The sequence below is a fragment of the Vibrio porteresiae DSM 19223 genome (assembly GCF_024347055.1).
Classification (GTDB): Bacteria; Pseudomonadota; Gammaproteobacteria; order Enterobacterales; family Vibrionaceae; genus Vibrio; species Vibrio porteresiae.
Map to the genome: position 1 here is coordinate 1,845,484 of NZ_AP024895.1, position 57,671 is coordinate 1,903,154.

The following is a 57,671-nucleotide window of genomic DNA, read 5'->3' on the forward strand; positions in this document are numbered from 1 at the left end:
TTTGGTGACAAATCCGACTGTTGGCTTTTGCTGACCGCCAAATAGCACTGCGCTTACAATATTTTCAGCGCGAGCTTAGCGAGGTTGTGGGCATCGACATAAGCACTGTGCTGACGTCCCTCCCACTCAATACCGACGTGTTCTTGAGCTGCGCGATGGCCAATCCGCTTTTCTTTCAAACGATGTTGAATGCGATACAAAGTTGCCAAATTGATAAACTCTTTAAATGGCATATCAATGCCTTTAGCGCGGCACTCTTTGGCCAAAATCAGATCATCGCGACCCCAACTTGCATAAATCTTTTTTGAGCCACCAAAATTTTTAATCATGGATTGAATGACATCCGCCAGTGGTCGACCTTGTTTTTCAATTTTTCGCGGGGTAATTCCGGTCAGTTCAACGCAAAACATCGAGATTTCATCCTGTTCAGGTTTCACGTAATACTGCGCACGTTTCACGATTTCGCCTTTGCCTAAATCGATCTCGGCCAAACCTACTTCAATGATCTCTCCCGTGGTACCCACTCCGTTTTCATTCCAACAGCACATTTCCAAATCGAAGCATACAACACGGTTATGGTTCATCGGTGAATCCATCCCTTACTACATTGATTAAAAACACGATATGTTACCTGAGACGAGCCTAATCGCCAACGTTGAGATGGCTCGAATCTGCGATTGTGCGGCTTTGATGCCTAGTAAATACTCAATTGTGAGCGCCAGGATTGAGTTTTGTGCGCCAGAGTGAGTCATTAATGCTTAAAAGATACCCTATCAACCGGATTTCGTCAGGTTCTCGTGAATTTATCCACTTCATTTCACGGGATTATGGTAATATCGACGCAATTCTATGTGTAATTTAATTCTATCAAGACCAGTCGTGATGACACGGCGGCCAGAAAGAGATCTTTTAGAGAATTCCAAATGACCTTCGATTTAAATACCATCCCAGCTACCTTTGACATGCTCCACGCAGGGCTTGCAGCCTCTACTGTGGCTATGTTTATCTTCGCTTTGACCCGTAAAGGCAAAGTGGTCGAGAAAGTCATCGAAAAGCCAGTGGAAAAGATTGTTGAAGTTGAAAAGCCAATCGAAAAAATCGTTGAAGTAGAAAAAGTCGTTGAAGTTGAGAAAGTGGTAGAAAAAGTGGTTGAGGTTGAATCTAAACTCGCTACTGCACCTACCGATTCAGCACTGCAATTGCTTGCGCTGTTCCAACAAGATGCAAGACTTATCGACTTTCTGCAAGAAGACGTGAATCAATTTAGCGATGAAGAAGTGGGCGCTGCTGCTCGCGTTATTCACGCTGGTGGTAAAAAAGTCCTTAACGATTACTTTACCCTAAGCCCAATTCGCAGCGAAGACGAAGAGTCACGTATCACGATTGAAGCCGGCTTTGATCCACAAGCGATTCGTCTAACGGGTAATGTTACCGGTCAAGCGCCATTTAATGGTGTACTGATCCATAAAGGTTGGAAAGCCGATTCAGTCACCCTGCCTAAACTGGCTGAACAGTACGATGCGTCTATCGTGGCTCCAGCAGAGGTAGAGCTGTAATGGATCAACAAGCAAAATTCAGTGTCGGTATCGACCTTGGTACCACACATTGTGTCCTTTCCTATCTCGATCTTGAGCAAGAAGCAGCGACCGTTGAGGTCATGAGCATTGCTCAGATGAGTGCACCTGGCACAGTGGAAAGCTACACCCAATTGGGTTCGTTTTTATACCAACCCCATGAACATGAGATGTCGCCAAGTTCGCGTCGCCTGCCTTGGACCGATCAACCCACCGCTCTTGTCGGTGCGATTGCACGTAACTTAGGTGCCAAAACCCCCATTCGTTTGGTATCGAGCGCCAAATCTTGGTTATGCCACGGTGGTGTCAATCGTCGCCAAGCCTTTTTGCCTGCAGGCAGTCCGGAAGATGTCGAAAAAGTATCGCCAATTCGCGCTACTGAACTTTATTTAGATCATCTGCAACAAGCATGGAATCATCAACACCCAGAAGCGCCTTTAGCTGAGCAAGATGTCACAATTACCGTTCCTGCTTCATTTGATCCCGCAGCGCGCGATCTCACTGCTGAAGCGGCTTACAATATTGGCTTAACCAATATTACTTTGCTTGAAGAACCTCAAGCAGCGCTTTATCACTGGATCGATCACACCCACGATGCGTGGCGTGAACAGGTGAATGTCGGTGATGTGGTATTGGTGATCGATATTGGTGGTGGTACAACCGACTTATCTTTAGTTGAAGTGACTGAAGAAGAAGGTAACTTAGTACTCAACCGTATCGCCGTCGGTGAACATATCCTGCTCGGCGGTGACAACATGGATCTTGCCCTTGCCTACCGCCTAAAAATGAAGCTGGCGCAAGAAGGTAAAGAGCTGCAACCATGGCAAATTCAAGCCATGTCTCATGCTTGTCGTGATGCAAAAGAGACTCTACTCAGTGCTCGCGATGTGCAATCCGTGCCTATCGTAGTACCAAGTCGTGGTTCAAAACTGCTTGGCGCAACGCTAAAAACAGAGCTGACTCGCCAAGAAGTGGAACAGACTTTAGTTGACGGTTTCTTCCCACAGATTGCTGTGACCGATCATCCGATGCAGAAACCACGTGGTGCGTTAACCCAAATGGGTCTTCCGTACGCTCAAGACGCAGGTATTACCCGTCACATTGCTGCGTTTTTAACCAAACAAGCTAACGCTCAAGGTCAGCAAGCACAAGAGAGCATGCCGTTTAATATTCCGGGTATGCCAGTCGCTCCTGCTGAATTTATTAAGCCAAACAAAATCTTGCTTAATGGCGGTGTACTGAAATCTGAACTGCTGTCTGAACGTTTGCTTAATACCATCAACCAGTGGCTGACCTCAGCGCAAGCAGCACCTGCAATTTTGCTTGAAGGATCAGACCTTGATCTTTCCGTTGCGTGTGGCGCCGCCTACTACGGCGCAGTGCGTAAAGGTGAAGGGGTTCGTATCCGTGGTGGTATTGCGAATGCGTATTACGTTGGAATTGAAAGTGCGATGCCTGCCATTCCGGGTATGCCAGTACCGATGGAAGCGTTATGTGTTGCCCCATTTGGTATGGAAGAAGGCACCGAATGCAACGTTCCAAGTCAGCAATTTGGTTTGGTCATTGGTCAACCGGTACACTTCCAGTTCTACGGTTCAACCGTTCGCCGCGATGACCTAGCCGGTACGCATCTCGATTACTGGACACCACAAGAGCTTGAAGAGTTACCTGAAATTCAAGTCACTCTTCCAGTCAGTGAAGGTCGCCGTGAAGGTGAAGTGGTTCCAGTGACATTGCAATCACGTGTTACCGAACTAGGCACATTACAGCTGCATGCCATCGCAGCAGACAACGGCCAACGTTGGCATGTTGAATTTGATGTACGTGACCATCACTCAGAACTCGATGAGTCCGCGACGATCAGCGAATAATCATCGCCATGTTAACGGCGCCTTTTAGGCGCCGTTTGTTTAGTTATAATTCCCTAATGATATTGCAAGCAGCTCAACTCTCTCGCTTGCCTAACCCTGATGAGGTCTTCATGCCAAAACCCCGTTATCTTGTCGGCATTGACTTAGGAACCACGAACACTGTTGTCGCTTTCTGCGAACTTTCTGAACCTCTCGACCAACAGCCAATCGAACTGTTTGCTATTGACCAATTAAAAGGTCCCGGCGAAGTGGTACGTAAACCATTGCTGCCCTCTTTTCGCTATCATCCGGCGCAAGCTCAGTTTTCTGCTGCAGATATGACACTTCCTTGGGAAAATCATCTGGTGGCAGGCGATATTCCCAACGCCATTATTGGCGAATGGGCGCGAGAATTAGGGGCACGTAGCGAAGGACGCCAAGTCTCCAGTGCGAAAAGCTGGTTATCTCACACTGGTGTTGACCGCACTCAAGAGATCCTCCCTTGGGCTGGCGCGCAAGACGTCGACAAAGTGTCGCCAATTATTGCCAGCGCCAGTTATCTTAATCACATTCGTCAATCATGGAATCATCGCCATCCAAGTCACCCACTGGAAGAGCAGGATGTCGTGGTCACAGTCCCTGCGTCATTTGATGAATCGGCGCGTAAATACACCTTAGAAGCAGCAGCACTAGCTGGTCTTAGCAACATCGCGCTATTAGAAGAGCCACAAGCGGTCTGTTACGATTGGTATGCACGTCATAAAGAAAGCGCTGCCCATGAGCTGGCGGATATTCCGCTTATTTTGGTCTGTGATATTGGTGGTGGGACTACCGATTTAAGTTTGATTAGTGCGACAAGTAAAGACCAACAATTAGCGCTCAATCGTATCGGTGTCGGCGATCACTTGATGCTTGGCGGAGACAACCTAGATCTCGCATTAGCTCATTTGGCAGAAAGCCGGTTTAAAGGCAGCAATTCGCTCAATGCCACGGCGCTCACCAAACTGATTCAACAAACACGCCAAGCTAAAGAGCAGCTGCTTTCCAGCCAAGCGCCCGAAGAGGTCAAAATTACCTTACTCGGCAGTGGCTCGAAACTGTTAGGCGGCACGCGCAGCGTCGCCATCACCAAGCAAGAAGTACATCAAATTGCCTTGGAAGGATTCTTCCCTCTTAGCCGTTTAACTGATATTCCCGATCAACGTCGCAGCGCCGTTGTCGAATTCGGTTTGCCATACGTTGCCGATCCGGCTGTCAGTAAACATGTCGCGCAATTTTTGTTTCAACACCAAGCCATTGCCCGTCAAGCGGCCGGTCAACAAGGTGACGCGCCTTGCGTTCCGGTAGGCTTACTGCTCAATGGTGGTGCGTTTAATAGTGACCTTATCACCCAGCGGGTCTGCCAATTATTGGAAAATTGGCGCGGTGCACCGATTACCTTGCTCGATAACCCACATCCCGATTGGTCTGTCGCTTTAGGCGCTGTCGCTTATGGCAAAGCTCGCCGGGGCGCACAACTGAAAATTGGTGGTGGTTCACCTCGTTCCTATTTCTTGCATTTACCAGAGAAAAATAAGCGCTCTAAAGCGCTTTGTCTGCTCGCCAAAGGGACAGAAGAGGGTCAAGAGATTCGCCTCAGTAGTCGGCGCTTTTCACTGACATTAGGTGAGCCGGTACGTTTTATGCTGCTGACCTCCCCTTACGATGAAATCGCCCCAGGGACGACCATTCGTAATGGTCAGTTAAGTGAAATTGAAGCTGAGAAATTTGCAGCGCTGCCACCTTATGTCACCACCTTATCTGGAAATGACAATGTGGAACTGGCGGCCAACCAAAAGCAACGTGTCGAAGTGATGTTGGCAAGTCAACTGACTGAAGTCGGCACACTGAAACTCGAATGCGTCAATTGCAACGATGAAAGCCAGCGCTGGACATTAGAGTTTGACGTGCGCGCGCAAACACAAAGCGCCGACAATAACCAAGAGACAACCACGGTCGCAAAATCGCTCTCTGATTCTCTGGAGCTCATCAGTAAAGCCTACAGTGGTAATAAAAACAGCGCTGAATCGGATACGATCAAAACGCTGACTAAATCCCTAGAGAAAAAGCTCGGCAAACGCGAACAGTGGGATTTTGCGACCTTAAGACAGCTTTATGATGGGTTCGCATTGGGTAAAAAACGCCGTCGCCGCTCGGTTCAGCACGAACAGACTTGGTTGCGTTTAGCGGGCTACGCTTTGCGTCCCGGCTTTGGTGCGCCAACCGATGCATGGCGAATGGAACAGCTCTGGCCGATTTATCAGCAAGGGATTCAATTCTCTAGTCATGCCACTTGGAGTGATTGGTGGACTTTTTGGCGCCGAGTCAGTGGTGGTTTAGATCAGGATCAGCAAGAGACGATTTTGGCAGATATCGCCAAATATTTGCATCCGGGTTCAGCACGAGCGACCAAAAACCAACAAGAATCACAAGATCGTGGCTATGAGGCCATGGTGCGTTTAGCTGCCTCATTAGAGCACCTTCATGCCGAAGATAAGGTACTGCTAGCAACGTGGTTTTTGAAAAAAGCCACCAGCCAAACCGACTTTGTTCCAGCACACTGGTGGGCTTTAGGCCGTTTGGCCTCACGCGTTCCTTTTTACGGCAGCGCTCATAATGTGATTGCACGAGAACAGATTCAGCAATGGCTGCCTAAGCTACTGGAACAGGATTGGAATGAACAGCCGATGGCAGGTTTTGCCACTATGATGATGAGCCGTAAAACCGGTGACCGTACTCGTGATATTAGTGACGATTTACGTGTGTTGGTCGCAGATAAGCTGCGTAGCAGCAAAGTGCCTGACTCGTGGTTAGAGTTGGTACAGGAAGTAAAACAGCTTTCAGAAAGCGAATCACAACGCGCCTTTGGTGATGCTCTACCAAGTGGACTGGTGTTACTGAATTAGTTATACCAATCACAATGATTTTCTGAGCGTACTTAATAAAAAACCGCCAGACTGAGCCAGTCTGGCGGTTTTCTTTTTAATCAGCTCAAATCGGCTTTACTTAGAGAGCAGCCGCATTAACTGACCGTCACTAATTGGTTACGCCCTTCCGCTTTGGCTTGATAAAGCGCTTCATCGGCCAAACCAAAACATTTGGTCATGTCATGTGCGCCTTCCAGTTCGGAAACGCCAATACTGACCGTGATCTGGATACTAATCTCGTTTAACACAAAGTCATGTTCTGCCACGGATTTGCGAAAATGGGAGAGCTTGTCGAACACCTTTTCCCGGCGTTGCCTACAAAATAAAATCGCGAACTCTTCACCGCCAAAACGCGCAACAAGATCCTGTTCGAAATGGGTGGTAAGAAGCTCGGCAAGACCTTCTAACACTCGGTCCCCTTGCAGATGCCCATAGACATCATTCACCGGTTTAAAATGGTCAATATCGATTATCGCGATAAAGTATGGGCCGCGCTCACGCTCAAACAACAGTGATGATTTATCTTCAAAAAAACGGCGGTTGTATAAACCCGTTAACTTATCGCGAATCGCTCGCTGATAGTGCCATTCGATTTCATCAAAAAACAGCAGCGATAAAATGGCGCCAAGTTGTACAAAGGTAGCAACGTTTTGCGCGACGACTATGCCACTGATATAGAAGATCATCCGCTGCGAAAGGTCATAGGATATCGCTGGAACAAAACTCACTACCGCTGAAAAAAACAACCCCGAAATCAGCAATGCATCGCCAATTTTTCCTCGAGTACGATATTGAATCGCAATATAGGTGGCAAAGAGAAAACCGAACGACAAACTGAAGGCCGCAATATTGGCTCTCAGTGAAAACGAGTCAGGAACATACTGGACGAGCCAATACATTAACGCGGTGTAACCTAAAATATGAAGTGCAGCAAACACCTGCACGCAACAAGTTAAACGACGTTGATACCACTGCATTACACCAAAGAGCATCAGATACGTGATCGATTGATAGATAAAGTTGTTTACCAACACAATCACACGAATGTCAAACCATCCACGCGCTAAGCTTACCGCGTAACCAGCACCAAAAAAGAGGCTATAAAGCATAAACCAATTTGCTGCGCGTTTTTTGTTTAGGGTCAGTTGATTTCTTGCCATAAAAAGAAACATAAAAGCAATAAAGCAACAGATGAGGTTATTGATAATCGTGGCTAATCGTAAGATATCGATATCAGCGGCGTTCATGAAGATCTCAGCAAACAAGTGGTTTCGGTGTAGAAGTTCAAACAGAATGATTGAAAAACGAGCTAATAATACATGAAAACTTTGACTTTGAATCCAAAAATTTCACCTGTTAATGCAAAAACTATCAATAATGATACATTAGCTAACTAACTTGTTGATTATCGATAATTTTATTCTCGCCTATTCATATACTATTTTATGAAACAAAACACAATCCCTAACGACTCATTGTCACAATTGGGCCTAAGACGACACTCACACGCATAAGCATCGTTTTTCTCATTATTTCTATCATAAACACAGCTTATGGGAACGTTACCGATAACAATAGTGATCTCGATTACGATTTAACAAGGGGGCTTCCCAATTGACACAAAAATAAACGATTGTTTACTCGCAATTCCATGAGTAAACAGTATAGAATGTGCGACCTTGCTCACACCGAGCAAATGAAACTCAGTTAGAATGGGAACCTTAGGCATTATTGCCACTCTCATTATTTACTAATTAAAACAAAATAAAATGGCCTCTAACTTATGGATAGAGGTGAGCCGTTTATTAACATTAAAACAGATCCGTTGTAGCCAATGAGTCCAGATAAATTTACCAACGTCTATCGCTTACCAGGCTCCATTCAAGTGCGTATTGCTAAATGGCAAGCGACCTTCCGTGGAACCTCTGATTTAGTGCTGCATACCGCACTCACAGAGCGAAATAAACAATATAGTAAGAGCGACTTTTTGCCAAAAGGATGGTGTTTAGTCCCCTTCGAAAATGACGATATTTCTATTACCCATCATGGTCGTTATATTCAAACCACCATATTAACGATGGAAGATAGAAAGGTCGCATACAAACGAATATATTTATCTCGTCTGCCATTAGAACAAGCAGAACCCGCTTTATTAGCCTTTAAACAAGAGTGGATGGGAAAATATAACCGCGTCGTCAAACGCTATAACCAAATTAAGAAAAAAGAGTTTCTTGATTTAGCTCGAGAAGAACTAGAAACCCTTTATCCTTCTATTCCGAAGGGGGAATTTGATAAAGCGGTATGGAATCGACTGGTATTAAGCGAATTAGGCCCAGCAAAGAAATACAGCAACCCTTATTTTGTGAAAAAAGCGGACGTGTAAATCACGCCAATGGCGACGCGCCATTGAGGTGAGTACGGTAAACAACCTTACCAGCAAATATTCCACTGGTTAACATCGCCCGACTTTGGAGGAGTTCATCCTAATTTGACCTCCTCCTCCAATTCATCCATTAATGCGCAGCAGCAGTTACCTTCCATTTTCATCTTTGCCTGATACATCGCCTTATCAGCAACTCGAATCAATGTGACAGCATCCAGACCTTGAAGTGGATATAGAGCGATACCAATACTCGCGCCAACCGATACTTCACAATCTTCATCGACCAAAATCGGTTCGCTTAACTTTTCAATCAGCTGCATCGCCTTCTCTTTTACCCCATTGAAATTGGTTAGGAGATCCAAGCAGACGATAAACTCATCACCCCCAAATCGACCACAAAAATCTGACTCGCGCAAATTGGCGCGTAGGCGATCTGAAATCGCAATAATGACTCTGTCCCCTGCATCATGACCAAAACTGTCGTTGATCTGCTTGAACTTATCTAGGTCGATAAACAGCACCGCCAAATTGAGATGGGTGCGCCGAGCTTGAGTTATCGCTTGGTTAAGATGCTCTTTAAGCGCACGACGGTTAAGCAAACCACTCAATGCATCTTTTTCCGACAAGAAACGTAAACGCTCTTTCTGTTTTTCCAATTTGTAAGTTTGGCGTTCAACTTCACTTTGCAACTCTTCTTTACTGTAAGTGGTATCTTGCAAAGAGACCTTCATCTGGTTAAAGAACTTAGCCAAAATCACGAATTCGCTGTCGAGATTATGGTGAGATAAACGGCTATCCAAATCACCACGCGCCAAATCCGATATGCCCTGTTTCATTAAATTAAAGCCGCGTTTCTGCCGTTGCAGAATAATAAAGGCTATTACACCCACCACCAGAGCAAACACCACTTGTTGCACTAAAGCACTAATAATTGAAAAACGTTGATTTGCTGAACTTTCATCCAGTACCAAACGCTGAATATAGGAGAGCTCTTCAGTCATGTTCTGTACCAGCATGTTGTAGCGCGAGTGGAGCAGTTCACTGGTTCCCACAAAGCGGCGTCCAGCGGGTTGGATCAATACATCATTTTGTTGGGTTAATGCGCGTTCTTGAACCAATAGAGCGGCAAGGCTACCGTTCATTTTCATTAAGTTATCGACTTTAAATTCCACTTCCGTGGTTTTTTCTAGTAATACGGCGAGCTTTTTCTGGGCAAGATAAACTTGCTCTAAGCTCTTATCATCACCGTATTGCAAGAAAACCCACAATTGACTGCGTAAGCCATCAACACTGTGTTGAATTTCAGTAATTTTATTGAGTTCGTTTAACGTTGTTTGCTGTTCTTGCCAAAGCTCAAAAAGTGAAAAAATGATAAAACCGACCAACAGCACCGTAGATGCCAACAGCAGAGTCAGTTTTCGCGTGATGGAGTTGATCATTTTGGCGATACCTCTGTTTGAAGCACCCGTATCAAAGCATCCGAATCAAAGAAAGAACGGTAATCTGGCATATTTCCCTTCACCAACTGGTTATCTAAAGCCCAACGAGCTTGCAGTTCTAGATTGGCTAGCAGCGCATTTCCCAATGAAAGTCGAAACGCATAATCATGCCAAGACCACTCTAACTGATGCTGTCTAATTCCTAGATCTGTTGAGACTATCTGCCGCGCTTTGTCTGGATTTTGATTGATCCACACAATCGCGCTGTGCAACGCTTCTAATAGTTTGTATTGTTGTTCTTCGTGCTCTGTCGCGTAGCTCCTCATCGTCATGAGATTAAATGACAGATCATAGATTCCCATAATGCCCAAATTGACCACATCACTACTCGCTCCCATTTGAGTCCGGTAACCCCATGGTTCCCAAACAGAAATGGCATCCACTTTATAACTGAATAACGCCTGATCCATTTTATCTGGCGCGTAATAGACTCGTTCAACATCCGATGGGGATAACCCCGACGCAATTAACACCGAATCCAAATAGAATTCGCTAGAACTGGCTTGAACTACGCCCACCTTCTTGCCCTTTAAGTCAGCAATATCTTTTATTCCACCGCTGGCTAAGGTCAGTAATTTCATATCATTGTCTGAAGAGACGAAGCTCGATAGCAAAACGAAGTCATCGCGAGAAAAGCTATTAAACATGGCGACCGATTCTGAAGCGGTAGAGTAATCGACACGTCCATCAAACATGTCATTGCTACAAACAACCCCGCCGTTACAGGGCACTAACGTAACGTTAAGACCTTGCAATTTGAAAAGTCCAAGATTCTTAGCGACGATCAAAGGGGTAGACAGAGGTGTCTGAGACACACCTATCCTGATCGTGCTGTTTTGCGTTGTGACATTGTCACTGGTTGGTGAGGCTGGTTTATCTTCCTTCATGCTCACCGCAATCAGTGCAACAATTACGACTGCAGCAAGCCAACCTACCTTGGCAACGCTCCGTCTTTTCATTCGCACCTTGCCCCTATAACATAGTGAAATGAGTTTTATATGAGAAGTGTAGTATTGAATTGTTAATCTGCTACTCCTTAAGAGGTGGAAAATAACAACCAAAGGAGAGAAATTTGAAAAATAAGACTAAAGTGCAACTGCTATCACAAAATATGCAAAGCCAGTAGCACTTTTGCTACTGGCGCCGATTTATAAAACCGGAAATGACAAGAGTTAGTGTTCTGTTCCGGATGGATTATCTCCAAAAGCGGCCTTTTCATAGATGTCCGCCATGGATTTCGGTTTGGATTTGCGAGCGGTAGCTCGACGTGCAGATGATTTATGCGAGTAATGGGGTTCAAATTCCTGTTCAACCAATTTGAGCGTCTCTTCGTGCTCTTTGGCTGCAGCAAGGAATTCAGGGTTAGACATCGCCTTTTGGCGCAGGCGGTTAACGCGTTCCATGGTTTCCCACAACATAAAGTTACCTCCTCTACCACTGTATATATGTACAGAATACTACTGGACACTCTATTGTCAACTAAAAAGCTGTATAAAAAAACAGTATGAATAAAAGGTATCTATATCCAAAGTGGGGCAAAACTGACGGTGCCTAACTCTGGATACACTCTAAGTGTAGTAGTTATAAAGAAATTTTCCAGACAACATAGTAAAAAAGAGGCATATCGACTCAATTATTCGCGCTGATATCATCCACAGGGAAAAAGAGCAAAAAAAGCAGGAGCCACTTACGTAACTCCTGCCTAAATCGCGCTTAATTAGCCGCTATAGTGCTTAAAAATTGCCTTTAATCAGACCCATGATGCTTTCATTAAATCGACGTGAACTTCGCGATTTAGTGAAAGGAACAACCTTTCCTAATTTCTGTTGCCACCAAGACCACGCATCTTCGCTCACCGCATCAAGCAACCAATGCTGACAGCCACTGCCTTGCTCGTTTGGACCACACGCCATGCGCTGCTGCGCGGCTTCAATTCGCAGTAACGAGCCAATCTCTTGCGCTGTGGGCCATACCTTAATTTGGCAACCTTTGCTTGGCTTGGCGGCAACCAATGCCGCATCCAACAAGGCAATACGTTGAGGATGATCCAACTGAGCAATATCCTGCTCAGTGATGCCCAGTAACCAGCCCAATTTTGCTAACCGATTGCACCAATTGAGGATCACCTCAACCATAGTGACATCGGGTGTCCCTTGTGCAAGATAAAGCGCCTCGACCCGATCCAAATAGACTTGTGGCTCACTATCCACAGACTTAGCAACCAACGCACCTAAGTGAGTGGCAACCCAAGCCTGACTCCCCGCCCCCATGACATGCACCGTGGCATCGGCCTGAAGATAGGATTGAATCGCCTGCCAATAGTATTCCGCTGCAGCTTCTGCCGTGCTATGCGGTACATTGAGTCCGTTCAAACCACGTGGCCGCAATGCCAACACGAGGCAATCTTGCCCCCAATTCGATAGATGAGGACGACGATTGAGCAGCAGGTCCGTGGTATCTAGTAGATAGATCACCACATTAGTGACATTGTCACCTTGATGCAGTATTTCAAGCCTCTGCTCTGGATAATCATGGGTAAACCTTGCACCTTGTTCATATTGAGCTTGGCGTGCCAAGATGCCTTGCGACATCGCCTCAGCCATATAACCGATGTAGGGCTCAACAAACACGTGGTAGTGGTTAGTCTCTTTAATCATGGCAATCTTAATCTCCTGCGGAGCCATAAAGCGATCCCAACCTAAATAGGCAGCCATCTCCTCCGATTCCCCAATAGGACGCTCTTCTGCAATCAAAAGGTCCATTGCCATCGGCAGAGCTTGGTAGTGATAGTCCGCGGCTAAGATCCCTTCACGGTGCAATAACCACTGGCGGTAATAGTGCTCGCTCCAACCGCTTGGCAGCATCCCCATGGCACTCGCCTCAAGGTAGTAGTCGTACCAATTAAGGTTGGGATCTTCAACCGTCACCTCTTGATTAAGACTCAAAATATCCGCCGCCAATCCGTCAAATACCTCTTTACTCATCGCCGTCAGTTGCTGTTCGTCACTCATTTGTGCGCGTAATTGGTGACGTTCTACTTGAGGTTTCACCGCCGAGGTATCAACAATGCCAACATATTCCACTTGTTGGTCTTGTCCCAATAATTGTTGGGAAATTTCCCAAGCCAGAGTGCCGCCAAGGGAGATCCCAGTTAAGCGATATGGCCCTTGGGGTTGAACATCACGCATCAAACGAGCAAAGCGTGCCGCCGCCGCTTCAACGGTTTTAAACGGAACGTCATTGCGATCTGGTGCAGAGAGACCATAAACAGGAATAGTCGGATCGATATAGCTTGCCAGCAGCGGTGCATACATCATTTCTCCGCTCGCTTCAGGCACAATAAACAGTGGTCGTTCACCGGCTTTGGCAGCACGCAGCGCCACCGCCATATCCGCTTGATCACCGTGACGAGCGATCACATCGGCAATATCGGCTAAACGTGATGAAGTAAAAAGTGCGGCTAAACTGAGCTCATAGCCGTGCTGACGTGCCTCATTTAAAAACTGCACCGCCAACATTGAGTGACCACCCAGTTCAAAGAAGCTGTCTTGGCGACCAATCTGTTTTACCCCAAGTAAACGCTGCCAAATTCCAGCAATGGTTTGCTCAATCTCACCTTCAGGAGGCAGATATGCCTGCTGCGCAAGATCCTGTGGCTGAGGTGCGGGTAAGGCTCGATAATCGACTTTACCATTGGCGGTTAACGGCAGAGCATCCAGTTTGACATAGGCAACCGGCACCATGTATTCGGGCAAACGTGCTGCCAAATAGACTTTCAGCGCCTGCGGCTGTGCTTGCCCAACATAGTACGCCACCAGCGTGGTGTTTTGCTCACGGTTGACCGTCACAGTCGCTTCACTCACTCCACTGTGAGTGTTGAGGCAAGCACTGATTTCTCCAAGCTCAATACGAAAACCGCGAATTTTCACTTGGCTATCATTACGACCTAAATACTCCAGCGTACCATCCTCACGCCAACGGCCTAAATCGCCACTGCGATAAAGCCGAGAAATAACAATGCCCTGCAGTTCGCTTATCTCTTTTGTTGTAAACGGATCTGCGATAAATCGCTGTTCAGTCATCTCGGCAAGTTTAAAGTAACCACGCGCGACACCAGTGCCACCGATATACAGCTCCCCGATCACCCCATAAGGCACGCGTTGACCATAACTGTCTAGAAGATGAATTTGAGTACCGCTTATCGGCTGACCAATATCAATAACGGTCGCATCACTGGCAATCACCCCAGATGTTGCAACCACTGTCGTTTCTGTTGGCCCATAGTTATTGACTAGTTGGTAAGTGGCATCTGCAGCAGGCAGTCGATTAAGACGATCGCCCCCAACCAATAAATAACGCAGTGTGGGATGGGTTAACTTACGCTGCATAGCCAGTTCAGCAATCGGAGTAGATAAAAAGCCCACTTCAATTGGCGTCGTTTGCCACCAGTTCAATAACTGTTCTGGATCTTTGGAAACCGCTAATGTAGGCAGATGCAATCGTGCCCCCGCACACAGTGGCGGCCAAATTTCCCAAACACTGGCATCAAAGCCCACCCCCGCTACGGCTGAAACAGGCGTTTGGCGCGTAATGGCAAAGGCCGGATTATGCCACGCCACCAGATGTAACAGTTGAGAGTGCTCAACCATCACCCCTTTCGGTTTCCCAGTCGAGCCTGAGGTATAAATCATATAGGCAAGCTGATTCCCTTTAATGGTGTTCACCACAGGTTCACTGCTCGCCAAACGCCAGTCGGTCTCTTGCATCAGGTTCCAAACCCTATTGGCTTGAGCGTGTAAACAGCTGTCAGGTGACATTGCCGCCAACACGGGAACAAAATCGACAATACCATCGGTGAGAATCAAGGTCGGTTCGCTGTTTTCGACCATATACGCCAAGCGCTCTAACGGATAGTGCGGATCCATAGGAACGTAAGCACCGCCGGCTTTTAACACTGCCAACATCGCAATAATGCTATAGCGAGTACGATCAAAACAGAGCGCCACACGCTGCTCAGCGCCCACGCCAGCATGAATAAGCTGATGTGCCAATTGATTGGAAGCCTTATCCAACTCGCCATAGCTCATCTCGCCCGACACATCTCGCAGTGCAACATCAGCAGGATACTGCTTGGCATGGCGCGCAAATAAGTTCACCACATTCTCATGAGCAATCTCATGTACCTGCGGGTGCGGATTTCCCTGCGCTAAACGTTGTAGGTACTGTAATTCGCTATCAGGCACCACACCAATTTGGTGGATAGGCTTGCTCACAGCTTGCGTCGCCACCAAATTACTCAACACCGTTACCATCATGGCAGCAACCCGTTCACTGCCAACACTGCGCGCCACTTGGACATCGAGTGAGAAACCGCGTAGCCCGTGATCGTTAATCGACAACACCATCGGATAGTTGGTGCGCTCTTCTGCGTACAGTAGATCGAGCGATTGCGCTTGAATCTCAGTTTGGCGACTGCCACCATCATAGCGATAGTTGATCAGCGCGGTAAACAGTGGGCTCTGTGGTGCGACACTACTGCACTGCTGTGCCAGAGCGAGCGACGCATGCTCATAATCCAGCATTTCCGCAAGATGCTGCTGGGTTTCTTGAATCGCCTGCACGACCAACTGATTACTTAAACTCAGCCGCAGTGGCAAGGTATTGAGGAACATCCCCAACACACGATTGGCTCCATCGCCCGCAGCCATGCGACCAAACAGTACCGTGCCAAACACCACATCATCACGTCCCGTTGCCGCACGAATCACCAATGCCCAAGCCAGATGAAATAGCGTCGCAGCACTGACACCATGCTGTTTGGCCACTGCGCGAATTTGCTCAGCCAGAGCGTCCTCTAACGGCAAATGATATTCAGTGGTATCACTGCCATCGCCTTGAATATCGAGTAATTGAAACGGTGCACACGGTTCATCAATATCCGCAAGACGACGAGTGAAATAAGCTCGTTGCGCTTCAAGATCAACCTGTTGGCGACTCTCGTACACAAAATCACGAAACGGCAGCGGTTCCGGTAGTAAATCCTCTTTGCCCAGCAGATGCGCTTGCACTTCTTCCATCATCAGCTCTAAGGTGGTGTGGTCAAAACAGAGATGGTGCATCATCAAGCAGAGTAACCAACGCTCATGCGCCGCATCTTCTGTTGCAGCCAGAGACATCATCGGCGCACGATGGACATTGATACGCGTTATTTCAGGCGCAAAATGCGCTTTAAGCGCCTCAACTTTGTCTTCCTCAGTCAATTCAAGCTGCTGGACTTGTAATGGCGCTTCACGCCAAACCACTTGGACTGGTTCGGGCAAACCTTGCCACAAAACGCTGGTACGTAAGATATCGTGTCGATTGATCACCGCTTGCAAAGCGGCGACAAAACGCTGCATGTCTTGTTCTGTAGCAAACGCTTTGATGGCCCGCGTTATATAAGGATCGCCCTCTTGCGCGAGCATATGATGGAACAAGATCCCCTCTTGTAACGGCGCTAAAGGATAGATCTCTTGGATATTGCTCACTTCGCCAGGAATCTGCTCAACAATGGCATCAATATGCGCTTGCTCTAATTCGATCAGTGACAAATCTTGTGGGGTCAATTGCGTCTGACCAAGAGTAATACGATTGTGCGGAACCGGAGTGCGCGCTGGAGCCTTGGTCGAAGCAGCACCAAGCGCGTAGCTAAGCTCTGCTAAGGTAGGGTGAGCAAACAAGGTTTTGATGGTTAATTCGATACTGCGCTGGCGTAGCTGCTCAATAAGCTGCACCGCCAGTAATGAGTGTCCGCCCAGTTCAAAGAAATTATCTTGTCGGCCGACTTGCTCCACACCTAACAATTGCTGCCAAATATCCGCAAGTAACTGCTCTTGTTCATTTTGTGGCGCTTCATAAGCGCGATGAATATAGGCATCCTCACTTGGGTGCGGCAAAGCGCGATAATCGACTTTGCCATTCGCCGTTAAAGGCAATTGCTCTAAACAGACAAAAGCACTTGGCACCATATAGATGGGTAAGGTAGCTGCAAGTTGCTCGTGCAGTTCTTCAATCCTAACGGAGTGATTGAGGTCGCTTTGCGCATTCCGCTTTGCTTGTGTGTAATAGGCCACGATGCGTTGATCGTTTTGCTCTTTGAGGACTTGGACCGCGGCCATCTCAACCTCAGCGCATTGCTGCAGCGCATGGGCAATCTCACCTAATTCAATACGATAACCGCGTATTTTTACTTGGTTATCATTACGACCTTGATAGATAAGCGTGCCATCGTGTGCCAGCGTCGCCAAATCACCAGTGCGATACATGCGCGAATTCGGTAGCGCTGAAAATGGGTCGACAACAAATCGCTCTGCCGTCTGTTCTGGTAGATTGAGATAACCACGCGCTACGCCTGCACCACCGATATAAATCTCACCGGTCACGCCCCAAGGCACACGTTGGCGCTGTTCATCAAGCAGATAAATCTGGGTATTCGCAATCGGTTTGCCAATGTGTAGGGTGTGAGACCCATTCATCGCCCCAGATGTTGCAACCACCGTAGTTTCGGTTGGACCGTAGTTATTGACCAGGGTGTAATGGGCGTTCTCTGGCACATTACGATTGAGCTTGTCACCACCCACCAAAAGATAACGCAGACGCTTAGGCGCGATTTGCCCCGCAAACGCCAATTCAGCGATCGGCGTAGGTAAAAAGCTCACTTCAACCTCTTGCGCCTGCCACCAAGCCAATAAACGCTGCGGGTCACGGGTTATTGCTAAATCTGGCAAACATAATCGTGCGCCAGCCGCTAACGGTGGCCACACTTCCCAAACCGCTGCATCAAATCCCATCCCTGCAACGCTCGAAGCCACACTGCTCTGGTTGAGTGCAAAAGTGTGGTTGTGCCAATGAATTAGGTTAGTCAAGGTGTGATGTTCAACCATCACCCCTTTGGGTTTACCGGTAGAACCAGAGGTATAAATCACATACGCCAAATCTTGAGCACCCGATGCTTGATGATCAGGATTACGCTCACTCTCGCTTTTCCACAATGGCGCATCCTCGATAAGATGCACCAGTTGTACGGTTTGGTCTAAATCAGCTAAACAATCAGCAGCAAAATCGATAACCCCATCGGTCAACAGCACTTGTGGCTCACTGTCTTGCAACATGTACTCAATACGCTCTTGCGGATAAGCGGGGTCAATTGGCACATACGCGCCACCGGCTTTAAATACTGCCAGTAATGCACTAATCCAATTCGCACCACGGTCGCAGCACACCGCAACTTTACTCTCTGCACCGACACCCAAGCGACGCAAATAATGACCAAGTTGGTTAGCTTTAGCGTTAAGTTGTGCATAAGTGACATTGTCACTCATAGTACTCACGGCAATCGCGCTAGGCTGCAACGCTGCTTGGCGTTCAAAAAGCGTGTACACAGATTCAAACGCACCAAAGTCGGCTTGGGTGCAATTGCTGGCTACCCAATGTTGCTCGTCGGCGGCGGTAAGCAAAGGCAATTGACCCACTGGTAAAGAATGCGCTTGCTCAACCACTTGCTGATAGAAATTCATCAAGCGCGCAAAATGCGCATCCAGTTCAACATCGCTATACAGAGCACGGTTTGCATCCAGGCACAGTTCTAAGCCCTGCTCTGCGCCGCGGTCACAAATGTTGATTGCCAGATCATCAATGGGTCCGAGCGCTAAGTTATGGGGCTTAACTGAATGACCCGCAAAGGTCATGGTGTAATCAAACGGCAAAATATTAATGTGAGTAAGACATAACGCCTCTTCTGCATTGACCAAACCAAGCTGGGCTGACAACGCTTCCCCGCGATAGCCCTGATGGCGCACCGTGCTCATCACCTTGCCTTTGACTTGCTCGACCAACTGCGCCAAGGTGCTTTGCGGCGTCAGTGTGAGGCGCAGTGGCAAGACATTGGACATCATGCTTGGGCATTGACGCGCCACCTTATTGCGCCGCCCTGTCATTGGACAACCCAGCACCACCTCTTGTTGACCCGTCATACGCGCAAGATAGAGCGCACTGAGCGTAATCAGTAGCTGCGGCAGTGGCGTATGCAGTGTGTGAGCAAGTTCCACCAACTGATGTTGCGTCGCGGTTGGCACATAGGCTTGCCGACGGACGATCTCAACACAAGCCGCTTGACGAGAAGCAAGGCTCAATGGCGCTGGCCGTTGCTCCATTTGCTCCACCCAATAACGTTGATCTTTCTGATACTGTTGGGTCTGTTGGTATTGCTGCTCAAGCTCCAGCACACTCGCAAGAGGTGTAAATTCACTTGGCGGGATCGCATCACCTTGAGCTAAGGCGGTATAAATTTGTGCCACGCGTGTGGAGAAAAGCCGCGCGCCAAATCCATCGACAACTAAATGGTGAGCCGAAGAAAAATACCAGTAGCGCTGCGGTGAAAGTTGAATTACGGCAAACGAACAGAGCGGACCGAAGTGTGGGTCAAAACGGCGCGCGCTTTCTAGCGCGATCCATTCGCGTGCTGCAGCGATAGGATCGGGCGCTTGACTCACATTCACTTTGGGAACTAGGCAGCTTCGAGGGGCATACACCTGGCATACTTCGCCCTGTGGTCCTTTTTCAAAATTCACCTGAAAAGCATCGGTTTCCTGATGAGTTTGGACAATGGCTCGAACTAACAGGTCTGAGTCAATATGGCCATCAATGTCCATATATTCGATCACTTTAAAGACTTTGGCACTGGCTTCATTATTTAATTGCTGAGCAAACCAAATGCCTCTTTGAGCGGCGGATAAAGGTAATACAAGGTTCTGCTGTTCACCGGCATAAATTGATGAACGATTCAGATCAATCATAGATATAAACTCTCTATTACACACACGTGACAATAGCCCTCATATATTTAAAGGACCACAATAAGCACAAATTTTAATAAAATAAAAAATTAAAAATAAAAGAACCCTATAATCGGAATTACAGGGTTAATTTTTAAAGACAACACTAGCCATATCAATTCAAAATTTGAATCTAATAATAAACGATCTTTTATAAGGAACCCGATGAGAGGGATCGCCACTCACCACTTAGGTTGCTATCGCCTTGAAGCCAAGCTAGGTGTAACTATATGGTACATAGTACAAGTTAATTGATAGACTACTCCAATTACGCACCAAATAACACTCAGATAACTCATTATTATTTGGAATATTTACTTTTGGGATGAATATCTCATTACGCTTTAATATCGTATGAAAATGTCATTAGTCTATTAATTAACAGTGCGCCATACTTATTATTTACCAAAGTGAACAATAAAACACACCACTTCATAGGAAATATAAAATCACAGTTAAAATGGTATTATTCAACCCAATAATTATTGATATTCAATTTTTACTTACTTGATATTTAAAATATATCATTAATGACTATGAATGAGTTCCATTAATTGATGAACATGGCGTTTCTTTAATAACTGCATATGGTTCACGGCACAATGGGCCACCTCCAATTTCGGCAAATGCTTCAGCCACAGCGTTTGTTCTGAGTCAGGTGTTGCAGAACCAAACTGAGCTTGACTCGTTTGAGTCGATAGCAACAGACGTATCGGTGCAACGGGCCACTGCTCAGGCTGATAGCCGGTACGTAAGTTAGCCGCAAATACGCGCACTATCCCCATAAATTGGTCTAACGTAGTCGCCGCTGGCAGTGCCCCTTTGCTCACCAGTTGGTGATAGACCTTGGCAATACGTTGCGTTGGCTCTAACGTCTCTAAGATTTCCCAAGTCATCGGTAGCGTAATGCCATGCATTTCCATCAATCCTGCCAGATAGGCGATAACTTCCAAATCGGAGTATTCACGTTGCACTGCTTGTGGTGGTTGCGTATCTGCCATCACCAATTCAGCCAATTCAATCCCCTCCTGTTCCAGCAATTGAGTTAACTCAAGCGCAACCCAACCACCAAAGGAGTGACCAATAATGTGTACTTTACGTCTCTGGTCTTGATCTTCAACCGATTTGACGCCATGCATCAGCGGCAAAATCGCCTCTAGGTAACAACGGGCTGCCGCTTGCACTTGAGTGTGCGCAGGCAAGTCGCCCCACAAGCCACGTGGCTGCAAACCAACTATCGTCATGGTGTTGTCCATTTGTTCAACGAGGTCCACAAACGCAAACACATTATCACCGCCCCCAGGAATACAAATGGCAATATCGCCATCGGGATTGCCGGTTTGTAACGGAATTAGCGGATCGTAATGCAGTGCCTCTGTCGTCAAATGCGCAGCTGACAAGTCGCGATTTAGCTTTTTAGCCACTTGTTCAGGGGTAATATAGGCGGACTTTTCACCACTGATCGTCATCGTTAACTGGGAAGCGCTATAGTAGTTTTCCCAACCTAACGTCGAATCATCGGCTTGTGAAACAAACAGATGCAAGGTTAAAGGTAAGCGATGAATCTGATATTCATGCTCAATCCAAGCTTGACCGGTTTGTGCATCCAGTAGTGGCACGACAGAAACTGGCGAATGTTCTATCAGACGCAGTTGCTGGGCATGAGTGGTGGCTGCCCAACAATCAATCAAGCCCAAATAGCTGACTTGTTGATCAATGCCCATTAGCTGCGCGGCCACTTCATAGGCGATAATCCCAGCAGCGCCGCGACCAACCAATCGATAAGGACCTTGCGGCTGATACTGGCGAATCGCGTGAACATAATAGTCCGCTAGCTTTTGAATGGTATTAAGCTCAGCGAATACGTTCTCGCCACACAAAATTCGATACAGAGGGATATCCGCATCAACCGCATCACTCAATTGCGCTACCCAAGCTGCATTTTCTTGCTCATCGCCAAAATAGAACAGCGGCGTTTGTGTGCCTGTGCTTCGAACCTGTGAAATCAATTGATTAAGGTAATCGGGATGTCGATAACGCTCATGCAACGCAAACAAAGGCTCTGCCAGCTGCTCGGCGCGCGTTCTCTGTTGGAGAATGTCTTTTTGTAACGGAGTCAGCTCATTGTGGTGCGATAACTCAATAAGCTCATCTTCAACGTCATGGTGAGCACCATTGGACTCTATTGCAGCGCCATTCACCTGCGTTGCTAATTGCGCCAAAGTTGGATGAGTAAACAGTGCTTTAATCGCCAGCTCATCGCCTTGCTGGCGCAGCTGTTCTATCAATTGCACCGCCAGCAGTGAGTGCCCGCCTAATTCAAAGAAGTTGTCTTGACGACCGACCCGCTCTACGCCTAGTAAGTGTTGCCATATCTGTGCTAAGCGCAGCTCAACATCACCTTGTGGCGCTTGATACTCGCGTTGAATAAATGCCCCTTCGGTCGGTTTAGGCAGCGCGCGATAATCCACTTTTCCGTTCGCGGTCAGTGGCATCTGCGCCAATTCAACGTAGGCGGAAGGCATCATGTAACTAGGTAAGGTGTCAGATAGCTCTTGATGAATCGAATTGGGTGTCGGTACGACTCCCGTCTCTTGGCTGACTGTGTAATACGCCACAATGCGCTTATCTTGACGATCATTGACTACCGTCACCACCGCCAATTCAACTCCTTGGCAGGCTTGAACGCCGTGAGCAATTTCGCCCAGTTCAATACGAAAGCCGCGGATTTTCACTTGGCTATCATTGCGACCACGATATTCTAACGTTCCATCAGGGCACCACCGTGCCAAATCTCCGGTGCGATACATACGTGCATGAGGTAAATCGGCAAACGGATCGGGTAAGAAGCGACTGGCTGTTTGCTCTGGCAAATTGATATAACCGCGCGCAACCCCAGCGCCACCAATATAAATTTCACCGGTGACGCCACAAGGCACGCGTTTTTGCCGCTCATCCAACACATAAATTCGGCTGTTTGCGATAGGCTTGCCGATATGCAAAATATCCGCATTGGTCATGGAACCTGATGTCGTCACCACAGTAGTTTCAGTCGGGCCATAGTTGTTCACCAGCTCATAATGAGCCTTGGCTGGCGCATGACGAGTTAACTTATCGCCGCCAACCAGCAAGGTTTTCAACGTGGCTGGCGCGACATCTTGAGCAAAAGCGAGCTCCGCAATTGGGGTGGGCAAAAAGCTCACTTGAACCGGTTGATTCACCCACCAACTTAATAGCTGCTGCGGATCGCGCGTAACTGCCAGTTTAGGCGCACAAAGCTCAGCACCGACACAAAGCGCAGGCCACACCTCCCAAACCGTCGCATCAAAGCCCATGCCGGCGACACTCGATACCACGCTTGCAGAGGTCACCGCAAATGCTTGATTATGCCAATGAACCAAGTTGGTTAAGGTGCAATGTTCCACCATGACACCTTTGGGTTTACCCGTCGAACCCGAAGTGTAAATAATGTAGGCAAGATGATTCGCCGCATACTGCTCATGGCTTGGATTCTCTTCACTGCCAAACATCCACAGCACTTCATCTTCTGACATATGCAGCACTTCAACGGGGCTTTGCTGCTCTTCAAAGGAGACCACGCCATCGGAGAGTAAGAACTGCGGCGCACAATCTTGCACAATGTAATCGATGCGTTCCATTGGATAAGCAGGATCAATCGGCACATACGCACCGCCCGCTTTCCATACTGCGACCAAAGCAATCAGCCAATCCCAACTGCGATCGCAACACACTGCCACTTTCACTTCAGGTCCTACGCCACGTTGGCGTAAATAGTGCGCCAATTGGTTTGCGCGTCGGTTGAGCGCATCGTAAGTGAGCTGCCCTTCTTCAACTGAAAGTGCGATGGCGTGTGGCGTGCGCTCAACCTGTTGTTCAAAAAGACGAAATACGGGTTGATGTGGACCAAAATCTTGTACTGTGTCATTCCAGCTCTGCCATTGTGCTAAGTCTTCGCGCATCATAATCGGATAGTCACCCAAACTGGATTGCTGGGTTACTTTGGTCACAGTGGTGTAAAAATGCATTAAGCGCTGAAAGTGCCCATCGAGAGTAACATCATCATAGAGGGCGCGGTTGGCATCAATACAGAGCTCAAGACCATGCTCTGCGCCGCGGTCACAGACGTTGATCGACAAGTCATCCAGTGGCCCCAATGAAACATTGTTGGCTTGTACTGGTAGCCCGCCAAAAGTCATGTCGTATTCAAACGGCAAAATGTTAATGTGGGTCAGTACTAGCGCATCATCAACATTAATTAAGCCTAATTCCTGACTAAGCTCTTCCCCGCGATAATTTTGGTGACGCACCATGCTTAAGACTCGCGCTTGAACTTGTTCAACTAACTCGGCGAGTGTCGCGCTAGGATCGATCGTTAAGCGCAGCGGTAACACATTCGACATCATTCCTGCATAGCGGCGTGCAGCTTTGCTGCTGCGTCCAGTCATAGGACATCCTACCAGTAGGTCTTGCTCACCCGTTATGCGATACAAAAACAGGGCGGTAATAGCGATAAGCAGTTGTGGCAAAGGTGTACCAAGATCTGCGGCTAAGCGGCGCAGCGCTTGATGGGTCTCTTCAGGCAAGTAAGATTGACGACGCACAATGCCAGTGCACACCGCACGACGTTCACCCAAACTCAAGGGTGTTGGCATGCCAGCCATCTGCTCAAGCCAATATTGGCGATCTTTTTGATAGGCATTACTGGTGCGATAACGTTCTTCACTCTCAAGCACTTTGCTCAGCGGCGTAAAATCACATTCAGGAATCGGTTCTTTGCCCATCATGGCACTGTATACCTGAGCGACGCGAGATGAGAGTAACTGAGCGCCAAAACCATCAATGATCAAATGGTGGGCGCAGGCGAAATACCAAAAACAGGTCGGACTTAACTTCAATACCGCGAGAGAAAACAAGCGATCGTAATCCCAATCCCAAGCACGCTGACTCTCCTGCTCGACCCAATCACGCGCCATTTGCTGGGGATCAGCAGCGTCACTGCAATCGATTACAGGAATAACGTAAGGCTGATGAACGATCGTCTGTTGTAACGGCCCCATTTGACCCGGATAAAAAATGCGTTGGAACGATTCTGTTTCTTTCAGTGTGTGTTGAAATGCATCGAGAAGAACCGCTATATCCACTTCCCCATCAATCTGCAAATATTCGGTAATCTTAAAGACTTTAGGATTGGCTTCTAAATTCAATTGTTGCGCGAACCACATTCCCTGTTGAGCAGAAGACAATGGCATCGCCAACGTTTCATCACGTAATAGTGATAAACGGTGCTGTTTTTCCATATTAAATAACCCGCATTTTACACAATAAAAATGGGCCCTTTTGTATGAAACAAAAAGACAAAGATTCAAAGCCAAACGTTACTTTCAAGTGATATGGATAACCAAATTTATTTGGTTATCCATTATTGTTATAGTATTTACTTTTCTTTACGCAAATATTCTTTGTAGATTAACTTCACTTTGTGATAAACGAATATCCTCTACCAACCTCCCACTTTCAAAGCGTAATAATTGGTCAGCTAATTCGAAATATTTATCATCGTGTGTAATCACTAATACAAGTTTATTTTGACGTTTTAATTGCGGAATAATTTCAGTATAAAAAAGTTCTCTGAATCTTGGGTCTTGGTCTGCTGCCCATTCGTCATATAAACAAATTGGACAATTTTCAATATACGACATAACCAAGGCCAAGCGTTTCTTTTGCCCTTGTGACAGAGCCGTTGATGAGAAACACCCATGATGGGTAGACACTTTTTTATCCATCTCTAACTCTTGTAGAAACGGCACAATATCTTCGTCTTTTGCTAACTCACCATCAGGTGCAAGCACATGATTAAAAAGATGAAAATCCGAAAATATAGCTGAGCATAATCCTTGATAACTCTCCAGTTCATCAACCTGACTGATTGGCTTATCATCCAAACTAATCGTACCGCTGGTGGCCTGATACAAACCAAGCAGTAACTTAGCGAATGTGGATTTACCACTACCATTTCCACCGGTCAAATAAACTGCGTCACCTCGTTTCAGTTGAGTCGTAATAGGCCCGACAGAAAAATGATAATCATCTAACCCACTATTTTCATACTCAAAACAAAGCTGGTCTATTTTAATTTCATTCCACTGTTTCATATCAACTGTATTTACATCATTTTGGATACGTATCGCAAAATTTGATGAATTATTTAAATCGAGACTTTCAATATTTCGATAAGAAGCAGAGAAATCACTCATTTGATTTAATGATCCGACCACACTCTCCAATGGATTAATCATATATAATATAGTTAATACAAAACTAACTATCGTATTGAGTGATATTTCCGGCCAATAATTGGCCGCACCAAAGACAATCACACCAATAACAAAGAAGACTAACGTCGATGCCATGCTATTTAACATCGTAAACAGCACCGATACTTTAATACTGCGCTCTTTAATATCGGCAAAATTGCGCAGCAAAATACTTTGGTAAACAAATTTGCGTCGTTTGGCATTAATACTGAGCTCTTTGGCCCCATTCACTAACGTCGTTAAGCCATCAAACAGTTCATCTTCATGACCACGCAAGATACGGTAGTGACGCAAACCAATGCCCAAAAATAGGCGAGCCAGTAACACAATGGCCGTGATCAGCACAAACACCACGCTAAACAGCTGCCAAGAGAGAAAAACCAAATAACCTAAGCAGAGCAGCACCGTCACAAAACTGTAGATGAACCCAGGCATGATCAGCAGCCCATCCGAAAGCTTAGCCGCATCGGTTTTCATCGCAGCAAGAATGCGATGCCCACCAAGGCGTTCAATAGTGGCATATTGAGTACAGAGTAAGCGTCTAGCTAATTCATCACGAAACTCATACACCACTTGAGCGCTCAACTTCGCCAATAAGTAACGCGAACCCAACCCAAACAGCAGCACGCCCAATACCGCTGAACCAAACAGGGCAAAATCACTCCAATTAATTAGATGAGACTCACTGAGCGCAGCCAGCTGAGTGGTAATGATTTTCAGCATACCAAGCCCCGCTAATGCGCCTAAAATGCTGAAAAAAGTTGCCGTCAAAATCGGCCATTTAAAACGTAATAAAATGGATTTAAACATCTCTAACCTCGGTGTTTATCCATAAGGAGCTCAGTCATGAGCATCCTCAGTGATGCAACGCTGCCCAGCTAGCTGGGCAGCCATAAGCTCGCCTATAGCGCAATCAGCTGGGCAAGTTGTTGAACGTAAGGTGCTTTTAACAAACGCACATGATTGGCGGTCGACTGTGCAATCTCGATCGTTGGCTGCCAAGCTAACCATCCTTGTCGCTGCAGTGCCGTCGCTTCTTGAGAAAGCAGCAACCCAATTGGCGCTTGAGGTTGTCGCTCTGGCCAATAGCTGGTGCGAATGTTGGTGGCAAAGACGCGGAAGATCCCCTCTAAGTGATTCACCCGCGATGTGGCTGGCATCACGCGCTGAGCAATTAAACTTTGATGTACGCGGCGCAGACGTTCGTTGAACGAAAGCGACTCGAGAATTTCTGCCGATAAGTGCAATTCCACGCCCTGCATCTCAAACAGAGAAACCAACTTCATCATCGCCGCCACGTCGGTGTACTCTTGCTGCTCTGGATTCGGAACTCGGGAATCCGCAATGGTTAATGATGCCACCGGAATGCCCATCTCCTCCAACTGATTGACCAGTTCTAATGCCACCCAGCCACCAAACGAGTGACCCACAATATGCAGCGGTTGATCACTGAGATGTTTTTGTAACGCGTGACAGTAGAAGCTGGCGGCCGCCTTCACCGAAGCATGCGGAGCTTCTTTGCCCCACAAACCGCGCGGTTGCAGACCGTAGATACTCACGTCATCGCCTATCTGCTGTGCCAAGTCCATAAAGCTAAACACATTATCGCCAGCACCTGGGATACAGAACACCTGAGCACAATCGCCTTTACCGAGTTGCAGTTTCACCACCGGATCATAGGTGTGATTCGACTGCGCTTCTTTGTGATGGGCACGAGCCTGTATGGCTTGGCTAATCGCTGCCCCTGTTGACTCAACATAAGGCTCAGAAATAAGCAATTGGTGTTCTCCAGCTAATGGAATAACGCGAATTGCATCGCTAGGCAGTACCTGATCCCACGCCAGATAAGGATCGTGCAATCCTTGCTCTTCAACGGGGCGTTGCTGGGCAACAAATAGGTCGAGAACCACAGGTAAACTTGGTGCCTGATAATCTGCGTGAAGCAGATCTCTTCGATGAATCAGCCAGTTATAATAATATTCTGCATTCCAATCCCCAGGTAAGATAGCCATTTTTTGTGCCAGACAAAAATGGTCCTGCCACCGCTCACTTTCCGTCAGCAGTACTCGCACCTCTTCTTCTGAGATACCTGAATCGGTGCCATTGACCACTTGATACTCGACTATCTCACGACTCATAAAGGCAATTTCTTGCTCAATATCAGCAAAGCGCAGACCTTGGTGATGCTCCCGTTCAAACTGTGGCGCTATCGCCCAGCGGTCGATAACCCCGAGAAACTCAATCTGCTCATCTTGACCCATCAATTGAGCGGCGATTTCGTACGCCATAGTGCCGCCAAATGACCAACCCACTAGGCGATATGGACCATGGGGCTGAATTTGACGAATCGCGCGAACATAATGCTCTGCCACTTTTTGCACTGTTTTTAGTGACGGCTTACGGCGATCAGGCGCGACCAAACCATAGACAGGAATCTGCTCATTAATATGAGCCGTTAGCAGCGGGCCATAGAGGGTTTCACCACTCGCTTCCGGCACGATAAACAGCGGAGTCTCACTGCCAGTATCACGAAATGCGATGGTTAAACGATCGCTGCCCGTTGGTTTTTGATCCGCCTGTTCTTGATGAGTAAGTCTCTGTGCTAGTTCACTCAAGACTGGCGTGCTAAACAAGGTCGCTAAATCGAGATTTAACCCGCGCTGTTGCAGCTGATTAACCAGTTTTACCGCCAATAAAGAGTGCCCACCCAGTTCAAAGAAATTGTCGAAACGCCCGACTTGCGCAATGCCTAATAGCTCTTGCCACACAAGTGCTAGCATCAATTCCATCTCGGTTTGCGCTGCCACAAATTGCTGACGCACAAACGCCTCTTCCGCTGGCTCTGGCAGCGCTTTTCGATCCATTTTGCCGTTTGGGGTGAGTGGAATTGCCTCGATTTGCATCAGTGCCGCCGGCACCATGTACTCTGGCAAACGCTCGCCCATCTGCGCTTTAATCGCTTCAATTGAAAGTAACTGCTCAGAGGTAAAGTAACCCACCAGCTGCTTGTTGGCACTGGTGCCGCGGGCAATTACTACAGCCTCTAAAACATCGCTACATCCTTTCAAGGCAGAGGAAATTTCGCCAAGCTCGACGCGAAAACCACGGATCTTCACTTGGTCATCGTTACGCCCTTGATACTCGATAGTGCCATCAGCCAGCCAGCGTCCTACATCACCGGTTTTGTACATGGTGGCATTAGGGTCTGTGACAAATGGGTCACGCACAAAGCGCTCAGCAGTTAAGTCGTCACGGTTAAGGTAGCCGCGCGCTACTTGCACGCCACCGATAAAAATTTCTCCCGCTACGCCTAGCGGCGCAGGTTGACCTTGGCTATCGAGCACATACATGCGGGTATTGGCGACTGAGGAACCAATAGAGACTCTATCGCCGACCAAATCCCGCGGACAATGCCATTGGGTCACATCGACCGCCGCTTCGGTTGGACCGTAAAGGTTATGCAGCTCAACATGGGGCAGTGTTTGATATGTGCGACGAATCGTTTCTGCTGGCAAAGCTTCACCACTACAGAACATCAAACGCAGGCTTGAACAACGTGAGTGTTCCGTGCCTTCCAAGAACATCTGCAGCATCGGTGGTACAAAGTGCAAAATCGACACATGGCGACGCTCAATCAGCTCGCGCAAATAGCTTGGGTCTTTGTGGCCTTCGGGGTTGGCCATCACTAGCGTGGCACCCACCCACAGCGGTGCGAAGAATTCCCACACCGACACATCAAAACTAAATGGGGTTTTCTGCAATATCACGTCATCGCAGTTAAAGCCATAATCATCGACCATCCAGCTTAAACGGTTCACCACGCCGCGATGTTCGTTCATCACGCCTTTGGGTTTACCCGTAGAACCTGAGGTGTAAATGATGTACGCCAAGTGACGCGATGTAAGCCCAAGCGCGTTAGGGTCGAGGTTCTGCGTCGATTCACTCGCCCACGGTAAGTCGCCTGCGAAATTCACCACTTGTACCGATGCTGGAATCGCTCCTAAGCGGCTACGCAGTTCATTGGTGGTGATTAGAACCACAGGTTGGCTATCTTGCACCATGTATTCCAAGCGATCTTCGGGATAACCAGGATCCATCGGCACATACGCGCCACCGGCTTTTAAAATCGCGACTAACGCCACCACCAATTCGCTACTGCGTTCGAGTGAAACCGCCACGCGACTGTCGGGACGTACGCCCTGTTTCACCAGCCAGTGAGCCAGTTGGTTTGCGTGCGCGTTTAGCTCGGCAAAGGTGAGTTCGGTTGGCAGCGTAAAACCTTGCTCGCTTTGCACCGCCACTTTGTGTGGCAATTTGGCAGCGGTCTCTTCAATGCGCTGCTGAATACAACTCTCGGTTGGATAGGCTTTTTCGGTTTGGTTGAACCCTTCTAGCACCCATTCACGTTCTGTCTGCGCCAGCACTTGTATTGATTCAACGGGTGCTAAAGTATCGGCAACCAACTGTTCAAGCGCCGTGATCAGCATTTGTCCAACGCGCTGCGCGCCAACCGAACGTTCAACGTGCACATCAAGAGAGAAACCAGCACCAATATGATCGTTGATGTTCATGCTGACTGGATAGCTGGTGCGCTCTTCGCTGAAGATCACCTCACTAGCGAAAGAGGCATCGTTTTGCTCATCGGCGGCCGCTTGGTAACGGTAATTGACCATGCTGCTAAAGAGCGGCGTTTTCGCTGGCAAACCACTGCATTGCTGCGCTAATGAGAGCGGTGCATGTTCATGCTCTAACAGCTCCGCCAAGGATTGATGCGTCGCTTTGAGTGCGTGCGCGATACTTTGCCCTTGCAGGTGTACGCGCACCGGTAAGGTATTTAAGAACATTCCTAAGGCTTTATCGGCCGATTCGCCCGCATTCATTCGGCCAAACAGCACCGTACCAAACACCACTTCGCTGCGCCCCACTGTGTGGGACAGCACGATGCCCCACGCTAAGTGGAACAAAGAGGCGGCACTGATGTGCTGCTCGTTCACTAAAGCGCGAATACGCTGAGCCAAATCGTCAGGCAGTTCAATATGCTGCTGCGTCTCTTGGGCGAGATCCGCTTCAAGCAAACCAAAGGGAGCGCATGGCTCATCGATATGGGCGAGTTCACGGCGGAAATAAGCTTGATGAACTTCGTCTTCTTGCTCCATGCGCGTACGCGCCACAAACTGACGAAATGGTACAGAAGGAGTCAGTTGCTCTTCTTTGCCACTTAAGATCGCCATCACCTCAGCCACCATCAACTCTAGCGTTGTATGGTCGTTACACAAATGGTGAATCAGCAAGCAGAGTAACCAGCGTCCATTGGCTTTATCTTCAACACGATAAGCTCGAATTAACGGCGCGTGATGCAAATCCATTCGAGTGAATTCTGGGGAAAAATGACGTTGCAGCTGAAGCGCCACATCCTCTTCACCAGTGAGTACCACGTCTTGAATCGTGATTTCAGCGCTACGCCATACCACTTGTACTGGCTCTTGCAGACCTTCCCAAGCAATTGCCGTACGTAAAATATCGTGACGTGCGACCACTTGATTCAGTGCGCTAACGAATTTTTCCAGTGACTCCTGCTGTGTAAACGCTTGAATAAAGCGGCTGACATACGGGTCGCCTTGGGTTGCCAACATATGGTGGAACAGCATCCCTTCTTGCAGTGGCGCGAGTGGGTAAATATCTTGAATATTGCTCATGCCACCAGGCACCTGTTTGGCGATCTGATCGATCTCTTTTTGTGACAATGTCACCAATGGCAATAGATCTGGCGTGATGTAATGGCATGTCTGCGGAATCAAGTTCTCGGCAATCGCCACTTGTTGACGCTGAGCCACCAAGCTTGCTGCTACGTCTGCCAATACCGGTTGACTAAAGAGCACCTTGATTTTCAGCTCCCAACCTTGACGGCGTAAGTTTTCAATCAGTTGAATCGCCAGCAATGAGTGCCCGCCCAGTTCAAAGAAACTGTCAAAGCGCCCCACTTGTTCAGTGCCCAGCAGTTGTTGCCAAAGTGACGCCAATAACCGCTCTTGCTCGCCTTGCGGCGCAACATAAACACGATGCACAAACGCTTCTTCCGCTGGCTCTGGCAGAGCTTTGCGATCCATTTTGCCGTTTGGCGTGAGCGGAATCGCCTCGATTTGCATCAGCGCTGCCGGCACCATGTACTCTGGCAATCGCTCGCCCATCTGGGCTTTAATCGCTTCGATTGAAAGCACTTGTTCCGAGGTAAAATAGCCCACCAGCTGCTTGTTGGCACTGGTGCCACGGGCAATCACCACGGCTTCGAGCACATCCGTGCATCCTTTCAGCGCAGAAGAAATTTCCCCTAGCTCGACGCGGAAACCGCGGATTTTCACTTGGTCATCGTTACGCCCTTGATACTCAATGGTGCCATCAGCCAGCCAGCGTCCTACGTCCCCAGTCTTGTACATAGTGGCATTTTCATCAGCCACAAACGGGTCACGGACAAAGCGCTCAGCAGTTAAGTCGTCGCGGTTAAGGTAGCCGCGCGCCACTTGCACGCCGCCGATAAAAATTTCTCCCGCTACGCCTAGCGGCGCAGGTTGACCTTGGCTATCAAGCACATACATACGGGTATTGGCGACCGATGAACCGATAGAGACTCTATCGCCGACTAAATCCCGCGGGCAATGCCATTGGGTCACATCAACCGCTGCTTCGGTTGGACCGTAAAGGTTATGCAGCTCAACATGAGGCAGCGTTTGGTATGTGCGGCGAATGGTTTCTGCTGGCAAAGCTTCACCACTACAGAACATCAAACGCAGGCTTGGACAACGTGAGTGTTCCGTGCCTTCCAAGAACATCTGCAGCATTGGCGGTACAAAGTGCAAAGTCGACACATGGCGACGTTCAATCAGCTCGCGTAGATAAGTTGGGTCTTTGTGACCTTCCGGTTTGGCCATCACTAACGTGGCCCCTACCCACAACGGCGCAAAGAACTCCCACACCGACACATCAAAACTAAAGGGAGTTTTCTGCAAAATCACGTCATCACGGTTAAAGCCATAGTCATCGACCATCCAGCTTAAGCGGTTCACCACGCCGCGATGTTCGTTCATCACGCCTTTGGGTTTACCGGTCGAGCCTGAGGTGTAAATGATGTACGCCAAGTGACGCGATGTAAGTCCAAGCTCAGCAGTGTCTAAGTTCTGCTGTGACTCATTTCCCCACGGCAATTTCCCTGCAAAATTCACCACTTGTACCGATGCTGGAATCGCACCTAAGCGGCTGCGCAGTTCATTGGTGGTAATTAGAACCACCGGTTGGCTATCTTGCACCATGTATTCCAAGCGATCTTCGGGATAACCTGGGTCCATCGGCACATACGCGCCACCGGCTTTTAAAATCGCGACTAACGCCACCACTAATTCGCTGCTGCGCTCGAGTGAAACCGCCACGCGACTATCGGGACGAACGCCCTGCTTCACCAGCCAGTGAGCCAATTGGTTGGCGTGCGCGTTTAGCTCGGCAAAGGTGAGTTCGGTTGGCAGCGTAAAACCTTGCTCGCTCTGCACCGCCACTTTGTGTGGCAGACGGGCGGCGGTCTCTTCAATGCGCTGGTGAATGCAGGTCTCAGTTGGATAGGCTTTTTCGGTTTGGTTAAAACCTTCCAGCACGGTGTGCTTTTCTTGCTCATCAATCAGCAACATCTTCGCCACGGTGAGATGTTCACTATCGGCCACTAGTGCATGCAGCAAACGCTGCCAACACGCTACATAACGTTCGATCGTTGCACGGGTAAAGAGCGATGTCGCAAAGTTTAAGAAGCCGCTAATTTCACCCTCGTGCTCATTAAGCATTAAGCTCAAATCAAATTGCGCACTGCGCAGGTCGCTATCGATTGGGGTAACCGTCAGCCCCGGCAGATCAAACTCGCTGCGCGGAAGGTTTTGCAAGCCAAACATCACCTGAAAAATCGGGTTATGCGCCAAACTACGACTTGGAGCGACCGCTTCCACCACTTGTTCAAACGGCAGATCTTGATGATCTTGCGCGCCCACCAAAGTGGCTTTTACTTGGGCAATCAGATCGCTGGCAGTGAGGCTATCTGCCACATTGACTCGAATCGCTTGAGTATTGGCAAACATGCCAATCAAAGGCTCCACTTCCGTGCGAGTCCGCCCCGCAACGGGTGTGCCAATCACCACATCATCTTGATTGGCCAGTCTGCCCATTAAGGCTGCCCAACTCGCCATTAAGGTCATAAATAGGGTCGCGCCATGGCGTTTTGCCACATTGTGCAGCCCTTGGGTGAGTTGTGCATCTAACTGCACCGCCACATGGTCGCCTTGGTATTGCTGCTGCAAAGGACGAACGAAATCGCTTGGCAGAGTTAAACACTCCGGCGCACCACTCAATTGCGCCACCCAATACTCTTGCTGAGCAGTCAGTTGTTCACCACTTAAATAGCGTTGCTGCCAGAGGGCAAAATCAGTGTACTGAATCGCCAGTGGCGCGAGTGCTGCGACCTGTCCACGCAGGTGCGCCTGATAACCTTGGGTCAATTCCGAAATCAAAATGCCCATCGACCAGCCATCGGCAATCACATGGTGCATCGCAATGAAAAGATGATGCTCTTGGTCACTCACTTTGGCTAACTGCGCCGCGACCAAATGCCCTTTATTAAGGTCAAAGTGAGGATTAAACGTGACATTGTCACCTTGTTCCACCACCAGCAAAGGAAACTCTCTTGCCAGCGGATCAACCACTTGCACGGCCTTGCCATCGCGATAGTCAATGCGAGTACGCAAAGTGCCGTGACGCTGCATAATATCGTTCAGAGCTTGACGTAATGCCGTCATGCTCAGGTTACCCACCAAACGTACCCCACCGGAAATAGTGTAAGCCGCTTGCGACTCTGGCTCCATTTGCGCAAGGAACCACAACCGCTGCTGAGCTAATGAAAGCGGAATATCACCCTCATGTGCTGCAGTAATTGGACGAAGTGCTAACGAAGTCGCCTCTTGCAACTGATGAGTACTGAGCGCCAGTTCGCTCGCTAACCCACTTAATTGGGGATGCGCAAACAGCGTGGTCAACGACAACTCCAATCCGAGTTCACTGCGAATACGCGCCGCCAATTGCGTCGCCATTAACGAATGGCCACCCAGTTCAAAGAAGTTATCCTCGCGGCCCACTTGCTCAACACCAAGAAGCACGCTCCAAATCGCGGCCAGTTGGCATTCCAGTTCCCCTTGCGGCGCACTGTAAGCGCGGCGCACAAACGCAGAATCGTCCGGTTGAGGCAGCGCTCTTTTATCTATTTTGCCGTTGGCAGTCAGTGGCATAGTCTCAAGTGCGACAAAGGCTGCCGGCACCATGTAATCAGGTAGCACCTCCGCCAAAGCGCTGCGTAACTCATCAATGTCGAGCTGGCGAGCGGCATCGCTATTTTTAGCAGTAAAGTACGCCACTAGGCGTTGCTGTTGACCGTCGCTTTGTGCCACGACAACCGCTTCTTCAATACTCTGTTGCTGCTGCAATACGGCTGCAATTTCACCCAGCTCAATCCTAAATCCACGAATCTTCACTTGGTCATCGTTACGACCAAGAAATTCAAGCGTGCCATCTTGGTTCCAACGTGCCAGGTCACCACTGCGATACATGCGGGCATTGGGTTTGTCGCTAAATGGGTCAACAACAAAGCGCTCTTGAGTCATGTCGGGGCGGTTGACATAGCCGCGCGCCACGCCAGCGCCACCAATGTAGATTTCGCCCACCACGCCACGCGGCACCAATTGACCATAAGCGTCCAGCAAATAGACACAGGTATTGGTGAGCGGACGGCCAATCGGCAAACTGCTCTGCTGCGCAGATATCAGGCCAGAGGTGGCGACTACGGTAGTCTCGGTTGGACCATAGTTATTAAACAGCGAATAGGTCGCACTGGCCGGAGCAAGGCGATTAAGCTTGTCCCCGCCAACGAGCAGCGCACGTAATTTTTCAGGTTGAACCTCGCGAGCGAACGCCAACTCAGCAATCGGCGTCGATAAAAAGCCCACTTCAATCGGCTGCGCCTGCCACCAGGTCAGCAACGCTTCTGGATCTTTCGAGACCGCGAGCGTTGGCATCGTAATGCACGCCCCCACCGTCAGTGACGGCCAAATTTCCCATACCGCAGCGTCAAAGCCCATACCAGCCAAGGCAGACGTACAGGTGCCAGCGCCAACTTGGAACGTCTCTTGATGCCATTCGATCAAATTATTGAGTTGACCATGTTCGACCATGACCCCTTTCGGTAACCCTGTCGAACCAGAGGTATAAATGATGTAGGCCAAATTGGCTGGCGTTAAACCTTCAACGCACAGATTCTCTTTGCTCTCATTTTGCCAAAGCGCAGCGTCAGTCGTGACATTGACCACTTTGCCGCTAAAACGCTGTTCAGCATCAGACGCCTGTGCATTTGCAGAAAGCATCTGCGCGATATCCACATAACCATCGCTCAGTACCAATTGTGGCTGGCTGTCACTGAGCATGTAAGCAATGCGCTCTGTCGGATAAGCTGGATCCATCGGCACATAACCTGCACCCGCTTTGAGTGTCGCGAGCATCGCAACAATCCACTCACAACTGCGGTCAAAGCAGAGTGCCACGCGGCTTTCGCTGCCCACACCTTGTTTAACCATCCAGTGCGCAAGCTGATTAGCGCGCGTGTTCAATTCACCGTAAGTGAGATGGTCATTGTCGGTCATTACCGCAACAGAATCAGGCGATTGGTACGCGTAACATTCCACCTTTTGATGAATCAGTTGCACGTTTTGTAACGGGCGACTCAGCGGATTGAGATCACGAAGTAACTGCTGCTTTTCGTTTGCAGAAATAATGGCTAAAGATTGCACTGGTGCAGTGGCGTTGCTTACCATCGCCGCCAACAGCGCTTGCCAATAACCGACCAAACGCGCTGCGGTTTCTGGCGTAAAGAGTGCGCTAGCAAAGCTAAGCTGCCCCACTATTTGCTCGTCCTGCTCGCTCACTACCAAGCTTAAATCGAACTTCGCGGTGGTCACCGGTTGTGCCAATTCGCTGATGGTTAAGCCAGGCAAAGTCACTTGCGCTTGCGGCAAGTTTTGCAGGGCAAACATCACTTGGAAAACAGGGCTATGCGCTAACGAGCGCTGGGGTGAAATCGCTTCAACCACTTTTTCAAATGGCAACTCTTGATGGCTTTGCGCCGCCACGGTGGTGGCTTTCACTTGCGCAAGCAGCTCAACGGCTGTTACAGGCTGGGAAAGATCAACGCGCATTGCTTGCGAGTTAACAAACATACCCATCAAAGGCTCGGTTTCTTCGCGCATACGACCGGCAATTGGTGAGCCGACCACAATGTCATCTTGTCCAGAAAGGCGGGCTAACAGCGCTGACCAACTCGCCAGTAGCGTCATGTATAAGGTGCAACCTTGCGCCTGCGCCAAGGATTTGATTGCTGAGGTTAACTGGCTATCGAGCGCCACATCAACCGCCTCACCTTGATAACTTTGCACTGCGGGGCGAGAAAAATCGGTCGGTAAAGATAAGCAATCAGGAATGCCCGCAAGCTGGTCTTGCCAATAAGCTTGCTGCGCCGCTAACGCATCTTGACGCGATTCTCGTTGCCACAAAGCAAAGTCACCATATTCAATCGCAAGTGGCGCCAGTTGCGGCGCTTGATTCATCACCAGCGCGCGATAACACTCATTCAGTTCACTGGTAAAAATGCCCATCGACCAACCATCGGAGATGATGTGATGCATCGCGATCTGCAGCCAATGCTCATCTTGTGCGTGCTCATCATGCTCGATCGTGACTAAACGCGCCGCCACTAATGGCCCCTGCTCCAAATCGAATTTTGGGGTAAACGGCGTCGCTAACGCCGCTGCACGACTCATTTGGATTGGCGTCATTGGAAACTGACGCAACTGCGTATCGATTTTTTGCAGCGGCGTGCCATCGCGTGTTTCGATGCGAGTTCTTAATGCACTATGGCGAATTAGCACCTGATTGAGCGCCGCTTGCAGCGCCTCTTTATCCAACTCACCTTGCAAGCGAATGCCTCCTTCAATCAGGTAGGCACTGTCGCTGGCATCGCCCATTTGTGCCAAAAACCACAAACGCTGCTGCGCCATAGACAATGGATAGGTATCCAAGTGTGCAGGAGCGATAGCATTTTCTTGCTCCAGCTCCATTTCGGCTCCTTGGCTTTCTAATTGCTCAAGCAGCGCCATCATCTCTTCTGGAGTGAGGTTCTCAAGATCAAAATCGGTCATATCAGCCATTGATTTTCCCCTTAAACAATTTTTGTGCCGCAGCAGCCAGATCCTTCTGCTTAAAGGCAGATAACTTAATCAGTGCCATACGTGTTGCGAGTGCTTTTAATGTTGGATGGTCAAAAAGATCCGCGATCGTCAGTGGGATCGCAGTTTGAGTTTTCACGCGAGAAATCAGTTGAACCGCCAGCAAAGAGTGGCCGCCCAGTTCAAAGAAATGGTCATCACGTCCTACTTGTGGCGTCGCCAGCAACTCACACCAAATGGCGGCTAACTGCTGCTCTAACGCCCCTTTCGGTGCTTGATATTCATGGTGAGCCAACGCATTATCGTCTGCCTCAGGTAAGGCTTTGCGATCGACTTTACCATTGGCCGTCAGCGGCAACTGGCTAAGCTCAACAAAAGCACTTGGCACCATATAAGCAGGCAGATGCTGTTGCAGCGCCACTTTCAGTTGATTGCTGGTCAGCGCTTGGTGTGACGTTTTAGTGAAATAGGCAATCAAACGTTTGTTGGCCGCACTTTCACCTTGGGCAATCACAATCGCATCATCAATTTCCGGCAAGGCTTGCAGCGCTGCTTCAATCTCACCCAACTCAATACGATAGCCACGAATCTTGACCTGAAAATCGTTACGGCCAAGAAACTCTATCGTGCCATCGGCTAAACGTCGGCCCAAATCGCCACTGCGATACATACGCGCGCCCGGTTGTTGGCTAAATGGATTCAACAAGAAGCGCTGCTTAGTCAGCTCCGGCTGACCTAGATATTCCAACGCCACCCCTTCACCCGCGATGACAATTTCCCCCACACTGCCCATTGGCACTGGATTTTGGAGCTCATCCAGCAGATACACTTGGGTATTGCCAATCGGTTTGCCTAGCGGAATAGAACGGTTTACATCGGTGACTTGCGTGATCTCATGGGTAAGCGCAAAGGTCGTTGTTTCTGTTGGACCGTATCCGTTAAGCAGGTGTTTAGGGGCATGTTGAGTCAGCACATCGCGAATGGTGTGCGGATCAAGCACATCACCACCGACCATCAAATAGCGCAGTTGAGCAAACGCTTTGCCTAGAGCGCTGGCGTATTGGTTAAACAGTCCAACGGTTAGCCACAAGACCGATACTCCTTGCTCGACCAAATGATCGGCCAGAGCATCAGGATTAAGCAGTCGCTCTTTACTGATCACCACAACCGCCGCGCCATTGAGTAGCGGTCCCCAAATCTCCATGGTGGTGGCATCAAATGCTGGGTTCGCGGCTAACGCCACGCGGTCATGGCTACTGAATTCCAAATAACCATTATTAAGTACCAAACGGCTGATGGCACGGTGCGGCACAACCACCCCTTTCGGCTGCCCGGTCGAACCTGAGGTGTACATGATATAGGCTGGCGCATCGCCACTGATGGCCGTTGCTACGTTGGCAAAATTACCCGCACTTTGGGCACTCAGTTGACGACTGACCACCAGATGATCGATGGCTAATTCAGCAGAAGGCAACGGCTGCGTTTTGTCGGCGGGTTGTTCTGCGACCAACAACAATCGTGCGCGGCTATCGCTAACGATAAACTGCTGACGATCCAATGGCGCATTGATGTCCATCGGCACATACACCGCGCCACATTTGACGATCGCCAGCTCGGCAATGACCAGTTCAATCGAACGCTCCATACACACGGCCACGGTATCGCCAGTGTGGATACCACGTTGCAACAAGCGATGGGCCAGTTGGTTGGCAAGCACATTCAGGGTTTGATAGGTAAGACGCGTCTCCTCTTCCACCAGCGCAATCGCATCGGGATAACGATTCGCCACGTTTTCAAACCGCTGTGCAATGGAAATCGCGCGGCCAAACTCATGAGTGGTTTGATTGTATTGATAAAGCACCTGTTCACGCTCAACGCTACCCAGCATCGGCAAAGCGGTGATTGGCGTATGAGGCGCGGCAAGCATGCCTTGCAGCACGGTTTGCCAATAACCAATCAAACGTTCAATGCGCGCTGGCGCAAACAGTGCCGTGGCGTAGTTGAGCTGACCACGCAGTTCTCCTTGCTCTTCACTCACCAGCAGGCTCAAATCACACTGCGCGGTGGTGACCGGTTCATTGAGTACCTCCAGGGTTAGCCCTTTAAGCACAGCACTGGCTTGCGGCATATTTTGCAAGGCAAACATCACTTGGTAGATCGGACTATGGGCAGGATTACGCTCAGGTGCTACTGCTTCAACCATCCGCTCAAACGGCAAATCTTGATGCTCTTGAGCATTGAGCGCCGTGGCTTTAACTTGGGCAAGTAACTGCTGAGTAGTAATGGCGCTATCAATGGTCACACACATAGGCTGCGTGTTGACAAACATCCCTAGCAGCGCTTCGGTTTGCGCCGAGCTACGTCCAGCAATCGGTGTGCCGATGATCACTTCGTCTTGATGCGCCACGCGCGCCATGACCGTTGACCATGCAGCCAACAGCACCATATACAAGGTGCAACCTTGCTCGCGGGCAAATTGGTTAAGACGTGCCGTCAGTGCTGCGTCCAGTGCCACTGGGCAACTCGCGCCAGCAAAATCTTGTTTTTCTGGACGCGGGTGATCGGTTGGCAGATCAAGATAGTGCGGATAGGCAGCCAGCTGTTTTACCCAATAGGCTTGCTGCTGCGCTAAGGTCTCTTGCATCGCATCACTGTGCTGCCATGCGGCAAAATCGCCATAGTTAATCGTCAGCTCTGGCAGGTTAGCCGCCTGATGCTGAACATGCGCTGCATATAATGCACTCAATTCCGCAATGAAGTTCGCCATTGACCAACCATCAGCGATGATATGATGCATCGCAATACGCAGTTCGTGGTGTGTCGCATCCAAGGTGCACAGCTGCGCTGCCACCAAATGTCCGGTGGCCAAATCAAAACGAGGGGCAAATTCAGCGCTACCCTGAGTGATGATCAGCGGGAAGGTTTGACGCTGCGTGTCCACTTCTTGATACGCCACACCAGAAACGGAGCCAAAGCGGGTGCGCAAACTATCATGGCGCAGGTAAAGGGCATCTAATGCTGCTTCAAGTGCAGCAATATCAAGCTGACCCGTAATGGCGACGCCGCTTTTAATCACATAGGCGGCACTAATAGTGGCATCCATTTCACACAAGAACCAAATGCGTTGCTGAGCCAGAGATAATGGCGCTCGGCTCTGATCAGCGCGCGGCGTGATCACTTCGCTGCCACCAGCTTGTGATCGTGTTGTTGATTCAGTCACATCCAACTGCAGGGCATTGACCAAATCACTGAGCACTGGATGCTCGAACAAGGCGCTAAGACCAATCTCTAATCCGTGCAAGCTACGTGCACGGTGCGTCATTTGCACGGCCAGCAGTGAATGACCGCCAAGTTCAAAGAAGTTATCGCTGCGCCCGACTTGGGCCACGTGCAATAGCTCACCCCACAGATCCGCCAGTGCTTGTTCCGCTTTACCCTGTGGTGCTTGATACGCATGACGCACCAGCCCAACGTCGCTAGGCTCAGGCAAGGCGCGGCGATCCAGTTTGCCATTGCTGGTCAGCGGTAAACGCTCTAATGCCATCCAAGCCGCTGGCACCATGTAATTCGGCACTAGGCTGGCAACGTGATCGCGCAGAGCTTCAATCTCAATATCATCACCAACAAAATAGGCCACCAAACGCTGATCACCATTGGCGGTTTTTTGCGCCACGACGGCCGCATCGCGAATATCACCAAAACCACGGACACAGGCTTCAATTTCGCCCAACTCGATCCGAAAACCGCGGATTTTCACTTGATCGTCGTTACGGCCAAGATACTCAATCGAACCATCGGCTAACCAACGCCCTAAGTCACCGGATTTGTACATGCGAGTAAGGCCGTCGTTAACGAACGGATCAAGCAGAAAACGTTCTGCGGTTAACTCAGCGCGATTAAGATAACCGCGCGCCACTCCTGCGCCGCTCACATAGAGCTCACCGGTTACCCCAACAGGTACAGGCTGTTGATGCTCATCCAATAGGTACAAACGCAGATCTTTTAGGCCGCGTCCGATCGGGCTTGCGCCAGTGCGCTGCACATCGTCGGCTGAAAGCGGATAGTAAGTGGTATGCACCGTAGTTTCGGTAATACCGTACATATTGACCAGTTGCGTTGCCCCATTATCAGGGCGAGCATACCAAGGGGCTAAGGCAGAAAGCTCCAAGGCTTCCCCACCAAAAATTACATAACGCAGCGCATGCTGTGCATCGCTTGGGGCAAACGACCGCTGCGCGCTAATCAGTTGACGAAACGCACTTGGCGTTTGGTTCAGCACCGTCACTTTTTCGGCACACAACAGTTGATAGAAGGCTTCAGGTGCTCGTGAAATCAAATGCGGCACTACCACTAAACGACCACCAAACAGCAGCGCGCCCCAAATTTCCCACACCGAGAAATCAAACGCATAAGAGTGAAACAGCGTCCACACATCGTGCTCGTTAAATTGATAGTCCGCTTGGGTTGCTTCCATCAAGCGCAGCACATTGTGATGTTCAACCATCACGCCCTTCGGTTTACCCGTTGAGCCGGAAGTGTAGATGATGTACGCCATGTGCTCAGCCGTCAGACCCATCGCCTCTGCATCGACGTTAGCTTGAGATTCCTGTTGCCATTGCGGCTTATCAAGCAAAGCTAAAGTGGCGTCTTTTGGCAATTCGCCAAGTTTGTCGATGAGCGCAGTGGTGGTGATCACCACCTGCGGCGCGGAATCTTGCAATGAGTATTCCAAACGCTCTTTGGGATAGTTCGGATCAAGCGGGACATAAGCGCCACCGGCTTTCAATGTGGCCAGAATCGCCACCAGTAATTGCTCACTGCGATCTAAGGCAATTGCCACGCGGCTATCCGGGCGAACACCCTGTTTTTGTAACCAGTGCGCCAGTTGGTTAGCTCTGGCATTAAGCTGCGCATAGCTTAAATGAGCCTCACCAAAACTGACTGCAATACGTTGTCCATAGCGGGCTACGCACTGCTCAAAACGCTGATGAATCAGTTGGTTAACCGGCAGAAGCTGCTGATTTTGGTTGAACGTTTGCGTCACCAATTCTCGTTCACTGGCACTGAGCCAATTGACCGCATCGACCGCTTGTTGGTCATTTGCCATCCATTCATTCAGCAGTTGACGCCAACACGCCAGGTAACGCGCCATGGTGTCTGGGCGAAATAGTGCAGCAGCAAAACGTAAATCCCCTTCGATGCAGCCGTTATTCCAGCCAAGAGAGAGAGAAAGGTCAAACTGAGCCTGAGTGTGCTCGCCATGAATATCAAACACTTGGGTGCGGAGATCACCCAATTGCAATTGCGCTGAGTTGGCATCATGCCAAGCGAACATCACTTGAAACAGAGGTGTGTAAGCCAGTGAGCGGTTCGGTTTTAGCTGCTCTACCACCTGATCAAATGGCAAATCTTGATTGGCCTGTGCTGCGATATTGCGTGCTTTGACTTGCGCCAAATAGTCACTCACGCTTTGTCCCTGCGGGTGCGCAATGCGCAGCGCTAACGTGTTGGCGAAAAAGCCAATTAAGCCTTCCGTTTCGCGGCGCGAACGGTTAGCAATCGGCGAGCCAATCACCACCTCTTCTTGCCCAGCCAAACGCGACAACAGGGATGCCCAAGCCGCCAGCATAACCATGTAATCGGTCATGCCGTGCTGCTGGCTAAACTGATGCAGTTGCGCGGAAAACTCAGCATCAAACGCCACCGGCAAGCGACCACCTTGGTAACTCTGTTTTTCTGGACGAGGAAAATCGGTCGCAAGCAACAGTTGCTCTGGCGCACCGGTTAAGGTGTCGCGCCAAAATTCACTCTGTTTCTGTGCTGCCGCACTTTGTAACCATTCACGTTGCCATACCGCATAGTCCGCGTATTGACACGCCAGTTCCGGTAAGGCTGGGTGCTCGGTGTTGCTTGTCGCTGCTTGCGCATAGAGAGAGCTCAACTCTTGAAAGACAATGCCCAACGACCAACCATCGGCAATCGCGTGGTGCATGCACAAAAACAGCACAGGGTCGCCAGTCGGCGTGGATAACAAAGCGGCGCGAATCAAACGACCATGCTGTAAATCAAACGGTTGCTGTTCACGACGGGCAATCTCATCTAATAGCGCTTGCTCATCCGCGCAATAGAGCCGCTCAAACGGCATGCCACTGTCGCTTGGCAAAATATGCTGAACCGGCGCTTCGCCCTGTTCAGGGAATTGAGTGCGCAGCACTTCGTGGCGCGCGACCAGTTGGTTCAGCGCTTGGCTTAACGCCGCTTCGTTGAGTGCACCTTGCACAGTCACAGCGCCACTGATGTGGTAAGCCGACGAAGCGGCTGGGTTCAGTTTTTCAATAAACCACAATCGCTGCTGTGAGAAAGAGAGCGGTAACGGTTGCTCACGACTGACGGCAGTAATGGATTGTCCTATGGCGCTTTGGTCGGCTGAGGATGATGTTTTTTTACCAGCGACAGCGCGTTTTTGCATCATCTGCATCAACGCGGCCAGTTTCTTATCTTGAGGAGTATTCATATTTGTTATTCAGGGGGCTTGCGCCCCCTTTATCCCTATTCGTTATCGGCTAACTGAGCTAACACAAGGTCAAGTTCGGATTCGTCATAGCCAGCAGCAAGTGCCATGGCTTTGAGTTCTTCCATGTCGATATCGGCCATGCTTTGCTGTAACAGATGCTGCGCCAAAGTGCTTAATTCTGGCATCGCAAACAGGTCGCTAATGGCGAGTTCGATTTGGAATGCATCGCGGATGCGGGTAATCAATTTCACGGCGAGTAGTGAATGGCCGCCCAATTCAAAGAAGTTGTCGCTGCGACCGACACGTGCCACGCCAAGCAGTTCTTGCCATAACTCGGCTAGCTGCTCTTCCACTTCCCCTTGCGGAGCTTGGTAATCTTGCGTAACAAACGCCTCTGGCTCGGGCTGCGGCAGGGCTTTGCGATCGATTTTACCGTTCGCTGTGAGTGGTAAACGGCTCAATACCACATAGGCGACAGGCACCATGTATTGTGGCAATTGCGCCGCCAATTCCATCCGTAGATCGCTCGGTTCGACCGCGCCGACCACATAAGCGACCAAGCGTTTATCCCCCGCTTTGGTGCTTTGTGCCACAACCACAGATTCCACCACGCCTGCACAGCGTTTTAACGCCACTTCAATCTCACCCAGTTCAATGCGAAAACCGCGGATCTTGATTTGATCGTCGTTACGTCCTTGATATTCCAAGGTGCCATCGGGTAGCCAGCGGGCTAAATCGCCTGTGCGATACATTCGCGCGCCACTGTGAGCACTGAATGGATCCGCCATAAATCGTTCTTGAGTGAGATCTGGACGATTAAGATAGCCGCGCGCGACACCTAATCCGCCGATGTAAAGTTCACCGGTCACGCCACGTGGCACCAATTGCCCATGCGCATCAAGAAGATAGATTTGTGTATTGGTGATTCCGCGACCGATGTGCAGCTCATTACCGCTAATCACACCCGATGTTGCAACCACGGTGGTTTCCGTTGGACCGTAGTTATTCACCAGCTGATAAGGCGCGTTGGCATGAGGTCGACGAGTCAGCTTATCGCCCCCGACCAGTAAGGTTTTGAGCGTATTAGGATGCACACCACGAGCAAAGGAGAGCTCTGCCACTGGGGTCGACAAAAAGCCCACTTTGATTGGCTGCTCAACCCACCATGTCAATAGCTGCTCAGGATCGCGACTAACAGCAAGGCTTGGCAAGGTCAAATAAGCGCCCGCACATAGTGGTGGCCATATTTCCCATACAGCGGCATCAAAGCCCAGCCCAGCCACACTGGAAACACAATCCCCCGCGCCAATATTGAACGCATGGTTGTGCCATTCAATCAGGTTAACTAAGTTGCGATGTTCGACCATCACCCCTTTCGGTTGCCCAGTCGACCCAGAGGTGTAGATGATGTACGCCAATTGCTCGCTGCGATAGGTACTGGTTGGCAAGTTGTCGGCAATGCAGTCGGCCCACAGATGACGCCCTTGCAACACATTCACTTCCCGCACGCAAGGAACCGTTTCACCCCACACGGGCACCATGTCGACCGTGCCATCGGTGAGCAGCAATTCAGGTTGGCTATCGCGTAACATAAACTGCAAACGCTCGGCTGGATAAGCCGGGTCGAGGGGCACATAGCCAGCACCGGCTTTAAGGACCGCCAGCATCGCCACAATTAGGGTTGGCGTACGATCAAAGCAGAGTGCAACGCGACTTTCGATCGTGATGCCTTGCTGTTGCATCCAATGGGCTAACTGGTTTGCCTGAGCATTAAGTTCGGCATAGGTCATGCTGCGCTCGGCGCTGGAAAGCGCAATGGCGTTAGGATGACGCGCGGCTTGACGCTCAATCAATTGATGCACACATGAGACTTGATCGACCACTTGCTGCGTCTGATTTAAGCCATTGACCAGTTGTGCATATTCGTCATTAGGCAACACACACAGTTGCTCAACCGGGCGCTCTACCCCAGAAATCAGCTGTGACACCATTTGTTGCAAAGTCGCCAGCATCATAGCGCCAAGACGCTCACTACTGATGCGCTCATCCATTTGCAAATCAAGGGAGAAATCAATGCCTTGATGATCGTTGACCGAAATCGTCGCTGGATAGTTGGTATGCTCTGCGCTGTAGAGAATATCCATCTTACCTGTGGTTGCGCTGCTCAGTTGAGCGCTACCACCGTCGTAGCGATAGTTAAGCAAGCTGCTAAAGAGTGGCGTAGAACCCGCAAGACCGCTGCATTGCTGAGCAAGCGCTAACGACGCATGTTCGTAATCCAACAAGTTCGCCAGTGCTTGATGAGTGCGTTGCAGCGCTTGCTGCAGTGACACCTGCGCCAGATTAAGTTTGAGCGGCAAGGTATTGAGGAACATCCCCAACACGCGATCGGCTCCTTCACCGGCCGACATGCGGCCAAACAGCACGGTGCCAAACACCACATTGTCGCGACCAGCACCAGCATCATCGCTCACACTGGCGGTGCTGCTACCCGACACTGCGCGTAACACGAGGCCCCAAGCTAAATGGAACACACTGGCAGCGCTCACACCTTGGCGTTTTGCCACTGCGCGCAGCTGCTCGCTCAAATGTCTTTCGAGTTCAATATGCTGCACATTCACTTCGTAGTCGTCGCTGCGCTCAATCACACCAAATGGCGCGCAAGGTTCATCGATCTCAGCAAACTGCTCAGTAAAGAAGCGCTTATGCCCTTCACTGTTGGCATTGAGACGACTGGTCGCAACAAAATTACGAAACGGCAGCGGCTTAGGAAGCGACGCTTGTTTGCCATCAATGTGGGCAAACACCTCTTCAACAAGCAGTTCCATCGTAGTGTGGTCGCTATTGAGGTGGTGGTTAACCAAGCACAATAGCCAACGCTGCTGCGCAACATCTTCGGTTTGATACGCTGCCATCAGCGGTGCTCTCGTCACGTCCATCTGGGCGTATTCACCATTGGCACGATCGATTAATTCTGCCAAAACATCTTGGCTGTGGATCTGCAGGGTCACAACGGCCAAAGGAGCATGACGCCATACCACTTGCACCGGTTCTTCTAACCCATCCCACGCCATTGACGTGCGCAAAATGTCATGACGATCAATCACCTGCTGCAACGCATCGGTAAACTGGCGCACACTCTGTGCCGAGCAGAAAGACAAAATCACTGGACTAATGTAAGGATCGCGCTCTTTAGCCATACGGTGATGGAACAAAATCCCCTCTTGCAGTGGCGCCAACGGGTAAATGTCTTGAATGTTGGTCATGCCACCATCCACGCCCGCCGCAATGTTGTCCAACTGCGCTTGGGTTAACTCGACCAAAGGCAGCATCTCTGGTGTGATGCGTTCACAACTTGGCGCGATCTGATAGTCCGGCACTTGCCAAGCGCTGTCTTGAGTTTCGGTCAATAAGCTGGCGAGCTCGCACAGTGTTGGCGATGCAAAGAGCGCTTTGACTGCCAATTGAGTGCCCTGCTGGCGCAGTTTTTCAATCAGTTGAATCGCCAGTAATGAGTGACCACCCAATTCGAAGAAGTTATCGTGACGCCCTACCTGCGCTAGGCCAAGTAAGTGTTGCCACAACGTAGCAAGTTGCACTTCACGTGGACCTTGCGGCGCAACATAAGCATGACGGACAAAGGCTTCTTCCGCTGGCTCTGGCAGCGCTTTGCGATCCATTTTGCCGTTTGGCGTCAGTGGAATCGTCTCAATTTGCATCAACGCTGCTGGCACCATGTACTCTGGCAAACGCTCGCCCATCTGCGCTTTAATCGCTTCAATTGAAAGCATTTGCTCGGCGGTAAAGTACCCCACCAGCTGCTTGTTGGCACTGGTGCCGCGGGCAATCACGACAGCTTCAAGCACATCCGTGCATCCTTTCAGCGCTGAAGAAATTTCCCCTAGCTCGACGCGGAAACCGCGGATTTTCACTTGGTCATCGTTACGCCCTTGATACTCGATAGTGCCATCAGCCAGCCAGCGTCCAACATCACCGGTTTTGTACATGGTGGCATTTGCGTCAGCCACAAATGGGTCACGCACAAACCGCTCAGCAGTTAAGTCGTCACGGTTAAGATAGCCGCGCGCCACTTGCACGCCGCCGATAAAGATTTCACCGGCAACGCCTAACGGCGCTGGTTGACCTTGGCTATCGAGCACATACATACGGGTATTGGCGACCGATGAACCAATAGAGACTCTATCGCCGACCAAATCCCGCGGACAATGCCATTGGGTCACATCGACCGCCGCTTCGGTTGGGCCGTAAAGGTTATGCAGCTCAACATGAGGCAGTGTTTGGTAAGTGCGGCGAATCGTTTCTGCTGGCAAAGCTTCACCACTACAGAACATCAAACGCAGGCTTGAACAACGGGAGAATTCCGTGCCTTCCAAGAACATCTGCAGCATCGGTGGTACAAAGTGCAAAATCGACACATGGCGACGTTCAATCAACTCACGCAGATAGCTTGGGTCTTTGTGGCCTTCGGGTTTGGCCATCACTAACGTGGCACCTACCCACAGCGGCGCAAAGAATTCCCACACCGACACATCAAAACTAAATGGGGTTTTCTGCAAAATCACGTCATCGCAGTTAAAGCCGTAGTCATCGACCATCCAGCTTAAGCGGTTGACCACGCCGCGATGTTCGTTCATCACGCCTTTCGGTTTACCGGTCGAGCCTGAGGTGTAAATGATGTACGCCAAATGGCGCGAGGTAAGTCCAAGCGCGTTAGGGTCTAGGTTCTGCTGTGACTCATTTTCCCACGGTAAGTTGCCCGCAAAATTAACCACTTGGACAGAAGCTGGAATCGCCCCTAGGCGGCTACGCAGTTCATTGGTCGTGATTAGAACCACCGGTTGGCTATCTTGCACCATGTATTCCAAGCGATCTTCGGGATAGCCTGGGTCCATCGGCACATACGCGCCACCGGCTTTTAAAATTGCGACTAACGCCACCACCAATTCGCTACTGCGATCGAGAGAAACCGCCACGCGACTGTCGGGACGAACGCCCTGTTTCACCAGCCAGTGAGCCAGTTGGTTTGCGTGCACGTTTAGCTCAGCAAAGGTGAGTTCGGTTGGCAGCGTAAAACCTTGCTCGCTCTGCACCGCCACTTTGTGTGGCAATTTGGCAGCGGTCTCTTCAATGCGCTGCTGAATACAACTCTCGGTTGGATAGGCTTTTTCGGTTTGGTTAAAACCTTCTAATAGCAACTCACGCTCTTCTTGGCTCAGTATTTGCCATGCTGCATTTGGAGTGGCGAGTGCTGTCGCAGAGATACCGCTTAATGCTTCACGACGTAAGCCATTGGCAAGACCGGTTAATGCATTGATCATCATCTGCGCAACACGCTCACAGCCAATCACTTTGGCGACGTGCACGTCAACGGAGAAACCGCCGCCGATAAAGTCGTTCACATCGAGGCTGATTGGGTAGTTGGTTTGCTCTGCGGAGTAAACCAAATCGACGCGTTTAAGGATCTCCGCCTGAGCTTGGCTGCCACCTTGATAGCGGTAGTTCAGCAAGCTAGTAAAGAGCGGCATTTGTGCGGCAACGCCGCTTTGTTGCTGGGCTTGAATCAAAGACGCATGCTCGTAATTAAGCAGTTCCGCGAGAGCTTTATGGGTTGATTTCACCGCTTGTTCGAGGGAATTCTCAGCACAATTGATGCGCAGTGGCAAGGTGTTGAGGAACATCCCCATGGTGCGACTAGAAGCGTTGCCTGCCCCCATACGGCCAAACAGCACAGTGCCAAACACCGCATCTTGTTGACCTGTAGTGACTTGCACCACTTTGCCCCACGCAAGATGGAACAAGCTAGCAGTGCTCACGTTAAGTCGTTTAGCCTGTTCGCGCAAAGTCGCAGCCACGGAATCATCAATGGCAACGGTGAGCATCTCAACGTCGGTGGTTGGATTATCAAGTTTAAGTACGCCAAACGGCGCGCAAGGCTCGTCAATATCTGCTAACTGAGCAGCAAAGTAGTCACGGTCTTGTTGCTCATCTCGCTCTTGAGCCAGTTGCGCGATAAATTGACCAAAGGGGACGGGCTGAGCAAGGCTCTCCTGCTTGCCATCTATATGGGCGAACACTTCTTCCACCAAAAGTTCTAAGGTGGTGTGGTCGTTAATTAAATGGTGAATCAGCAGGCACAAAATCCAACGCTGATTTCCCTTATCTTCCACGCGATACGCTTCAATCAGTGGCGCTTGCGTCACGTCAATACGTGTTGACGCAGGATCAAAGTGTGCTTGCAATTGAGTGACAACGTCACCTTGTGCAGAATCCTCAGCAGAAAGTGTCAGAGTCTCGACCTTCATTGTCGCCTCGCGCCACACCACTTGCACAGGCTTCTCGAGTCCTTGCCACGCCATCGCAGTGCGCAAAATATCATGACGGGCAATGACCTGTTGTAACCCATCGATAAAGCGGTCCATTTCCTGTTGAGAGCTGAACGCGGTCATCAAACGCGTTAAGTACGCATCCCCTTGTTGCTCCAGTAAGTGATGGAACAAGATCCCTTCTTGTAGTGGCGCTAACGGGTAGATATCCTGCACGTTCGCCGCACCACCTGGTACTTTCGCGCAGATTTGCTCAATTTGAGTGTGGCTAAGTGCCACCAATGGCAACATCTCTGGGGTGATGTGTTGGCATTGCTGAGGAATGCCGCAGGTCATCGATGTTTGCTCTTGGCTGCCTCCTAGTGTGCTTGCCTCGCTATGGCTTAATGTGGTCGCCAACGCTGCCAAGGTCGGTTGGTTAAACAGCGATTTCACTGCCAGCTCATACCCTTGTTGACGAAGTTGATCAATCAGTTGCACCGCCAGCAGTGAGTGTCCACCTAATTCAAAGAAGTTGTCGTTACGACCGACTTCGGCAACACCGAGTAACTCGCTCCATAACGCGGCGATCGTCTCTTCAGCTTTACCTTGCGGCGCAACAAACTGCTGACGCAATAGGCCATCTTCACTCGGCTCTGGCAATGCGCGACGGTCGAGTTTGCCATTACTGGTCAGCGGTAATACCGCCATTGGCATCCACGCCGAAGGCACCATGTAACTTGGCACCAAATCAGCGACATGGTCGCGCAGTGCATCAACCGCAATGGGGTTTGCCGTTTCACTGGATACGAAGTAAGCGACTAAACGGTGATCGCCAGTGGCGCTCTTTTGTGCCACCACGGCGGCATCGGTAATACCAGCAAAACTGCGCACACAGGCTTCAATTTCACCAAGTTCAATACGAAAACCACGGATTTTGACCTGATCGTCATTGCGACCTAAATATTCAATCGAACCGTCTGCCAACCAGCGACCTAAGTCGCCCGATTTGTACATGCGGGTGTGACCGTCATTGACGAACGGGTCAGCCAAAAAGCGCTCTGCGGTTAAATCGTCACGATTAAGATAACCGCGCGCGACCCCTGCACCGCTGACGTACAGTTCACCTGTTACGCCAATCGGCACCGGTTTTTTATGTTCATCAAGGATATACAAACGCAGGTCTTTGAGGCCTTGACCAATTGGGCTTGCCCCAGTGCGGCTGACATCTTGCGCACTGAGCGGGTAATAAGTGGTGTGTACCGTAGTTTCAGTAATACCGTACATATTCACCAGCTGGGTGGCCTCATTTTCAGCGCGGGCATACCAAGGTGCTAGCGCAGAAAGCTCTAATGCCTCGCCACCAAAAATCACATAGCGTAAGGTATGTTGCACCTTCGCTTGAGCCAGTGTTTGTTGCGCAGCGATCAACTGACGAAATGCGCTCGGTGTTTGATTCAGCACCGTCACTTTTTCATGACACAGCAAGTGGTAAAACTCATCGGGCGCACGAGAAACCAGGTGTGGCACCACCACTAAACGGCCACCAAACAGCAAGGCACCCCAAATTTCCCAAACCGAGAAGTCAAACGCATAAGAGTGAAATAGCGTCCACACATCCTGTTCATTAAACTGGTAATCCCCTTGGGTAGCCGCCATTAAACGCAGCACGTTGTGATGCTCGACCATTACCCCTTTCGGTTTCCCGGTCGACCCTGAGGTGTAGATGATGTAGGCCATATGATGCGCGGTTAAACCGATCTCATCGGCATCAATGTTGGCGCGTGATTCATCCAACCACTGCGGCTTATCTAGCAATGCGAGCGTGGTTTGCTCGGGCAGTTGTCCCAATTTTTCAATTAGGTTAGAACGGGTAATCACCACCTGCGGCGCTGAATCTTGCAGCGAATATTCCAAACGCTCTTTGGGATAATTAGGATCAAGCGGAACGTAAGCACCACCGGCTTTTAGAGTCGCTAAGATGGCAACCAATAACTGCTCATCACGCTCTAGTGCAATCGCTACGCGACTGTCTGGACGCACTCCTTGCGCCCGCAGCCAATGAGCAAGCTGGTTGGCACTGGCATTCAATTCAGCGTAGGTTAAATGCGACTCTCCAAAACTGACGGCGATGCGCTCAGCAAACTGCTTAACTTGCGCTTCAAAGCGCTGCGCCAAAGTGTGATGCGCAAAGAAATCGCTTTTGTCGCAGTTAAAACCTTCAATAATTTGGTGAGTATCAAACTCGTTTAGCAGCGGTAGCGCCATGATCGAAGCGTTGGGTTGGGCCAACATTTGGCGCAATAAGGTTTTCCAATGCGCCACATAGCGACGCACTGTGGCTTCATCAAACAGGGAAGTGGCGTAATTAACATACCCTTCTAAACGACCGTCCACTTCACTCAAGCCGATGCTTAAATCAAATTGGGCGGTATCGCTATCACCAGGTAAAAGATTGAGCTCCATTTGTTCCATATTGATCAGTTGATCTGGCGTATTGTGCAGAGCAAAAATCACTTGGAAAATCGGGTTATGCGCCATGCTACGATTGGGCGCGATCGCTTCAACAATCTGTTCAAATGGAATATCTTGATTGGCCTGTGCTGCGAGCGTGGTCTCTTTAACTTGTTCAATCAACGAGACAATATCGCTATTGGGATTAAGCTGAACACGCATCGCTTGGGTATTAACGAACATACCGATCATGCTTTCCAGTTCGGTGCGGCTACGCCCCGCAACTGGAGTACCAATGACTACGTCATTTTGTTTGGCTAACCGCCCCATTAAGAGCGCCCATGACGCCATTAATGTCATGTATAAGGTGCTGTGATGTTGTGCGGAAAACGCTTTCAATGCTTGGGTAAGCTCTGGATTAAGAGCAATGGAGAACGTATGTCCTTCGTAGCGCTGCTGCTCGGGGCGCACGCGATCCATTGGCAGCGTCAGGCAGTCAGGAATACCGTTAAGCGATTCTATCCAATAGGCTTTTTGTTTCTCAATCCACGCCCCTTTAAAGTGGCGTTGCTGCCATACTGCATAATCGCCATACTGCACGGACAAAGGTTCCATCAGGTCTGGCTGATCAGTCAAGATACGGTTGTACTGCTCAACAATATCGTTGAGTAACACGCGCACCGACCAACCATCGGCGATGATATGATGCAGCGCCAACCCCAGTTGCCACTCCTGCTCACTGTGTTGGGCTAGGCAAACGGCAAACAGGTAGCCTTTGGTGAGATCAAATTCAGGTTGCCACTCAGTCAAAGTTTCCGCTCGTTCAATAGGAAATGGCTGCGGCGCTGGCTGAATCTGCTGCATAGGGGTGCCATTGACCACCACAAACTGGGTGCGCAGTGGGGTATGACGTTTGACCACCGCTGTGATCGCATCGGTTAACGCATCCAAATGCAATGGGCCATTGAGTGCCAGATGATGACGCATCACATATGCCTTAGCGGCGTTGGCATCGAGTTGCTCAAGCAACCATAAACGCTGCTGCGCGGCGGAGAGTGGAAATTGAATGCGGTGATCGGTCACTTCAATCTCAGGCAAAATATCTTGCTCAGCGCGATTAGCAATGAAGCTGGCCATGCGCTCAAGCGTTGGATGGTTGAAGATATCCACCAACTGCAACTCTTGCGCGAACTGGTCACGAATACGCGACAACAATTGCGCCGCCAACAGTGAATGACCACCCAACTGGAAGAAATGATCGTAACGGCTCACTTGACCACAACCCAGCAGCGCTTGCCAAAGGGTCGCCAAACGCTGTTCAAACTCGGTATGTGGCGCCACGTAGTCGTTGCGAACATCACTGACTTCGGTAGGCTCAGGTAACGCGCTGCGATCAACTTTACCATTGGGTGTCAAAGGAATGTGGTCGAGTTGCACCAACGCACTGGGCAACATGTAATCTGGAAGAGGTTGTGCTAGATGCGCCATGATGGCTTCATGGGCAACCTCCCCTTCGGTTAGCGTGTAATAGGCAACCAGACGTGTTTGTTGCTCATCGGTTTTCGCCACAACCACAGCGCTGTCGATACCAGGGCACTGCTGCAATGCCGCTTCAATCTCCCCCAGTTCGATACGAAAACCTCGCACCTTCACTTGAAAATCATTACGACCAAGAAACTCAATGTTGCCATCGGGCAACCAGCGACCTAAATCGCCAGTGCGATACATGCGAGCACCCGCTTTATCGCTAAATGGGTCAGCAATAAAACGTTCTTGAGTAAGATCTTCACGGTTAAGATAGCCGCGCGCCACCCCTTCACCACCAATCACAATTTCCCCAACCACACCAATTGGCGTTAAACGCTGTTGCTCATCCAGCAGATACACTTGAGTGTTGCTAAGCGGCTTACCGATGTGCGGTGCAAACGGCTCCGTGCGTTCCATCATCACAAAGGTGGAATAGGTAGTGGTTTCAGAAGGCGCGTATAAATTACATAACCTTGGCACCGCCGTTTCAGCAAAAAGACGTTCGGCTAAGTGACGTTTTAATGGCTCACCTGCCACGTTAATCACCTGCACACCACTCGGAATGGCATGATGTTCCAGCAGTGCCGCTAATGCGGAAGGCACGGTATTAATCAAGGTAAGATCGTAATGACCTTCAAGCAGGCTCAAGGCATTTTCAACAATGACCAAAGTGCCACCACAGCTCAAGGTAGTGAAAATTTCGAAGATGGAAAGGTCAAAGTTGAGCGACGTTGAAAACAGCGTACGGTGCAATGTGGCAGGCTGATATTCGTTGATCGCCCACTCCACCAAGTTCACCGCGTTACGATGCTCGAGCATCACCCCTTTCGGTTTGCCGGTCGAACCAGAAGTGTAAATCAGATAGGCCAATTGGTGCGACGAGAACTCAGTCGCCACCAAGTCTTCGTCACTGTAGGCACTGCAGGCTCTCAGCACGCGGTCAAATTCCACCACCTGGCATGGGAAAGAAAACTCTAGGTGATTGAGGTCAGACTCTTTGGTGGTAAAGATGATGCTCGGTTGGCAATCTTCAACCATATAACTGCGGCGATCGAGCGGATAGTTGGGGTCCATTGGCACATAAGCGGCCCCAGTTTTCAGTACCGCCATCACAGCGACCAATAATTCATGATTACGTGGTAATGAAAGCGCGACTCGGCTTTGCGCGCCAATGCCATGATCCGCCAGCCAGTGAGCTAACTGGTTAGCTTGCTGATTCAGTGCGTTATAGGTCATTTGTGTTGCGCCAAACTCCAAGGCAATCGCATTGGGTGTTAACGCAGCTTGCTGCTCAAATAGGTGATGCAAGCCAAACTGGGTTGGGAAGTAAGCTTGAGTGGCGTTAAATTCCTGCAACATGGTAGTGCGTTCATGAGGTAACACCATTTCCCAAGTGCTTGCTACACCATCCGGTTGATTAACCACATTCTGCAGCAACAGAACCATGCGAGCAAAATGGGTATCGATCTCATCAAAACTGTAGCGGGCGCTGTTGGCGTCTAAACAGAGTTCTAAGCCTTCGTTTTCACCACGATCAAATACCGTAATTGACAGATCGTCAGTCGGACCGCTAGAGAGGTTATGCACCGTTGCGGTCGCATGACCAAACACCATATCGTATTCAAAGGGAACAATATTGATCAGCGTAGAAAACAGCGGCTGGTGATCAGACAATAAACCGAGGTCAGACTTAAGACGTTCACTGCGATATCCTTGATGCTTGAGTGCGCCATAAATATTGCGCTTTACTTCGTCAAGAGCAGAACTTAATGAGGCGTTAAGACCTAAGTGCAATTGCAACGGCATCACGTTAGCCGCCATAAAAGGCACTTGGCGAGCGGCCTTAGTCCGTCTTCCCGTCACCGGAAAACCCAGCGCTAATGTCTCCTGCCCTGTCATCCGGTGCAAATAGAACGCAAACAGAGTCACCAATAGTTGCGGTAACGTCACATTAAGCTGTGATGCCAACCCACGCAGTTGCTGGCTCAGTTGTTCCGGCAGGTAATCTTGTTGACGATAAACCTCTGCACAAACCGCATTATCGCGACTTAACGAGGTCGCAACCGGTGGCTGCTGCCAAC

Annotated in this window: 15 protein-coding genes (1 of these 15 running past the window's edge); 4 read left to right on the plus strand and 11 right to left on the minus strand. The window is 49.6% G+C overall.

The window, feature by feature from the left end:
* Positions 1 to 53: 53 nt before the first annotated feature.
* Positions 54 to 584, minus strand: coding sequence for a 3'-5' exonuclease (locus OCV11_RS08455; RefSeq protein WP_261892136.1), 531 nt, complete (start codon positions 582 to 584; stop codon positions 54 to 56).
* A gap of 339 nt (positions 585 to 923) precedes the next feature.
* Between OCV11_RS08455 and OCV11_RS08460 the strand changes: the two genes are divergently transcribed.
* The 3 genes from OCV11_RS08460 (at position 924) to OCV11_RS08470 (ending at position 6,369) form a co-directional block, all read left to right on the plus strand.
* Positions 924 to 1,556 carry a DUF2760 domain-containing protein gene (locus OCV11_RS08460; protein ID WP_261892138.1) on the plus strand — a complete coding sequence of 211 codons (633 nt, stop codon included), beginning with the start codon at positions 924 to 926 and terminating at the stop codon, positions 1,554 to 1,556.
* Positions 1,556 to 3,445, plus strand: coding sequence for an Hsp70 family protein (locus OCV11_RS08465; RefSeq protein WP_261892140.1), 1,890 nt, complete (start codon positions 1,556 to 1,558; stop codon positions 3,443 to 3,445). Before OCV11_RS08460 ends, OCV11_RS08465 begins: the two co-directional genes overlap by 1 nt.
* Positions 3,446 to 3,555: 110 nt before the next feature.
* Entirely contained in the window at positions 3,556 to 6,369 is a 2,814-nt protein-coding gene (locus OCV11_RS08470) for an Hsp70 family protein (RefSeq protein ID WP_261892141.1), read from the plus strand.
* Positions 6,370 to 6,485: 116 nt separating this feature from the next.
* Here OCV11_RS08470 and OCV11_RS08475 read toward each other — a convergent pair whose 3' ends face one another.
* Entirely contained in the window at positions 6,486 to 7,637 is a 1,152-nt protein-coding gene (locus tag OCV11_RS08475) for a GGDEF domain-containing protein (protein ID WP_261892142.1), read from the minus strand.
* A gap of 587 nt (positions 7,638 to 8,224) precedes the next feature.
* On the opposite strand from OCV11_RS08475, the gene OCV11_RS08480 reads away from it, so the two are divergent.
* Positions 8,225 to 8,773 (plus strand): MSHA operon transcriptional regulator, encoded by a 549-nt coding sequence (locus OCV11_RS08480; RefSeq protein ID WP_261892144.1) that lies wholly within the window; start codon positions 8,225 to 8,227, stop codon positions 8,771 to 8,773.
* Between the two features lie 95 nt (positions 8,774 to 8,868).
* On the opposite strand, the gene OCV11_RS08485 is transcribed toward OCV11_RS08480, so the two are convergent.
* The 9 genes from OCV11_RS08485 to OCV11_RS08525 form a co-directional block, all read right to left on the minus strand.
* Positions 8,869 to 10,212: a diguanylate cyclase gene (locus OCV11_RS08485; protein WP_261892145.1), complete on the minus strand. Its 1,344-nt coding sequence runs from the start codon at positions 10,210 to 10,212 to the stop codon at positions 8,869 to 8,871.
* Positions 10,209 to 11,159: an ABC transporter substrate-binding protein gene (locus OCV11_RS08490; RefSeq protein WP_315972750.1), complete on the minus strand. Its 951-nt coding sequence runs from the start codon at positions 11,157 to 11,159 to the stop codon at positions 10,209 to 10,211. The genes OCV11_RS08485 and OCV11_RS08490 overlap by 4 nt, the downstream gene beginning before the upstream one ends.
* 285 nt (positions 11,160 to 11,444) lie before the next feature.
* Complete coding sequence (locus OCV11_RS08495; RefSeq protein WP_261892148.1) at positions 11,445 to 11,690, minus strand: hypothetical protein; 246 nt, start codon at positions 11,688 to 11,690, stop codon at positions 11,445 to 11,447.
* A gap of 315 nt (positions 11,691 to 12,005) precedes the next feature.
* Complete coding sequence (locus tag OCV11_RS08500) at positions 12,006 to 20,105, minus strand: non-ribosomal peptide synthetase (protein WP_261892149.1); 8,100 nt, start codon at positions 20,103 to 20,105, stop codon at positions 12,006 to 12,008.
* A 566-nt stretch (positions 20,106 to 20,671) separates the two neighbouring features.
* Positions 20,672 to 25,462: a non-ribosomal peptide synthetase gene (locus OCV11_RS08505; RefSeq protein ID WP_261892151.1), complete on the minus strand. Its 4,791-nt coding sequence runs from the start codon at positions 25,460 to 25,462 to the stop codon at positions 20,672 to 20,674.
* A gap of 147 nt (positions 25,463 to 25,609) precedes the next feature.
* The gene (locus OCV11_RS08510) at positions 25,610 to 27,289 is read right to left on the minus strand and encodes a cyclic peptide export ABC transporter (protein WP_261892153.1); all 1,680 of its coding nucleotides are present in this window, start codon (positions 27,287 to 27,289) and stop codon (positions 25,610 to 25,612) included.
* 92 nt (positions 27,290 to 27,381) lie between these two features.
* Positions 27,382 to 38,754, minus strand: coding sequence for a non-ribosomal peptide synthetase (locus OCV11_RS08515; protein WP_261892155.1), 11,373 nt, complete (start codon positions 38,752 to 38,754; stop codon positions 27,382 to 27,384).
* On the minus strand, positions 38,747 to 45,286 hold the full coding sequence (locus OCV11_RS08520) for a non-ribosomal peptide synthetase (RefSeq protein WP_261892157.1): 6,540 nt from the start codon (positions 45,284 to 45,286) through the stop codon (positions 38,747 to 38,749). Before OCV11_RS08520 ends, OCV11_RS08515 begins: the two co-directional genes overlap by 8 nt.
* Positions 45,287 to 45,321: 35 nt before the next feature.
* On the minus strand, positions 45,322 to 57,671 hold the 3' portion of the coding sequence (locus tag OCV11_RS08525; protein ID WP_261892159.1) for a non-ribosomal peptide synthetase. Its footprint extends 595 nt past the window's final position; the window shows 12,350 of its 12,945 coding nt (coding positions 596-12,945); its start codon lies beyond the right edge, outside the window; the stop codon is at positions 45,322 to 45,324.

Excerpts from the sequence above, each read along its gene's own strand:
- OCV11_RS08455 (WP_261892136.1), bottom strand. The coding sequence starts at position 584 with ATGAACCATAACCGTGTTGTATGCTTCGATTTGGAAATGTGCTGTTGG.
- OCV11_RS08465 (WP_261892140.1), top strand. The coding sequence starts at position 1,556 with ATGGATCAACAAGCAAAATTCAGTGTCGGTATCGACCTTGGTACCACA.
- OCV11_RS08505 (WP_261892151.1), bottom strand. The coding sequence starts at position 25,462 with ATGGAAAAACAGCACCGTTTATCACTATTACGTGATGAAACGTTGGCG.
- OCV11_RS08475 (WP_261892142.1), bottom strand. The coding sequence starts at position 7,637 with ATGAACGCCGCTGATATCGATATCTTACGATTAGCCACGATTATCAAT.
- OCV11_RS08495 (WP_261892148.1), bottom strand. The coding sequence starts at position 11,690 with ATGTTGTGGGAAACCATGGAACGCGTTAACCGCCTGCGCCAAAAGGCG.
- OCV11_RS08460 (WP_261892138.1), top strand. The coding sequence starts at position 924 with ATGACCTTCGATTTAAATACCATCCCAGCTACCTTTGACATGCTCCAC.
- OCV11_RS08500 (WP_261892149.1), bottom strand. The coding sequence starts at position 20,105 with ATGATTGATCTGAATCGTTCATCAATTTATGCCGGTGAACAGCAGAAC.
- OCV11_RS08485 (WP_261892145.1), bottom strand. The coding sequence starts at position 10,212 with ATGATCAACTCCATCACGCGAAAACTGACTCTGCTGTTGGCATCTACG.
- OCV11_RS08515 (WP_261892155.1), bottom strand. The coding sequence starts at position 38,754 with ATGGCTGATATGACCGATTTTGATCTTGAGAACCTCACTCCAGAAGAG.
- OCV11_RS08470 (WP_261892141.1), top strand. The coding sequence starts at position 3,556 with ATGCCAAAACCCCGTTATCTTGTCGGCATTGACTTAGGAACCACGAAC.
- OCV11_RS08520 (WP_261892157.1), bottom strand. The coding sequence starts at position 45,286 with ATGAATACTCCTCAAGATAAGAAACTGGCCGCGTTGATGCAGATGATG.
- OCV11_RS08490 (WP_315972750.1), bottom strand. The coding sequence starts at position 11,159 with ATGAAGGAAGATAAACCAGCCTCACCAACCAGTGACAATGTCACAACG.
- OCV11_RS08510 (WP_261892153.1), bottom strand. The coding sequence starts at position 27,289 with ATGTTTAAATCCATTTTATTACGTTTTAAATGGCCGATTTTGACGGCA.
- OCV11_RS08480 (WP_261892144.1), top strand. The coding sequence starts at position 8,225 with ATGAGTCCAGATAAATTTACCAACGTCTATCGCTTACCAGGCTCCATT.